The sequence below is a fragment of the Marivita lacus genome (genome assembly GCF_014637725.1).
In the GTDB taxonomy this organism is placed as follows: domain Bacteria; phylum Pseudomonadota; class Alphaproteobacteria; order Rhodobacterales; family Rhodobacteraceae; genus Marivita; species Marivita lacus.
In genome coordinates this window covers 448,037-504,938 of the sequence record NZ_BMFC01000001.1, presented here as the reverse complement: position 1 = coordinate 504,938, position 56,902 = coordinate 448,037, and the positions used below count along the sequence as shown (strand labels likewise).

General features: G+C 60.9%; 55 protein-coding genes (2 of these 55 cut by a window edge). 18 read left to right on the top strand and 37 right to left on the bottom strand.

The features are described from left to right. Positions 1-180 carry the 3' end of a 4Fe-4S dicluster domain-containing protein gene (locus tag IEV82_RS02515; RefSeq protein WP_188480369.1) on the top strand. 570 nt of this gene lie to the left of the window's left edge, so only the last 180 of its 750 coding nucleotides appear in the window; its start codon lies off the left edge, out of view; the stop codon is at positions 178-180. Beyond that, positions 180-1,052 (top strand): dimethyl sulfoxide reductase anchor subunit family protein, encoded by an 873-nt coding sequence (locus tag IEV82_RS02510; protein ID WP_188480368.1) that lies wholly within the window; start codon positions 180-182, stop codon positions 1,050-1,052. Before IEV82_RS02515 ends, IEV82_RS02510 begins: the two co-directional genes overlap by 1 nt. 7 nt (positions 1,053-1,059) lie before the next feature. Here IEV82_RS02510 and IEV82_RS02505 read toward each other — a convergent pair whose 3' ends face one another. From IEV82_RS02505 to IEV82_RS02465, 9 genes are all read right to left on the bottom strand, one after another. Further along, positions 1,060-2,058 carry a LacI family DNA-binding transcriptional regulator gene (locus tag IEV82_RS02505; RefSeq protein WP_188480367.1) on the bottom strand — a complete coding sequence of 333 codons (999 nt, stop codon included), beginning with the start codon at positions 2,056-2,058 and terminating at the stop codon, positions 1,060-1,062. A gap of 140 nt (positions 2,059-2,198) precedes the next feature. Continuing rightward, a complete protein-coding gene (locus IEV82_RS02500) occupies positions 2,199-2,843 on the bottom strand; it encodes a DUF1523 family protein (RefSeq protein WP_188480366.1) in 645 nt (214 codons plus the stop codon). Between the two features lie 12 nt (positions 2,844-2,855). Continuing rightward, positions 2,856-3,122: a hypothetical protein gene (locus tag IEV82_RS02495; protein WP_188480365.1), complete on the bottom strand. Its 267-nt coding sequence runs from the start codon at positions 3,120-3,122 to the stop codon at positions 2,856-2,858. A gap of 3 nt (positions 3,123-3,125) precedes the next feature. Beyond that, positions 3,126-4,460, bottom strand: coding sequence for a DUF6638 family protein (locus tag IEV82_RS02490; RefSeq protein WP_188480364.1), 1,335 nt, complete (start codon positions 4,458-4,460; stop codon positions 3,126-3,128). Beyond that, positions 4,457-5,212 (bottom strand): hypothetical protein, encoded by a 756-nt coding sequence (locus tag IEV82_RS02485; RefSeq protein ID WP_188480363.1) that lies wholly within the window; start codon positions 5,210-5,212, stop codon positions 4,457-4,459. Before IEV82_RS02485 ends, IEV82_RS02490 begins: the two co-directional genes overlap by 4 nt. Further along, positions 5,209-5,529: a hypothetical protein gene (locus IEV82_RS02480; protein WP_188480362.1), complete on the bottom strand. Its 321-nt coding sequence runs from the start codon at positions 5,527-5,529 to the stop codon at positions 5,209-5,211. Before IEV82_RS02480 ends, IEV82_RS02485 begins: the two co-directional genes overlap by 4 nt. Further along, positions 5,526-7,460 carry an AAA family ATPase gene (locus IEV82_RS02475; protein WP_188480361.1) on the bottom strand — a complete coding sequence of 645 codons (1,935 nt, stop codon included), beginning with the start codon at positions 7,458-7,460 and terminating at the stop codon, positions 5,526-5,528. Before IEV82_RS02475 ends, IEV82_RS02480 begins: the two co-directional genes overlap by 4 nt. A gap of 104 nt (positions 7,461-7,564) precedes the next feature. Beyond that, the gene (locus IEV82_RS02470) at positions 7,565-8,680 is read right to left on the bottom strand and encodes a hypothetical protein (RefSeq protein WP_188480360.1); all 1,116 of its coding nucleotides are present in this window, start codon (positions 8,678-8,680) and stop codon (positions 7,565-7,567) included. Beyond that, positions 8,677-9,753, bottom strand: coding sequence for a hypothetical protein (locus IEV82_RS02465; RefSeq protein WP_188480359.1), 1,077 nt, complete (start codon positions 9,751-9,753; stop codon positions 8,677-8,679). Before IEV82_RS02465 ends, IEV82_RS02470 begins: the two co-directional genes overlap by 4 nt. 178 nt (positions 9,754-9,931) lie before the next feature. Here IEV82_RS02465 and IEV82_RS02460 point away from each other — a divergent pair, with 178 nt between their 5' ends. Next, positions 9,932-10,495 (top strand): hypothetical protein, encoded by a 564-nt coding sequence (locus tag IEV82_RS02460; protein WP_188480358.1) that lies wholly within the window; start codon positions 9,932-9,934, stop codon positions 10,493-10,495. A gap of 80 nt (positions 10,496-10,575) precedes the next feature. On the opposite strand, the gene IEV82_RS02455 is transcribed toward IEV82_RS02460, so the two are convergent. From IEV82_RS02455 to IEV82_RS02430, 6 genes are all read right to left on the bottom strand, one after another. Next, positions 10,576-11,574, bottom strand: coding sequence for a nuclear transport factor 2 family protein (locus tag IEV82_RS02455; RefSeq protein WP_188480357.1), 999 nt, complete (start codon positions 11,572-11,574; stop codon positions 10,576-10,578). A gap of 71 nt (positions 11,575-11,645) precedes the next feature. After that, complete coding sequence (glnT, locus tag IEV82_RS02450; protein WP_188480356.1) at positions 11,646-12,974, bottom strand: type III glutamate--ammonia ligase; 1,329 nt, start codon at positions 12,972-12,974, stop codon at positions 11,646-11,648. A 72-nt stretch (positions 12,975-13,046) separates the two neighbouring features. Next, a complete protein-coding gene (locus tag IEV82_RS02445; protein WP_188480355.1) occupies positions 13,047-14,390 on the bottom strand; it encodes an FMN-binding glutamate synthase family protein in 1,344 nt (447 codons plus the stop codon). 11 nt (positions 14,391-14,401) lie between these two features. Beyond that, positions 14,402-15,064 carry a GltB/FmdC/FwdC-like GXGXG domain-containing protein gene (locus IEV82_RS02440; RefSeq protein ID WP_373285170.1) on the bottom strand — a complete coding sequence of 221 codons (663 nt, stop codon included), beginning with the start codon at positions 15,062-15,064 and terminating at the stop codon, positions 14,402-14,404. Positions 15,065-15,080: 16 nt separating this feature from the next. Next, positions 15,081-16,010 (bottom strand): class II glutamine amidotransferase, encoded by a 930-nt coding sequence (locus IEV82_RS02435; protein ID WP_188480353.1) that lies wholly within the window; start codon positions 16,008-16,010, stop codon positions 15,081-15,083. Between the two features lie 119 nt (positions 16,011-16,129). After that, positions 16,130-16,750, bottom strand: a complete 621-nt coding sequence (locus tag IEV82_RS02430; protein WP_188480352.1) for a helix-turn-helix domain-containing protein — start codon at positions 16,748-16,750, stop codon at positions 16,130-16,132. Positions 16,751-17,114: 364 nt separating this feature from the next. Here IEV82_RS02430 and IEV82_RS02425 point away from each other — a divergent pair, with 364 nt between their 5' ends. Next, complete coding sequence (locus IEV82_RS02425; protein WP_188480351.1) at positions 17,115-18,824, top strand: sensor histidine kinase; 1,710 nt, start codon at positions 17,115-17,117, stop codon at positions 18,822-18,824. Between the two features lie 83 nt (positions 18,825-18,907). Here IEV82_RS02425 and IEV82_RS02420 read toward each other — a convergent pair whose 3' ends face one another. From IEV82_RS02420 to IEV82_RS02385, 8 genes are all read right to left on the bottom strand, one after another. After that, entirely contained in the window at positions 18,908-19,060 is a 153-nt protein-coding gene (locus tag IEV82_RS02420; RefSeq protein WP_188480350.1) for a hypothetical protein, read from the bottom strand. A 59-nt stretch (positions 19,061-19,119) separates the two neighbouring features. Further along, positions 19,120-19,776, bottom strand: a complete 657-nt coding sequence (locus IEV82_RS02415) for a potassium channel family protein (protein ID WP_188480349.1) — start codon at positions 19,774-19,776, stop codon at positions 19,120-19,122. Between the two features lie 3 nt (positions 19,777-19,779). After that, entirely contained in the window at positions 19,780-21,249 is a 1,470-nt protein-coding gene (locus tag IEV82_RS02410) for a TrkH family potassium uptake protein (protein ID WP_188480348.1), read from the bottom strand. A 73-nt stretch (positions 21,250-21,322) separates the two neighbouring features. Next, the gene (locus IEV82_RS02405) at positions 21,323-21,886 is read right to left on the bottom strand and encodes a sarcosine oxidase subunit gamma (protein WP_229747634.1); all 564 of its coding nucleotides are present in this window, start codon (positions 21,884-21,886) and stop codon (positions 21,323-21,325) included. Then, a complete protein-coding gene (locus tag IEV82_RS02400; protein ID WP_188480346.1) occupies positions 21,879-24,833 on the bottom strand; it encodes a sarcosine oxidase subunit alpha family protein in 2,955 nt (984 codons plus the stop codon). The genes IEV82_RS02405 and IEV82_RS02400 overlap by 8 nt, the downstream gene beginning before the upstream one ends. Next, positions 24,830-25,117, bottom strand: a complete 288-nt coding sequence (locus tag IEV82_RS02395; protein ID WP_188480345.1) for a sarcosine oxidase subunit delta — start codon at positions 25,115-25,117, stop codon at positions 24,830-24,832. The genes IEV82_RS02400 and IEV82_RS02395 overlap by 4 nt, the downstream gene beginning before the upstream one ends. After that, complete coding sequence (locus IEV82_RS02390) at positions 25,117-26,367, bottom strand: sarcosine oxidase subunit beta family protein (protein WP_188480344.1); 1,251 nt, start codon at positions 26,365-26,367, stop codon at positions 25,117-25,119. The genes IEV82_RS02395 and IEV82_RS02390 overlap by 1 nt, the downstream gene beginning before the upstream one ends. A gap of 124 nt (positions 26,368-26,491) precedes the next feature. Continuing rightward, entirely contained in the window at positions 26,492-27,289 is a 798-nt protein-coding gene (locus IEV82_RS02385) for a hormone-sensitive lipase (RefSeq protein ID WP_188480790.1), read from the bottom strand. Between the two features lie 82 nt (positions 27,290-27,371). Between IEV82_RS02385 and IEV82_RS02380 the strand changes: the two genes are divergently transcribed. Both IEV82_RS02380 and IEV82_RS02375 read left to right on the top strand, forming a co-directional pair. Further along, entirely contained in the window at positions 27,372-28,847 is a 1,476-nt protein-coding gene (locus tag IEV82_RS02380) for an NAD-dependent succinate-semialdehyde dehydrogenase (RefSeq protein ID WP_188480343.1), read from the top strand. Positions 28,848-29,038: 191 nt separating this feature from the next. Beyond that, the gene (locus IEV82_RS02375) at positions 29,039-31,207 is read left to right on the top strand and encodes an esterase-like activity of phytase family protein (RefSeq protein WP_188480342.1); all 2,169 of its coding nucleotides are present in this window, start codon (positions 29,039-29,041) and stop codon (positions 31,205-31,207) included. A 117-nt stretch (positions 31,208-31,324) separates the two neighbouring features. On the opposite strand, the gene IEV82_RS02370 is transcribed toward IEV82_RS02375, so the two are convergent. From IEV82_RS02370 to IEV82_RS02350, 5 genes are all read right to left on the bottom strand, one after another. Then, positions 31,325-31,792, bottom strand: coding sequence for an Hsp20 family protein (locus tag IEV82_RS02370; RefSeq protein WP_188480341.1), 468 nt, complete (start codon positions 31,790-31,792; stop codon positions 31,325-31,327). Positions 31,793-31,909: 117 nt separating this feature from the next. Continuing rightward, positions 31,910-32,737, bottom strand: coding sequence for a trypsin-like serine peptidase (locus IEV82_RS02365; RefSeq protein WP_229747665.1), 828 nt, complete (start codon positions 32,735-32,737; stop codon positions 31,910-31,912). Positions 32,738-32,813: 76 nt separating this feature from the next. Further along, positions 32,814-34,121: a glycolate oxidase subunit GlcF gene (gene glcF, locus IEV82_RS02360; protein ID WP_188480340.1), complete on the bottom strand. Its 1,308-nt coding sequence runs from the start codon at positions 34,119-34,121 to the stop codon at positions 32,814-32,816. Positions 34,122-34,124: 3 nt separating this feature from the next. Further along, entirely contained in the window at positions 34,125-35,228 is a 1,104-nt protein-coding gene (locus tag IEV82_RS02355) for an FAD-binding protein (RefSeq protein WP_188480339.1), read from the bottom strand. A gap of 56 nt (positions 35,229-35,284) precedes the next feature. Continuing rightward, entirely contained in the window at positions 35,285-36,733 is a 1,449-nt protein-coding gene (locus tag IEV82_RS02350; RefSeq protein ID WP_188480338.1) for an FAD-linked oxidase C-terminal domain-containing protein, read from the bottom strand. Between the two features lie 121 nt (positions 36,734-36,854). On the opposite strand from IEV82_RS02350, the gene IEV82_RS02345 reads away from it, so the two are divergent. Genes IEV82_RS02345 through IEV82_RS02335 form a run of 3 tightly spaced genes read left to right on the top strand, consistent with a single transcriptional unit; the run spans position 36,855 to position 38,398 of the window. Beyond that, positions 36,855-37,265, top strand: a complete 411-nt coding sequence (locus IEV82_RS02345) for a CopD family protein (RefSeq protein WP_188480337.1) — start codon at positions 36,855-36,857, stop codon at positions 37,263-37,265. A gap of 3 nt (positions 37,266-37,268) precedes the next feature. Beyond that, positions 37,269-37,979 carry a DUF599 domain-containing protein gene (locus IEV82_RS02340; protein ID WP_188480336.1) on the top strand — a complete coding sequence of 237 codons (711 nt, stop codon included), beginning with the start codon at positions 37,269-37,271 and terminating at the stop codon, positions 37,977-37,979. A 35-nt stretch (positions 37,980-38,014) separates the two neighbouring features. Further along, complete coding sequence (locus tag IEV82_RS02335) at positions 38,015-38,398, top strand: hypothetical protein (RefSeq protein ID WP_188480335.1); 384 nt, start codon at positions 38,015-38,017, stop codon at positions 38,396-38,398. Between the two features lie 54 nt (positions 38,399-38,452). Here IEV82_RS02335 and trhO read toward each other — a convergent pair whose 3' ends face one another. After that, positions 38,453-39,373: an oxygen-dependent tRNA uridine(34) hydroxylase TrhO gene (gene trhO / locus IEV82_RS02330; RefSeq protein WP_188480334.1), complete on the bottom strand. Its 921-nt coding sequence runs from the start codon at positions 39,371-39,373 to the stop codon at positions 38,453-38,455. A 113-nt stretch (positions 39,374-39,486) separates the two neighbouring features. On the opposite strand from trhO, the gene pncA reads away from it, so the two are divergent. The 5 genes from pncA (at position 39,487) to IEV82_RS02305 (ending at position 44,143) form a co-directional block, all read left to right on the top strand. After that, positions 39,487-40,080, top strand: a complete 594-nt coding sequence (pncA, locus tag IEV82_RS02325) for a bifunctional nicotinamidase/pyrazinamidase (RefSeq protein WP_188480333.1) — start codon at positions 39,487-39,489, stop codon at positions 40,078-40,080. Continuing rightward, a complete protein-coding gene (locus IEV82_RS02320) occupies positions 40,077-40,778 on the top strand; it encodes a YkgJ family cysteine cluster protein (protein ID WP_188480332.1) in 702 nt (233 codons plus the stop codon). Before pncA ends, IEV82_RS02320 begins: the two co-directional genes overlap by 4 nt. Before the next feature lie 88 nt (positions 40,779-40,866). Continuing rightward, positions 40,867-41,322: a tellurite resistance TerB family protein gene (locus IEV82_RS02315; protein WP_188480331.1), complete on the top strand. Its 456-nt coding sequence runs from the start codon at positions 40,867-40,869 to the stop codon at positions 41,320-41,322. A gap of 60 nt (positions 41,323-41,382) precedes the next feature. Continuing rightward, positions 41,383-42,675 (top strand): nicotinate phosphoribosyltransferase, encoded by a 1,293-nt coding sequence (gene pncB / locus IEV82_RS02310; protein WP_188480330.1) that lies wholly within the window; start codon positions 41,383-41,385, stop codon positions 42,673-42,675. Positions 42,676-42,856: 181 nt separating this feature from the next. Next, a complete protein-coding gene (locus IEV82_RS02305) occupies positions 42,857-44,143 on the top strand; it encodes a PQQ-dependent sugar dehydrogenase (protein WP_188480329.1) in 1,287 nt (428 codons plus the stop codon). A 76-nt stretch (positions 44,144-44,219) separates the two neighbouring features. On the opposite strand, the gene mscL is transcribed toward IEV82_RS02305, so the two are convergent. The 6 genes from mscL to pheS form a co-directional block, all read right to left on the bottom strand. Beyond that, a complete protein-coding gene (gene mscL, locus IEV82_RS02300) occupies positions 44,220-44,645 on the bottom strand; it encodes a large conductance mechanosensitive channel protein MscL (protein ID WP_188480328.1) in 426 nt (141 codons plus the stop codon). A 155-nt stretch (positions 44,646-44,800) separates the two neighbouring features. Continuing rightward, complete coding sequence (locus IEV82_RS02295; protein WP_188480327.1) at positions 44,801-45,250, bottom strand: YtoQ family protein; 450 nt, start codon at positions 45,248-45,250, stop codon at positions 44,801-44,803. 54 nt (positions 45,251-45,304) lie between these two features. Then, positions 45,305-45,937: a class I SAM-dependent methyltransferase gene (locus IEV82_RS02290; protein ID WP_188480326.1), complete on the bottom strand. Its 633-nt coding sequence runs from the start codon at positions 45,935-45,937 to the stop codon at positions 45,305-45,307. Positions 45,938-45,960: 23 nt separating this feature from the next. After that, positions 45,961-48,357, bottom strand: coding sequence for a phenylalanine--tRNA ligase subunit beta (pheT, locus tag IEV82_RS02285; protein ID WP_188480325.1), 2,397 nt, complete (start codon positions 48,355-48,357; stop codon positions 45,961-45,963). Continuing rightward, positions 48,354-48,704, bottom strand: coding sequence for a DUF2513 domain-containing protein (locus IEV82_RS02280; protein ID WP_188480324.1), 351 nt, complete (start codon positions 48,702-48,704; stop codon positions 48,354-48,356). The genes pheT and IEV82_RS02280 overlap by 4 nt, the downstream gene beginning before the upstream one ends. Further along, a complete protein-coding gene (gene pheS / locus IEV82_RS02275) occupies positions 48,701-49,774 on the bottom strand; it encodes a phenylalanine--tRNA ligase subunit alpha (protein ID WP_188480323.1) in 1,074 nt (357 codons plus the stop codon). Before pheS ends, IEV82_RS02280 begins: the two co-directional genes overlap by 4 nt. A gap of 250 nt (positions 49,775-50,024) precedes the next feature. Between pheS and IEV82_RS02270 the strand changes: the two genes are divergently transcribed. After that, on the top strand, positions 50,025-51,221 hold the full coding sequence (locus tag IEV82_RS02270) for an OmpA family protein (RefSeq protein WP_188480322.1): 1,197 nt from the start codon (positions 50,025-50,027) through the stop codon (positions 51,219-51,221). A gap of 113 nt (positions 51,222-51,334) precedes the next feature. Here IEV82_RS02270 and IEV82_RS02265 read toward each other — a convergent pair whose 3' ends face one another. Next, the gene (locus IEV82_RS02265) at positions 51,335-52,879 is read right to left on the bottom strand and encodes a DUF4214 domain-containing protein (protein ID WP_188480321.1); all 1,545 of its coding nucleotides are present in this window, start codon (positions 52,877-52,879) and stop codon (positions 51,335-51,337) included. A gap of 398 nt (positions 52,880-53,277) precedes the next feature. Here IEV82_RS02265 and IEV82_RS02260 point away from each other — a divergent pair, with 398 nt between their 5' ends. Both IEV82_RS02260 and IEV82_RS02255 read left to right on the top strand, forming a co-directional pair. Continuing rightward, entirely contained in the window at positions 53,278-54,699 is a 1,422-nt protein-coding gene (locus IEV82_RS02260; RefSeq protein WP_188480320.1) for a homospermidine synthase, read from the top strand. A gap of 231 nt (positions 54,700-54,930) precedes the next feature. Then, positions 54,931-55,662 carry a helix-turn-helix domain-containing protein gene (locus IEV82_RS02255; RefSeq protein WP_188480319.1) on the top strand — a complete coding sequence of 244 codons (732 nt, stop codon included), beginning with the start codon at positions 54,931-54,933 and terminating at the stop codon, positions 55,660-55,662. Here the strand turns inward: IEV82_RS02255 and IEV82_RS02250 are convergent. Beyond that, on the bottom strand, positions 55,614-56,333 hold the full coding sequence (locus IEV82_RS02250) for a hypothetical protein (RefSeq protein WP_188480318.1): 720 nt from the start codon (positions 56,331-56,333) through the stop codon (positions 55,614-55,616). The genes IEV82_RS02255 and IEV82_RS02250 overlap by 49 nt on opposite strands. A 306-nt stretch (positions 56,334-56,639) precedes the next feature. On the opposite strand from IEV82_RS02250, the gene IEV82_RS02245 reads away from it, so the two are divergent. Then, positions 56,640-56,902 carry the 5' portion of a peptidase associated/transthyretin-like domain-containing protein gene (locus IEV82_RS02245; RefSeq protein ID WP_188480317.1) on the top strand. The gene runs 226 nt beyond the window's last position, so only the first 263 of its 489 coding nucleotides appear in the window; it begins with the start codon at positions 56,640-56,642; its stop codon lies off the right edge, out of view.

Genomic DNA, 56,902 nt, shown 5'->3' with positions numbered 1-56,902 from the left:
CGTGGCGGGATGGACCTGATGCCGGAACTAGGCACCAAGCCCGTCAACAAATACCTGCCGCCGCGCCCCAAGGATCGGCTGAACGAAGAGATCGACATCCTCGCCCCGCTGCTCGCCCCGGTGGTGCAAGAGCCAAAGGGCTTTCTGGGATGGCTCGACAAAGCGCTGGAGAAACTCTGATGCATCCGGCTCCGTCAATCATCGCCTTCAGCACGTTTTCCGGGCTTGGCCTTGGCCTGCTGTTCTGGCTGGGGATCGACCAGACACCGCCGACCGGTTGGGTCGCCTTTGCCTTCTTCGCAATCGGCTACGCGCTTGCCGTGGGCGGATTGGTGTCGTCAACCTTCCACCTGGGCCGTCCCGAGCGCGCGCTCAAGGCGTTCACCCAGTGGCAGACAAGCTGGCTCAGCCGCGAGGCATGGGCTGCGGTAGCCGCCCTGGTGACCATGGGCCTGTACGCCTTCATGCTGGTCTTCCTGAACATCCACCTCGCCATCCTTGGCCAGATCGGTGCGTTCTTCTGCCTTGTGACGGTCTACACCACCTCCATGATCTACGCGCAGCTCAAGACGGTGCCGCGCTGGAACACCGGGCTGACCTCGGCGCTCTTCATCGCGCTGTCGGTTGCGGGTGGCGCGCTTCTGTCGGGGCGGGTGACCATCGGCCTGATCCTGATCCTCGTGGCGGGCGGGATTCAGGCGCTCTGGTGGAAAACCGGAGACACACGGTTCGCAAAAAGCGGAACCGATCTCAAGACCGCCACCGGGCTGGGCAGCATCGGCACGGTGCGCGCTTTCGAGCCGCCCCACACCGGCACGAACTACCTGGTTAACGAGATGGTCTACACGGTCGGTCGCAGACATGCGCTCAAGCTGCGCATGATCGCCTTCCTGCTGATGCTGGTGGTGCCTGTCCTGCTGCTGCTTCTGCCCTATCCCCACATCTTCGGGGTGCTGGCCCTGCTCAGCCACATCGCCGGAGTGCTGGTGTCCCGCTGGCTGTTCTTTGCAGAAGCCGAGCATGTCGTCGGGCTCTATTACGGGATGCGCTGAAGAGCGGTCAGGCCGAACCGCGCCGGATCAACGAAACAGGGAGCGGAGCCGGGGCAGACACCTCGGCCGCGCTTATTTCCGACAAAAGCACATCGACTGCCGTTGTCACCATCGCCTGCGCATCCTGACGAATAGTGGTGAGCGCATAGGCGGGCCAAGCCGCACTTGGCACGTCATCGAACCCGATCAGCGCTACGTCTTCCGGAACCGACAGCCCGAGTTCGGACCGCAACACATCCATCACGCCAAACGCCATGTAGTCATTCGCCACGAACACCGCATCCGGGCGATCCGGCGTGTCGAACATTCGCCGCGTCGCGTCCTTGGCGCGGGGCAGGCGGAAATCACCGACCTCCCGCGCGAACAGACCAAGCCCCGCCGCGCGGAGCCCCTCCATCAACCCGGCCTCGCGGTCTCGCTGCGTGCTGGCGCCTTCCCACCCGGCGATATGCCCGATGCGGGTGCGTCCCAGCGCAATCAGATGCTCTGCCGCCAGACGCCCGCCCATCCGGTTGTCGGACACCACGGCCAACTCGCCCTCTGTCTCCAGCTTGCGGTTGAACAGTACAACGGGCACGCCCGACGCGCGACAGCGCTTCGCCAGATCGGAACTCAGCGCGACCGAAGCCAGAACCAGGCCATCCACCTGGTAGTCGAGGATCTGGCTCACGATGCCTTCGATGTCATCCGCCCCGTGTGCGGCCATGAAGACCAGAACGTGATAGCCCTCGCGCTCCAGTGCCTCGGACAAGAGCTCCAGCACCGTGGGATAGAAATGGTTGTCGAGATAGGCCACCACCAGCCCGATGATCTTGCTTTTGCCGGTCAGCATCGCGCGTGCCAGCACGTTGGGCCGGTAGCCAAGCGCATTCGCGGCCTCGCGCACCTTCACGGCGGTGCGTTCGCTCACCGATGCACCGGGAGTGAACACCCGACTGACAGCGGACCGACTGACCCCCGCACGCTTGGCGACGTCAAGCGAGGTGACTTTGCGGGGCGTCGTCACGAGGCCGTCACGCGTTTTTCGCCCCGGTCAACGGCTGCTGAGTTACGACCCGGATCATTATGTGATGCACCTGCCATCATCCCTCGCTGCATGCGTGTGAAAGAAATGGCCGAAACCGCAGCGCTTTTGCAAGCACGGGTTTACTTCGACTTCCAGCTGTCCAGCCACCGACGGAACCCGCCGCGGCGTCGGGCGATGCCGTCTCCAACCGATTCAAACCCCTCTTCCACGTCTTCCAGAACCGGGTCGATGCGCGCGATACGGAACCGCCGCCAACGCACCCAGATCGCCCAGAGCAAGGCCGCGAGCAGCGTCAGGATGATGATGTTGATCCACGGGATGATCCGGACATCCGGCCCGTCCACCGCGCGCACGCTGATCGCGTTGGGGAAAATGGTGAAGAACTCGTTGCGCCAGCCGTAATGCTTGATCACCACCCATTGCGGATCAGCCGAGGTGCTACGCAGGTCCGCCGCTTCGGCCTGAAGGTTCGACGTGTCGAACTTGAAATAGGGCGGCCAGCCCCAGCCTGTATCCTCGTTGCGGTAGACCATCACATCGCCGCCCGACCGCACCGCAGAGATGAAAAAGACGTCCCGGTTCGGCAGGCTCCCATCGGTACCAACATCGGCCGAGGCCCAGAACCAGCGGTTCTCACCCGGATCCACGCGCCGCACCTCGGTATCTGTGATCCGCGCCACGTCATGCTGCGGCAGCGTGTAATGCAGGAACGACGCGAACAGCACCCAGAAGGTCAGGATGATGGCCCATTTGATATACCCCACGGCGTCGTCCCCTCAGTGGAAATTCGTCAAGTAGATGATGACAGAGATAACCGTCAGCGGCACGATATACACCCCCAGAATGAGCTTTCGCCGCAGCGACCCGTCATAGTCGCGCAACCCCGCCTTCACAAAGGCCTCGCGGTCGCCCGTCTGGATCTCTTCGTCCCATTCGCGTTCCAGCTTGTCCCGCCGCACCGCACGGGAATAGAGCGACAGACAGATATAGACCACGCTCAGGACAAGAAACCCAACAACCAGCAGACGCCCAAGTGCCAACATACGCTACCTCCGAACCGCGCCCCAGGGACCAACACGCGCGACCACATCGTCGCGGATTGGCGCCGGTTCTTCAAGCGGCGCGTCATGCCCGAACAGCGCCTCGCGCGCCCCCGCCTTGTCCGCCACGTATTCGCGGGTCAGGAAATCGACCACATAGGCGCGTTTCGTGTCGGTCCAGCCCCGATAGGCGGCGTAGAACGCCTCCTTGTGGCAGATATAGAGCTGCCGGATATCCTTGGGCGACAACTCCGACAGCAGCATGTTGACGAGGCTCGCATCGGGTGTCGCACTGGCCCGCAGCGTATAGAAATAGGCCGGGTGATCACTGGCGATCCGGGGCCATGTTGCATCTCCCTCGGCCCATTGCACCAGCTGGTTCAGCGCGTGCCATTCGGGCGGCAACCGGTCCGAGTATCTGCGGGCCAGCCCCCGAATGTCCCGCCGCGTGGCCCCCGTCAGATCGATCTCGGCCTCCTGCGCGATATCCACGACGATGAAGTCCATCTTCTGCCGCAAGATCGCGCCTGAATCGATGCCGCGCGCCTTGACGATCGGCTCCACCAGCCCGTTCAGGTCCAGAAACTTCGCCACCTTGTTCCGGTCCTGCAACGTGAACGTATAGGCAATCGGCAAGCCCGGCACCGCGTCCCCGGCACAGATCGCCGCCGGATGCTCCACCTGCCGAAACACATACATCCCGCCGAAATGACTGGTGTGAAAGTTCTCCTGGCGGAACTCCATCTGCTTGAGCCGCACCGGATTGCGCACCACATCGCCCGTGCGTTTGGCGAGGCCGATCATCTTTGCGATCAGCACATCATCAAACCAGCCGTCAGGGTCGGTCTTGAACCGATCCACCAGCGCGCCCAGCTTTTCCGCATCGCGCACCGTGCCGCTGGTCGTGTCGGCCTCGATCCTGATCGTGTGAATGTCGAACAGCCGCGCAGGGCTCCTGACGTCGAACACCGTATTCACCAACTCCCCCGCCACCGCATCCTTGGCGGTGAGCGCGAACAACTGGCTCTCGTTCGCCTCGATGAACTGCCGCAGAATATCCCGCGAGGTCGAGAACTTTGCATCGAGCAGCGGCGCCGTCTTCTGCTGCGTCGTCAGCAGAATGAACTGCCGGTTCACCCCGTTGTGGTTGAGGTAGAGCGGATCGTTCAACTCGTCCCCCACCTCGGGCGAGAAGCCGGAAATGTCGATGTGGAAATCGGTCTGGGTCGTGGTCTTGCCCGTGAGATGCTTGAGCGCCCTGTTATACCGTTCGATGAGCGCCGGCGAGGTGACATGGATCAGGTTGCCGAACATCAGGCCGGATTGGATGAGGCGGTTCATGTTTCGTCACTCTGCGATCTTTGACGTTTTCTCGCAGCCATTTCTGACACCGCATGCTCGACAAGTTTTATCTTCGTCATGTTGGTGTCTCGGAGCATTTCGTCCACTTCTGCTTCGCCATGTATCAATTGATTTCGAATTTTCTGAACCTCAGAAAAGGTCATCACAACTGCCGCTGAAAGTTCTCCTTCTTCATTTAAAGATACGACATTCATTGAAGATGAAGAGTGCCTGCCGTTCTGTGCCCATTGGGCCAGTAGGCGTTCAATCTTGATCCAAGAATCGAAAAACTCGCCAATAAGCTCAGCATGTGAATTCTCCGGGAACACAATTTCCAATTCGACGCCAAAGAGCGCTTCGAAGAGCTTTTCGCATAGCTCTGCGTAAACTTCGACGTTTTTTCGTTCAATCGTTAAGCCATTACCTTGATGATAAAGTTCATTCCTTAATCTATGAAACCACTCAAATTCCCCTAAGTTCAAACCAATGATTTTGTCACTGGCGTGTTGTTCGATACCATCCAAAAGACTAGGAAAGTTTTTGCAGTACTCGTCCCGCTCGCGTCTAGAAAGTTGTAAACCAGTGACCCGTTTTGGTAGTGTCAAATAGGTCTGCATGGTCAGCTCGGCTGCATTATCGACCAAGATCATTGCAATACGACGCTTTGCATCTGACTGCTCGGAAATCAGTGAAATACCATGTTGCAATAGTTCTGCAGGACCCGCAGCCCAGAGAGGATGTTCACCATTCATCCGTTCCCCTCCAAGCTCTGCCTTTCGCGGGCAGCAATCTGAATGACACGAATAGCAAGGAGAGGTGCCCAAAGTATGGCGGATCCCACCCAAGAAAAGATCATGTTGGACGAGAAACTACGTCCCAAAACCGGGTCGCCCGAAATACGAAAATACGTCCAGTTCGCAAGTCCGAGTATAATCCCAATCCCAAATGCGCTGAGAGCAAAGCGTTTCAAACCTTTCCATGTTGCGTCACGGCGCACCGGCAGTGCGGAAGGCAGAGCAAAGCAAAGGCCAAGTATCAGGGCAAACGTGAAGACGGAAAACAGCGTCACCCCTTCCCCTCCAACCATCTCTTCTTCGCCTCTTCCTGACGCCCGAAGTCCCGCACCATCCCCTCGATCGCCACCTCATCCGACTTGTCCGCGTACCTGAACTCGGAATCCGCGTAGCGGTTGATCTCCTGGATCACCATTTGAGTCGTGATCGGCCGCCGCAATTCCTCGATCATCGCGGCCTTCTCGTCATACGGTTTGAACAGGAACAGATCCGGCTGCTCCATCCAGTCATCCGGCAACTCGAAATCCATCGCGCGGACCTTCACCGCGTCGGTGATGTTCTTGATCGCGCGGCCCGTAAAGCGCGGGTCGGCCTCCTGAATGGCCTTGAGATAGGTGCCCATCTTGGCAATCGTGTCGAGCGCGCCGATCTGCGACGACACCCGGTCGAACACCTCCAAAAGCCCCGGCTCCTTGGGCCGATTGTGCGACGCGAACGACGCCGCCACCGCCTTCTGGATGGCTTGCGCCGCATAAAGCTCGTGATCGCCCAGCGGGATGTCGTGCTTGCGCCCCATCAAGAGCGCGAGGATGTCGATGTAATCCTCCCGCGTCTGCGGCCCGTCCACAAGAAACCGCGCCCCCGCCCGCTGCCGCAACGCATCATCCACGTTCTCGGGAAAGTTCGAGAACATGCCGAACGTGCAGTTCCCCCGCACCACCGTATTGGCCCCCGCGAACGCCTCCATGAACACCGCCGTGACCTCTTGCTGGCCCGCGCTGGACTGCCGGTCGCCGCGCTTGCCCGCGATCTGGTCGATGTCGTCAATCGTCCCGAAGCCGATCACCGAAGGGTCGAGCACATTGTTGATGAACGCCTTCGCGTTCTGCCCCGACTTGCCCTGATAGCTGTCGATATTGTCGATGCCGAAATTCTGATACCTGAACGTGTAGCCCGCGTTCTGGCAATACTCATGGATCATCCCTGCCATCATCTGGATCAGCGTCGTCTTGCCCGTCCCCGGCGCGCCATCCCCCATGAAGGTAAAGATGAACCCACCGAGTTCGGCAAACGGGTTGAGCCTTCGTTCAAAGTCATAGGCCATCAGCATCTTCGCCAGCCGCATCGCCTGGTACTTGGCGATGTGGTTGCCCACCACCTCGTTCGGCTTCTTGAACTGCATGGTAAGGGTGGTGCTTTTGGCCTTGGTCGCAGGCGTGAAGCCCCGCAGCGTCAGGTCATCCGCCTCCACCCGCCAATTGGCCGAGGTGAACGCTCCTGTCCGCGCGCCGTTCTGCGCCCGAAGCGCGATCCGCTCCATCAGCTGTTCGGCAAAGGCGAGCACGGTCGCCACCATGCGCGGCTCGTCACTCGCATGCAACGCCAGTTTCTGGTCCAACTCCCAAAGCGCCCCATGCAAGGCCAACTGCGCATTGTCGGTCAACACCTCCTGCACCTCACCCACATCGACCGTCACCTCCGACGACTGAGACGCCAACAGAAATGCCGTCGCATTGGCGAAGACATACCCCACAGCCAGCGCCTCACCCTCCAGCAAAGCCGAAAACTCCGCTTTCCGATCTGCACCCAACGACCCCTGCAAATTCGCGCGCTTCAACTCACCAAGGCCCGTGGCATCCGAAACCGCCTCGCCCATCGCCAGCGCAATCCCCAAGGCCCGCCGCAGCCCATGCATCACCGCCGCTTGCGCGGGCGACACGAGCGGATCATCCCCATCCGCCTCCGCAATCCGGTCGAGCAGGTGCACGCCGTCTGGTCGCGCAGTGGACCGCGTCACCAGCCCCGGCGTCGTTGACCGAAACCGCCGCCGCGTTCCGATCCCCGAAGACCGCTCCTGCGTCGCAGGCTCCGCCCCAGACGCCACCCGTGGCGTGTGGTCGAACCCCTCCAGCATGGCATTGGCTGCCGCATAATGCTTGCGGATGGCGTCTTCACGCAGTTCCATCAGATCCGAGGTCACAGACATGGGCGCATCCCCTGCTTCTTCTTGTCAAAAATACTCACAAATCCGCTCGCCGTTCTCGCAACATCCGAAACACCGCGAAGGCCGGGCTTCAGCCCGGCCCCCCGTCAATAACTCAACACCCGCCCCGCATCGTTCACCACGAACTTGCGCACAGTGGCAAAGCCCGGGGGGTTCAATTCCGCCAAGGCCTGAAACGGACGCTCCGGCAGGATCACCATGCGCTCGGTCGCCGTGGTACCCGTTTCCGCACCGCGCCCGGCAAACGGATCGAGCGCAAACACCTCGCGGTCCACCTTGGAAAACCAGCCCGATTTCTCCTGCCGCACCCGTTCGCTTTCCAGATCTTCCAGCGTCCAGGCCAAGGCCCAATCCTGCCCCTCGGGCGCGCGCGCCTGTTCCAGCACGTCATGGATTGGCCCGGATTGCTGCGTGAAGGATTGCGAATACATCGGCCCTATGTGAAACCGCCGCAGCCGCTTGGGGTGCAGATCGTCGAAGGTCTCGTCGAACCCTTGGGCAATGGTCAGCAATTTCAAACCGCCCAGAGACTGCGCCATCAGATGCGCCTGCGCTTCGGGCCAGCGCCGGTCGTCCTTGGGCAAGGCATCCCGCCCGCTGTCCTCGACCTCCATCAGGTAGATCACCGGCAGGTTCACCTGGCTGTCATAGACCCCCCAGTGCAGCAAATACCGCCGCCGCGCGTCCCCCGACAACCACAGGCATTGCGGATCGTTGCGCGCCCAGAACAGCTTGCCGCGCGCCAGTTCCTCGTAATACAGCCGCTGGCTCAGGGTGAATTGCAGCCGTGTCGGGATCGCCTGATCGCCGATGATCTCGGCCACCATCCGGTCCTTGAGCGCATCGACCGAAGGCATCGACCGCAAATGCTGCTCCGCCTGCGCGGCATCGTTCGCCATGACAAGCAATTCGGTCGTTGTCGGAAACCCGCTGTCCTTCACGTCCATCGTGAGCGATCCAAAAAACTGCCCGGTATCGCGCCCGACCAGCAGGTACTTCATCGACAGCGCCCGGAACGTCAGGTTCAGCGCGATCACATACCGGCTCAGCACCTCGACCTCGGTCTTGGTCAGCCGCTTTTCCACATGCAGCATCGCGGCCACCCGGCCCAGATGGGTCAGGATTCTGTCGAACTTGGCAAAATACCGACGGCTGGCCTGGGTGTCAGGCAGCCCCCGGTGATCACTGGACGCGGTGGTCATGCCCCATACTGGTTCTTGTCATGTTTCTCGACGATCGCTTGGAACCTGCGGGCAAAGCGTTCATCCGCCTTGGCCTTGGCCTCCAGCACCTCGCGGGCGAAGACCATGTGGTCCTCGTGGCTCTCCAGCATGTCGGCCATCCGCTGGTTGGTCGCGGCGCCGATCCCGGCCATGGCCGATTGCGCCTCCTGATCGGTCTTCACGCCGATCTCGTTGATCCGGTGCGCCACGTCCTGCTGCTGCGCCGTTTTAAGCGACTTGGACAAGGCATCGTACAGAACAACCCGCTGCTTCGTGTCGGTCTGAAGCTTGTTGATCAGCACCATCTGCGTCGCCGCCTGGTTCTGAAGCGAGTCAATCCAGGTCTTGCCCTTCTCGATATACCGCTCAAGCGTCTGTGACTTGGCCAGCTTGACCTGCTCGTCCTGCACCATCGCGTTGTAGGCGGCGTTCAATTCGGCCAGTTCGGTCTCCAGCTTGGTGCGTGTGGCGGCGTCCTGTTCGACGCTGATCTTGTTCTCCAACTCGATGATCTTCGGGTCCATCGTCAGGATCTCGGCCCGCACGGATTCAAGCTCACCCACCGTCGCCTCGCGCTCGTCCAGCGTTTCCGACAGGTTCACCTCGACCTTGTCCTTCTGTTCGTTGAGCAGGTTCAATTGCCCCTGCAACAGCGTCACGATCACGTCGGACTTGGCGATCAGATCCTGAAGCTTGTCGTCGATGGAGGCGGTCTTCATCCGCTCCTGCCGCATCGATTCCGATTTGCCCTTGGAAAAGATGCCGACAAAGCTTTCCCAGCCGGTCTTCGATCGCATCTCGTCGAAATCCTTGGAAAACGCCGAGGTCACATCATCCAGACCCATGATCAGTTCCGCGATATTCGCGTTCATCACATCCGTATGGGCGTGCACGTCATCAAGCGTTGCGTTCTCGATGTCGAAGGTGATGTCATCGCCCGTTTTCATCTTGCTCCGGGCGGTTTCGATCCGGCCTGTCAGCTCCGCGATCTTGGCCTGTGCTTCGGCCACCTGCGCCTGGCTTTCGCGGACCTGCGTGTCAAAATCAGCCATTTAAAACTCTCCGGTCAATTTGTTCGGTCTGAAACATGGGATATCCGCGCCGGGTCACGGCGGGCTTGGTGAAACAATCGCAAAACCCCGGTTGAAAGGGAAGCACAGATCGCGCTTAAAGGTGTTCCGGGCTTGGCCCTTCACCACGTGTAGACCATCTTTATAAGGAGATTTTGAAATGTTCAGATTTACGACTTTGACGTTTGTCGCGGCGCTGTCCTTGCCGCTTTCGGCGCAGGCCGATGAAATCACCGACACGCTTCAGGCAGCCATCGACGCCTACAACGAGGGCGACGTGACCTACGCGCTCGAAGAGCTTGATTTCGCACGCCAGAAACTGATGGGCCTGCGCACCGAGGCATTCCAGCAATTTCTGCCCGAAGCCCCCGATGGCTGGACCCGCGAGGTCGACACAGAAGGGCAGGCGGGTATGGCCATGATGGGTGGCGGCATGAGGGCAAGTGCAGAGTATATCGCCCCTGACCGGTCGCAGAGCTATTCGATCACCATGATGGCCGACAACGCGATGGTTGCGAGCATGGGTGCGATGGTGGCCAATGCTGCCGCCATGGGCATGAAGGTCGAACGTGTCGGCCGTCAGCGGGTGGCTCTGAACGATGGTCAGGCGATGGCCATGGTCAACAACCGTATCCTCATCACCATCGACGGCAATGACGAGGCCGTTCTCATGGAAGCGATGGAGCGGATCGACTTTGATGCACTCTCGAATTTCGGCAATTGAGAAATTTTACCAAGCAGTAAAATTCTTGAATTCGGCAGACTTGCCGCGCGCGAGTTGCATTGCCGATCCGAACCGTACGATCAGCCAATACGATTTGTACGGTCCAGCAAATCGACGCCCTGCTGTGCCCAGAGGTGCAGCAGGTCGATGAAGATCCAGTTCTCGGCCAGCTTGTCCCCCTCGCGTCGGTAGAAGTCGATCACCCTGAATTCCACCCGTTTGCCCGTCGCGGGCATGCCCATGAACCCGCCGGTGAATTCGGCGGTGAAGTTGGGCCAGCCAAAGAATCCGCCGAAATCCCCCTCTGCCATTCGGCACAGGTGGCCACTTTTTGACCGGTTGGCAAAGCTGGCGCGGAACGGTGCAGAATGCTGTTCGGCATATCTCGGAATGGTATATGTTGCGCCGATACCTGCCGGTCCCCACCAGATCATGTTTTCGTGCCACGTGCGGCGCAGCTCTTCGACCAGCGGCAAACCAAGGTTCCAGTCGCCCAGATCGCCGACCATCGCGTTGATCGCGTGCAGGGTCGCCGCGCCTTCGGCTTCGGGCGCGTCATGATACAACAGCCCCTCATGCGTCACCGGTCCGGGTTGCACCAGATGCGCGCCGGTTTGAGGCCCAAACGGGTTTTGCCCGGCCTGCGTCATCAAGTGAGGCAGGTCAAAATACATCGCCTCTTCAATGATTTTCCCGTCGAGAACCTTGTGAAAGGCGCCGTATCTCAACATCCCGATCTTGCGATTTGGCCGCACACCCCACAGTGGCGCATCGAAAAGCCCCATCAGGTGACCCATCGACGCCACCCAGACCGCGCCATCGTCGGCCATGTGGTTGCGCCCCGCAAAGAACAGGTCTGTGCGCCGTTGTAAAGACGTCAACGCCGTCTTGACGGGGTGCCAGAACTGGGTCGCAACAGCCTTGGGACCGGTCAAGAGGCCCACTGGGTGATAGCCGCGCCAGATAAGGTCAGGGTGACAGAACCGCTGCATTACTTCAGCCGTGTCTTCAGGTGAAGCCTCTGATAACGCGGCATAATAATCACGAACGAGCTGTTTCTCGGGTTGGAAACCGGACATGAGAGGCCTTTTTGCAATCGTGTGCATTTCCTCGCACCATGCCCGAATTCCAGAATTCGGCAAGCCGAAACTCAGATGTCCAGCGTGTTGTCCTTTTCCCATTGGGTGAAGTGCGACACGTAGGAATTCCACTCCTGCATCTTGAGGTTCAGAAACGCGGACGAGAATTCCTCGCCCATTGCAGCCTTCAGTTCCTTGTCCTTGTCATAGGCCCGCAAGGCGTCCAGCATGTTGAGCGGCAGTTGCGGCGCGCCCCGGACCTTGTGTCCCTCTGCGTACATGTCAATGTCATGACGCTTGCCCGGATCGGCCTTGGAGCGAATACCCGACAGACCCGCCGCAATGATAACCGCTTGTAAAAGATAGGGATTCGCCGCCCCATCCGCAAGCCGCAGCTCGAACCGCCCCGGTCCGGGAACGCGGACCATGTGCGTGCGGTTGTTGCCGGTCCATGTGACGGTGTTGGGCGCCCATGTCGCCCCCGAGATGGTGCGCGGTGCGTTGATGCGCTTGTAGCTGTTCACTGTCGGGTTGGTGATTGCAGCCAAGGCACTGGCGTGTTTCATGATCCCGCCAAGAAAATGCTTGCCGCGCTCCGAAAGACCCACCTCGCCGGTCTGGCCGTCGCCATCGCCTGCGAACACGTTGGTCTTGGCCTTGTCGCCCGGCGCGTCCCAAACGGAAATATGAGCATGGCATCCATTGCCGGTCAGCCCCTCGACAGGCTTGGGCATGAAGGTGGCGCGAAAGCCGTGTTTCTCGGCCACGGATTTGACCATGAACTTGAAGAAGGAGTGTTTGTCGGCGGTCCGCAAGGCGTCGTCGAAATCCCAATTCATCTCGAACTGGCCGTTCGCGTCTTCATGGTCGTTCTGGTAGGGTCCCCAACCCAGATCAAGCATGTAATCGCAGACCTCGCGCACCACGTCGTAGCGGCGCATGACGGCCTGTTGGTCATAACAGGGCTTCTCGGACGTATCGAACGGGTCGCTGATCTGGTCGCCTTCGGGGGTGAGCAGGAAGAACTCGGCCTCGACCCCGGTTTTGACGTGTAGACCTTCGCCCGCCGCCTCTTTGATCAGCCGCCGCAGCACGTTGCGCGGGGCCTGGGCCACGTCTTCGCCCTCCATGACGCAGGTGGATGCCACCCAGGCAACCTCGGGCTTCCAGGGTAATTGAATGACCGAGGACGGATCGGGTACCGCCAGCATGTCGGGATGCGCCGGCGTCATGTCGAGCCATGTTGCAAAGCCCGCAAAGCCCGCGCCATCTTTCTGCATGTCGGCAATCGCCTGTGCCGGAACCAGCTTGGCACGTTGCCCACCGAACAGATCGGTAAACGAAATCATGAAATACTTGATGCCCTTGTCCGAGGCGAATGTGGCGAGATCCGTGGTCATGCAGTCAGTTCCCCGTTGTCAGTCAACCCAGTGAAAAAGGCGCAGCCTGTGCGCCGCGCCTTTGTGTCCTTGTCAGAATGTTGTGCCCGGCTTGCCGGGCCACCAGTCGGTTCCGGCCAGCGGCACCTTGGCCATCGCGGCGGCCTCCATCGTCAGCGCGCAGAGATCCTCCGGCTCGAGGTTGTGCAGCTTGTTCTTGCCGCAGGCTCGCGCGATGGTCTGGGCCTCCAGCGCCATCACCTTGAGGTAGTTGCGCAATCGCCGCCCGCCTTCGACCGAGTCCAGCCGTGTCGCCAGTTCCGGGTTCTGGGTGCTGATGCCCGCGGGGTCATTGCCCTCGTGCCAATCGTCATAGGCCCCGGCAGTGGTGCCCAGCTTCTGGTACTCGTCTTCCCATTTCGGATCGTTGTCGCCCAAAGCGATCAGGGCTGCGGTGCCGATGGACACCGCATCGGCACCAAGCGCCATGCATTTCGCCACATCCGCGCCAGTCCGAATCCCGCCTGAAACGATCAGCTGCACCTCGCGGTGCATCCCCAAATCTTCCAAAGCGCGCACGGCTTCGCGGATACAGGCGAGCGTCGGCATGCCGACATGTTCGATAAACACATCCTGCGTCGCTGCCGTGCCGCCCTGCATCCCGTCGAGCACGACAACATCCGCGCCGGCCTTGACCGCCAGCGTGGTGTCGAAATAGGGGCGTGCGCCGCCGATCTTGATGTAGATCGGGACTCGCCAGCCGGTGATTTCGCGCAGTTCGAGGATCTTGATCTCGAGGTCGTCCGGCCCGGTCCAGTCGGGGTGACGGCAGGCAGAGCGCTGATCGATCCCCTTGGGAAGGTTGCGCATATTGGCGACACGGTCGGTGATCTTTTGACCCAACAGCATGCCGCCACCACCGGGCTTCGCGCCTTGCCCGACGACGACTTCGATGGCATCGGCCCTGCGCAGATCGTCGGGGTTCATGCCGTATCGCGAGGGCAGGTATTGGTAGACCAGAGTTTTCGAGTGGCCGCGTTCCTCTGGGGTCATGCCGCCGTCGCCTGTGGTGGTGGAGGTGCCCGCCAGCGTCGCGCCCCGGCCCAGAGCCTCTTTCGCGGCACCTGACAGCGCGCCAAAGGACATGCCCGCGATGGTGATGGGAATGTCCAGCGTGATTGGGTTCTTGGCATAGCGGGTCCCAAGGGTGACGGAGGTGTCGCACGCTTCCCGGTAGCCTTCGAGCGGGTAGCGCGAGATCGATGCGCCGAGAAACAGCAGGTCGTCGAAATGCGGAAGCTTGCGCTTCGCACCGCCACCGCGAATGTCGTAGATGCCGGTGGCCGCTGCGCGCCGGATCTCGGCGTTCACCGGATTTGAAAAGGTGGCCGACTGGATCGGAACCGTGCGCGGGGCGCTGGTGTGGTCGTCTTTCATCTGTCCGGCCCTCAATACGCGTTGTCGATGTTGAAGTTGTAAAGCTGCCGGGCCGAGCCATAGCGCTTGAACTCTTCGGGTTTCGCGTCACAGCCGCCGCGTTCGAGAAGATCGGTCAGCAAAGCGACGTGTTCGGGGCGCATTTCCTTTTCGATGCAGTCGGCACCCAGAGATTTGACCGATCCGCGCACGAAAAGTCGCGCCTCGTAGATCGAGTCGCCCAGAGCATCACCCGCATCGCCGCAAACGACCAGATTGCCCGACTGCGCCATGAAGGCGGACATGTGCCCCACATTGCCGTGCACGATGATGTCGATGCCCTTCATCGAGATGCCGCAGCGCGACGAGGCGTTGCCCTTGATGATAAGCGTGCCGCCATGGCCGGTGGCCCCGGCATATTGCGATGCGTCGCCGTCGATAATGACCGTTCCGGACATCATGTTCTCGGCCACACCGGGCCCGACGGACCCATGCACGTTGATCGTCGCCAGCTTGTTCATGCCGCCGCAGTAATAGCCGGTTGATCCTTTGACCGTCACTTCGATCTCTGCATCGAGCCCAACGGCAATGGCGTGGCTGCCCTTGGGGTTCACGATTTCCCACGCGGTCTGGTTCGTTGCCTCGGCCTGCGCCTGAAGCGTGGCGTTCAGGTCGCGCAGGGGGGTGGTTTCCATGTCGATGGTCTGCACGTCAGGCGGCCTTTTCGGTTGGGGCGGAGCTGTTGGCGTGGCTCCAGAAATAGACCGTGGCGGGTTCCGGTTCCCAGACGCGGGCCTGTTCGATGCCCGGCAGATTGACCAGCGCGCGGTATTCCGATCCGAACGCCACGTATTGATCTGTTTCGGCCATCACGGCGGGTTTGCAGGCGATGGGGTCACGGACCACGCCGAACCCGTCCTTGGTGCCGACGAGGAAGGTAAAGAAGCCGTCCAGATCGTTCAGCGAACTTTCCAGCGCCTCGCCCAAGGTCGCACCTTTCTGCATCCGCCATGTGAGATAGGCGGCGCCGACCTCTGTGTCGTTTTCGGTTTCGATGTGGATGCCTTCGCGTTGCAGCTTGCGGCGCAGGCGGTTGTGGTTGGACAGCGATCCGTTGTGGACAAGGCATTGGTCCGGCCCTGTGTTGAACGGGTGTGCGCCCATCGTTGTGACCATCGATTCCGTCGCCATGCGGGTGTGGCCGATGCCGTGCGTGCCGGACATGGAGCGCAGGTCGAACCGGTCGGCCACGTCCTTGGGCAGGCCGACTTCCTTGTAGATTTCCACCGTGTCGCCCGAGGACATGACGCGGATGTCCGGATTGATCGCGGCAAGTGCGGTGCGGGCGGCAGTCAGATGGCCGCGCGGGATGTGCAGCACTGCATGCGTGTCCTTGTGGCGCATGTGCACTTTGCTGCCGAGCTCAGCGCTCAGGTCTGCCTCCAGAGAGGCGAAGGCCTGATCCGGTGTGTCTGACTGGACCGTAAGCTTGGATATGGCGGGGTCTTCCGTACCGTATATCGCGATGCCTGCACTGTCGGGGCCGCGATCGGTCATGGTGATCAGCATGTCGGTCAGCATCGACCCTAGCCGTGGTTCAAGTGCGCTGTCCTTGAGGAATAATCCGACGATTCCACACATCCCGCGTTCCTTTTGCGTTGTCGGGGTTCAAGACGATGGCATTGGATAGCATCGCCCAATTGCTCCGACAATAAGGGGAATTAAATTTTCCCCTAAGGAAAATTATACTGCCTCTTTTTTCAGCTCTGGGCATAGCTGATGATCGACAGGTACCGGGCTGGCAGCTCGACCAAGGTTTCCGGCCCATGCGGTGCATCGGCTTCGAAAAACAGCGTGTCGCCGGGGCGCAGCGGATAGATGCCCGACCCGTGCCGATAGTCGATGGCCCCTTCGAGCATGAAGATCGTTTCGATCCCGTCGTGCTGGAACGTCTGGAACGTGTCCGATTCCGAGTTCAGAACGATCAGGTAGGGCTCCACGATCACGCCGCTGGTGTTCGCGCCGATATGGCCCAGCAGGTTGTATTGATGCCCGGCGCGGGTGCCTTCGCGTTCGATGGTCACGCCCTGACCCGCAGGGGTGTGCACGACACCGCGCTTTTCCTCGAAGCCGCGAAAGAAGGCGGTCAGGGGCACGGACAGCGCATTCGCCAGGGTCTGCAACGTCGTCAGCGACGGCGAGGTGTTGCCGTTCTCGATCTTGGACAGCATCCCCACCGAGATGTCCGTCTGTTTCGACAAATCGGCAACGGTCAGGTTCTGCTGCTTGCGGAAGGCGCGCAGTTCGCGGCCGATCGCAACCTCGAGAACGTTCTCCTGAATGCCCGAAATCCGGTGCGGGTTCTGTGTGAGTTTGGCCAAGGGTCACCCTCTGAACGACACGGTGTCGTCTAATTTGTTAGAGACAGAGTCCCGGAAAGGCCAGCGTGGCCATGTGTGTGGCATTTTTAACCCTCCCGCGACACAAGGAGAGGTTTTTCATGAAATCCGCCCTTTATTGTTCCAGTCACTGGAACCCGTCGCCGGCTGAGGCGTTGCGCGTTGACAATCAGAGGTACAGCTCGGGTTTATTTGACATGTTACCGACGACCCTAACGGGGACCACAGCACAGGCCGGGCCAATCCGGATTCAACATGGCTCGGTGCCGGACCGCGTTGCGGCAATGTAGACCCGATGGATGCACCGGAACCCGATAGGTCAATGCCCAAGGGCAAGGATAGCGGAGTGACATCGCTCCGCAAGATGCTTGTCGTGCGGATCGCGTTCCTGTTGTCCCTTGCGCTGCTGCCGATCGGTCTTGTGGCGATGGGGCAAAGCTGGCGGGCGCTGAACATCACCCATGACAATCTCGAAGCGTCCATCCATGCCCGCACGAGTGCGCTGGTCGAACCCGAACGCCGTGACCTCTTGACCAAGATGGGAACCGCGGCCGCGCTTGCAGACACGCTGGGCGCGACGGATCTGAGCATCGAGGAATGTACTGCCATCATGCAGCGCGTGCGCGCCAGCAATCCACAGCTTTCCTTTGCCGGACTGCTGGAGACCGGTTCTGTCTCGCGGTGCAACAGCATGGGGCGCACCTTCGACGTCTTGCCCGACACTCGGGCGGACGACCTTTTTTCCGCGCCGGAGCCGTATATCAGGTTTAATCCGCAGGGGTCCGCCACGAACGTGCCGGTGATCATCGTGGCCTATCCCAGCTTTTCGGCGGACAACACGCTCAAGGGGTTCGTGACGATTTCCTTTGAGACCGAGAAACTGCTGCAACCTGACAGTGTCACCGGACAGAACGGGGCAGTGGCTCTGGTGACGTTCAACTCCTACGGCGACATCCTGTCCAGTGTGACACCCGAAGGACCCATCGAGGATTACCTGCCCGAGGGGCTCTCTTTCGAAGGGTTCGTCAATCAGTCGGATTCTTTTTTCACAGCAACCACCCGGTCGGGGGACACGCGACTGATCTCGGTTGTCCCGATCCTGCCTGGAGAGGTCTATGCGCTGGGAAGCTGGGGTCGCACGGCGTTGCAGCGCACAAGCGCGACTTGGTTCACGATCTCCACGCTCCTGTTTCCGTTCCTGATGTGGCTGGTCGGGATCATCGTTGCGGTGATTTCCCTGAACCGGCTGGTGCTGCGTCATATCAGCGATCTGGGGCGCCGGATGCGCCGTTTTGCGACATATCGCGATGTCGTGTCCTCGGAAAAGATCAACGATGCGCCAAGCGAGATCCAGACCATCAATGCCACGTTCGAAGAGATGGCCGACCAGCTCTTGCGTGATGAGGCGGATCTGGAAAATGCGGTGTTCGAACGCGAGGTGCTGCTGAAAGAGGTGCACCACCGGGTCAAGAACAACCTTCAGCTTATCTCGTCGATCATCAACATGCAGGTGCGGCAGGTGGCCAGCCCCGAAGCGGTGACGGCGCTGCGGAAGTTCCAGGATCGCGTCACCAGCCTCGCCTCGGTGCACCGGGCGCTGTATCAGGAGCCGTCGCTGACGCGCATCCGGTTTGACGTGCTGCTGGGGGATCTGGTGGCGCAGGTCAATGCGGTCGGGGCCGGTGATCAGAAGCCTGTCGAGATCGAACTTGATATGGATCCCGTGACGCTCTTGCCCGACCAGACCAGCCCCTTGGCGATGGTGACGACCGAGGCGCTGTCGAACGCCTTCAAATACGGGGGGCCGGGGCGTGATGGGGTTTTCCGTCTGAAAGTCCATCTCAAGGAAATGCAGGACGGCGATGCGACACGTGTGCGTCTGACCATCGAAAACAGTGTGAACCCAGAGGTGCATACCCCGTCTGGTACCGGGTTGGGCAAGCGCCTGATCCTTGCCTTCGCAAGCCAGCTTGACGCGGACCTGACGCAGATCGACGAAGAGGATTGCCACGGGCTGACGCTCACGTTCGAGTACCAGCCGTTCTCGCCCGAATAGCCTGTCAGGCCGCAGGTCAAAATAAAACGCACTCCAAAAAGATGGAGCGCGCTTCTTGACTGTTGGCATGTAGAGGCCCGAACTCAGTGGTTCGGAGCATCCTTCGCCAGACGCGATTTCTGTGCCTCTGGATCCTTGATCTTCTCTTCGGTGCGCTTTTTGCTCACCAACGCGAAGATGATGAATGCAAGCATTGTCATGAGTGCGAGAAGCGGTAAGAAAAATTCAATTGTCATTTAGGCCTCCTTTCAACGAATTAACCCGTCGGGAAACGCTGCGTTCCGCAATCCGTGCCTCACGATCCTGTCATTTCGAACAGCGCGTGCAGGGCGTCCAGTTGATCGCGGTCAGCTGCGAAAACAATCGAGTTCCCGGCTGACAGGGTCTCGTCCTCGTTCAGAAGATGCTCTGTCTCATCATCGATCAGGGCAATCCCGCGCACCCCGTCGGGCAGGTCGAGATCACCGAACTTCTTGCCATCCATCCCGTCTGGGACCGTCACGCGCTCCATCCGAAGCTGGTGCTGTAGGACCGGCTCACTGTCGAGCGCGGCCTTGTCCTCGAGCGCCTCCGCGATGCTTTCCGCGACCGTGGCGTGCGGATTGATCACGTCGTCCAGCCCCAGCTGATGGCAGACATTGAGCAGCTGCGATGACACGATCTGCGGGATCACCCGGCCAAAGCCGATGGACCGCGCCACGAGCGCGGCAAGGATGTTGTCTTCCGAGGCATTCGTGACGGCGACAAAGGCATCGTCCTCGTCCCGGTAGGTGTCCTCGAGAACCGAGGGCATGGTGCCATCGCCTTCGATCATGCCGCAATCCAGTTCTTCGGACAGGTTTTCCAAGCGGTCTCGATCCTTGTCGATCAGTACGACCTCGTGGCTTTCCTCGATCAGTTTCTTGGCGATGGCCGCGCCAAAACGCGACGCACCCAGAATGACGACCCTCATGAGTCAGCTCCTTTGCAGCCAGGTTGTGGGTGCCAGCAGAACCAGCACGGCGATGAATTCCAGCCGCCCCAGCCACATCGCGAAGGTCAGTGTCACGATCAGGTCGGGCGGCAGATCGGCAGTCACGACTCCGCTCGACAGGCCGACGGTCGACAGGGTCGAGATGATGTCGAAAAGCGCCGGGATCGCGGGCAGGCCATGGACGAGGCATTGAAGCCACAGCAGGACCATCGTGGCGGCGTAGAGCACAAGCAGCGCCAGAAGGCTGATCAGCGTGTCCGGTTCGATCTTCTTGCGGTTCTCCATCAGCGGATTGACGGCCCGCCGGGGAAGACGGACATCGGCCAGAGCATGCCGTGCCGCGTGCACCAGCAGGCCGAAGCGCGCGATCTTGAACCCACCGGCGGTCGATCCGACATCGCCGCCCACGGCCATGGCGATCAGGAACAGGAGCATGGCTGGGCCCGTGATCGGGATGTCGCAGGTCGAAAAGCCCGATGTTGTCAGGCCGGAGATCAGGTTGAGACAGGCTGTGTAAATCGCACCCGTCGACGTGACGTCCGAACTCACCAAAATCAGGATGTAAACGGCGCAGAGCAGCAGCAGCGTCAACATCACGCGACGCAGGGACCCGAGCCGCCATGCCTCGAACGGTTTCTGCTGGGCCAGAAGCACGAATGTCAGCAATGACACCGATCCCAGAACGCATGTCAGCATCACGATGCCCTGACCCAGAGCAGAGTAGGATGCGAGACTGTCAGAGCGCGGTGAAAAGCCTCCGGTCGAGACTGCCGAGAGCGTGAGAGCCAGACCTTCGCGCCAGTCCGGGACGGCGAGCATTGTCGCGACCGCCATCACACAGGTCAGTCCGACATACACGGTCAGCAATTGACGGGCCTGAACGCGGGTCGACGCAATTCGGTCGCCCTGGTCGATCCCCGCGCGGCCCAGTCTTTGCGTCGGCACACCGGGGGGCAGCAACAGCGCCAGAACCGCAGTGGCCATGACAAGCCCACCGCACCATTGCAGCCAAGCGCGCAGGAAATGCGCGGCAAAGGGCCAATTGTCCGCATTGGTGGCCACCGAATGTCCGGTTGTGGTCAGCCCGCTCATCGCTTCGAAAAGGGCGGCGTGGGCCGGCATGCCAAGCACGATAAACGCGGGCACCGACAGGACCGCCCCGATCAGCATGACAAGCGCAACCGTGACCAAGGCTTCGATCCGCCTGAGATCGTCCGGCAGGGCTTTGCGGGTGCTGAGCGCGAAAATGCCGAGCGCACCGACTGAGGGCGCGAACAGTGCCAAGGCAAGCGCCCAAGCTTCCTCAGTTGCGGCCCAAACCGCTGGTGGCCCGCACAGGATCACGAAGATCGGCGCGTGTTTAGCGATGGTGAGCGCGATCACCCAAGGGCGTGCGCGTTGCGCAAGGCTGTCGGCACCTGAGGCGAAAGCCGATGCAGGCCGAATGGACATCAATTTTTCCCGAAGGCACCGTTGTTCATATGTGCAACGGAAACGCGGGCTTTCGGGAAAGGTTCCCCTGTCGCTAGAGTGCGGCGCGCATCGCGGTCAGCAAAGCATGATGCAATGATCCGGCGGATGATCGACCGCCAAGGATCGTCAGCGCGTCCGGTGCGGTGCGGATGACATAGACCCCCATGTAGTGGATCACGCTTCGCGTGGCTGCGCCGACCTGCATCTGTTCGATGTCGATATTTGCGCAGAGCTGCATCACCCTTTCAACCCCGTCGCCCTGCATGTGGAAACAGACCCACGCATCGGTCTGGTCGGTGATCGACGCGGACTTGCCGAAGCGCGCTTTGAGCTGCGCGGCCAGATCCTCGTGCGTGTCGAAGGGGGCGCTGATCATCCACTGATCCGGGCCGATCCAGAAGGCCATGTAGGTGTTGGTGCTGACCATCGCGCCGACATTCGGAGCAGCCCCGCCCAGAAGCGTGGCAAGTTGTGCGGCGCACGCGGTCTCTTGCCCCAGCCGTGCCGCAATGGACGCAAAGGCATGACCGGGGTTTTCGGTCAGGGCAACACCCGCGACGCTGTCTGTCCGGGGGTTGCTGTCGCCAAGGGCGCAGAGGGGAGCCAGATCATGCACGGAGGCGGTCTCCTTCGGGATCAAGGAAATGCGGGCTGACCACTTCGACATCGTGATCGACCCCGGTCAACGGGCTGACAAGGCGGATGATTTCCCCGATGCGCGTATCGCCGGATTTCAGGAACCCTAGCGCAATGTGGCAGCCGAGGTTGGGCGAATAACAGGCCGAGGTCACGTAACCCTGATCGTTGGACGCGGTGACCTTCGCGCCCTTGGTCATCAGATGCGCACCTGCGGGAACGGTGTGATCCGGCTTCACCGGCTTCAGACCCACCAGTTTCAGCGCATCGGGTTCGTTCAGGCCGGGACGTTCGGACAATTTCGATCCGATGGAATCCTTGGTCTTGGAGAGCATCTTGCCCATCCCGAGGTTCAGGGCGGTCGTTGTTCCGTTGAGTTCGTTGGCCGTCGCGTGGCCCTTTTCGATGCGCATGACGTTGAGTGCTTCAAGCCCGTAAGGCACAACATCGAATTCCTCACCCGTCTGCATCAAACGCCGCACCAGCGCGTCGCCGTAGCGGGTCGGAACGGCAATCTCGTAGGCCAGTTCGCCCGAGAACGAGATGCGGAAGAGCCGCGCGCGCAAGCCACCGCAGATGGTGATTTCGCCGCAGGCCATGAAGGGGAAGGCATCGTTCGACAGGTCAACACCCTCGTCCACGATCTTTTCCAGCAGCTTGCGGGAGTTCGGGCCGGCCACGGCAAATTGCGCCCAGGCGTCGGTGGTCGAGATCAGTTGCACATCCATGTCCGGGCAAAGGCACTGGCGCACGAATTCGAGATGCCGATAGACCGGAACAGCCTTGGCGGTGGTGGTGGTGACGACGAAATGATCCTCGGCCAGACGCGCGGCGGTGCCGTCATCCATGACGATCCCGTCCTCGCGCAGCATCAGGCCATATCGCACCTTGCCCACGGGCAGCTTGGCAAAGCCGTTGCAGTAGACAAAGTTCAGGAACGCCGCCGCATCCGCGCCCTGTACGTCAATCTTGCCCAGCGAAGTGACGTCGCAGATGCCCACGGACTTGCGCGTCTGGATGACCTCGCGGTCGCAGCTTTGCCGCCAATGGGTTTCACCCGGCTGCGGGAACCATTGCGCGCGCAGCCAAAGCCCGGCTTCGATGAACACGGCACCCTGTTCCTTGGCCCATTTGTGCGAAGGGGTCAGGCGCGTGGGACGCGTTTCCATGCCCCATGCGCGGCCTGCGAACACACCCATCGCCGTCGGCGTATAGGGCGGGCGGAACATGGTGGTGCCGACCTCCGGGATCGCCTTGCCCGCGACTTCGGCCATGATCGCCAGACCGGCGATGTTCGAGGTCTTGCCCTGATCAGTCGCCATGCCCAGCGTCGTGTAGCGTTTCAGATGCTCGACCGAGACATAGTTTTCCTGATGCGCCAGCTTGATGTCCTTGGCGGTTACATCGTTCTGTTGGTCCACCCATGCGCGCTTGGCGGTCTTGACGTGCCAGAACGGAGTGATGCGGGTGGGGGTGTCTTCAGCCTCGGGCAGCGAGGGCGCGCTGACCTTCATGCCAAGATCGCTCAGGATCGCCTTGGCCTGATCCGCGCCGGAGTGCAGCGCGCCGTGGGTCGAGAAGATGCCGCGTGCGGCTCCGGCAACGGTCATGCCGGGGGGCAGGGATCCACTTGGGACAAAGGCCGCGATCCCTTCGTTCCACACCGGGCGACCGCCTTGATGGCAAGTCAGATGCACGTTCGGGTTCCAGCCACCGGACACACCCAGCGCGCCGCATGTGATCCGGCGAATGCCACCCTTGGGCATCTTCACCTCGATCTGGGTCAGGCCAAGCCGCCCCCATGTCTGGTCGATCACGCCGCCAGCAATGACGTCATAGTCCGACGACGTGGGCGCATCGGCGCGGGTGTCGATCACCGACACGACCTCGACACCCTTTGCGACCAGATCAGAGGCGGTGCGATGACCGTCGTCATTGTTGGTGAAGATCGCCACCTGCTGCGCGGGTGTTGTCGCCCAGCGGTTTGCATAAGCTCGCACCGCACTGGCCTGCATGATGCCGGGACGGTCGTTGTTCTCGAACACGATGGGGCGTTCCGTGGCCCCGGCGCAGAGCAGCGCGCGCTTGGAGGTGATGCGCCACAGGATTTGCCTTGGCTTGCCGTCTTCGGGCACAGCCAAATGATCGCTCACCCGTTCCACCGCGCCATAGACGCCGTGATCGAACACGCCAATCGCCGTGGTGCGGGACATGACGCGAACATTCGGCATTGCCTGCAACCGCGCGACGGTTTCCGCCGCCCAAGCCGCGCCCGACATGCCACCGACCGCATAAGTCTCAAGGTTCAGGCGGCCGCCGATCAGGAAATCCTCGTCACACAGGATCACCCGCGCACCGCTTTCCCCTGCGGTCAGCGCGGCAGCAAGACCCGCCGGGCCACCACCGATGATCAGCAGATCACAATGCAGGAAGCCCTTGTCGTAGCCATCCGGGTCGTCCTGAAGGCTGAGCGATCCCAGACCAGCCGCATGGCGGATGATGGGCTCATAAACCTTTTCCCAGAACGCAGCGGGCCACATGAAGGTCTTGTAGTAGAACCCGGCGGCAAAGAAGTTCGACAGCAGGTCGTTCACCTGCATCGCGTCGAATTTCAGCGACGGCCAACGATTTTGCGAACTGGCACGCAACCCGTCATAAAGCTCTGCCGTGGTGGCGCGGGTGTTGGGCTCCTTGCGTGCGCCTTCGCGCAGTTCGACAATCGCGTTGGGTTCTTCCGACCCGGCGGTCATCGGCCCGCGCGGGCGGTGGTACTTGAACGACCGTCCCATGAGTCGAACGCCATTGGCCAGCAGCGCGGAGGCCAGCGTGTCGCCCTTGTGCCCCTTGAAGTACTGGCTGTCGAAGCGGAAGGACCAGGTCTCGGACCGGTCGATCAGCCCGCCGTCCAAACGGTTCTTCTGGGTCATTTGGACCGCCCCTCTGCCCGCGCCACGTCACGGGCCAGTTCCACCTGTGTGATCTCGTGCGTGACCGTGTTTCGCGTCACCACCAGCCACGACCGGTCCCCCTGTTCGTGATACCATAGCTCGCGGTGCAGACCTGCCCGGTTGTCGCGGGTGTAGCCGTAGTCGATGAACTGCTCGAGCGCGTCGTCCGCCTGCCAGTCGGGCCGGTTCATGAGGCAGGCATCGCCAAGATAGACGAATTCGCTGAGGTCGCGTGGGCCAAGAAGCGGATGGTTGATAATCATCAGTGCAGATTGGGCTGATTGCCCATCCCTTTTTCGTCGATCATGTGCCCGGTGTGGAACCGGTCCAGACGGAACTCTGTGGCTGTCTTGTGCGGAGTGTCGGTGGCCAGCAGGTGGGCATAGACAAAACCCGAGGCAGGTGTCGCCTTGAACCCGCCGTAACACCAGCCGCCGTTGAAATAGAGCCCGTCGATATGGGTCTTGTCGATGATCGGTGAGCCGTCCATCGACATGTCCATGATCCCGCCCCAGGATCGCAGCAGCCGTGCGCGGCCCATCATCGGGAACATCGCGATGGCCTCTTCCATCACGTCCTCGACCATGGGCAGGTTGCCGCGCGAGGCGTAGGAATTGTAGCCGTCGATATTGCCGCCGAAGACCAACCCGCCCTTGTCGGACTGGCTGACATAGAAATGCCCGGCGCCGAATGTGATGACACCGGGGAGAACGGGTTTAAGGCCTTCCGAAACAAACGCCTGAAGCACATGGCTTTCGATGGGCAGGCGCATCCCGGCATAGGCCATCACCTTTGATGACGACCCGGCCACGCAAGCGCCGACCTTTTTCGCACCGATAAAGCCGCGCGAGGTTTCGACGCCGAGAACCTTGCCGTTTTCGATGCGGAAACCCGTGACTTCGCAATTCTGGATGATGTCGACCCCGCGCTGGTCGGCGGCACGGGCATAGCCCCAGGCCACCGCGTCGTGCCGCGCGGTGCCCGCACGCGCCTGCAACAGTCCGCCCATGACCGGAAAGCGCGCGTTCTGCACGTTGAGGAATGGATACTTCTCCAACACCTGCTTTTGCGACAGCAATTCGGCATCCGCGCCGTTCAGGATCATCGCGTTGCCGCGCCGGATATAGGCGTCGCGCTGGGCGTCGGAATGCATCAGGTTGATGATCCCGCGCTGGCTCATCATCGCGTTGTAGTTCAGCTCCTGCTCCAGCCCTTCCCAGAGCTTGAGCGAGAATTCGTAGAACGGCTCGTTCCCGTCGAGCATGTAGTTCGACCGGACAATCGTGGTGTTCCGCCCCACGTTGCCGCCGCCGATCCAGCCCTTTTCCAGAACGGCGATGCGCGACTGCTTGAATTCCTTGGCGAGGTAATAGGCCGTCGCCAGACCATGCCCGCCACCCCCGATGATGACAAAGTCATAGTCGGATTTCGGTTCGGGATCACGCCATGCCGGACCCCAGCCGCGATGGCCGGTGAGCGCTTCCTTGATCACCCGAAAGCCTGAATATCGCATGTCAGTCGACTCCTTTCCGGCGACCCTCGCACGGGGCAAAGCGGTGCAGCCTGCCTCTTTCAGTCATCTGACGGTCTGAAAAAGACATTGTGCGTCGGAAGCTCTTGCCGAATTCCGCGCAGTGTCAAGACGGGCTTTCGAGAATTGCCCGCATCAGGGGGCTGTCGGCGCGAGTCATGCCATTTATGACATCAAAATGATGTCTGCCGGGCTCGATCACATGATCGCAGCCCCATGCGTCAGCCAGCCATTGTGCCTGATCCAGGAAGGCGGGGCGTTCGTCGCTGCCCACCCAGACGGTCACTGGAATGTCCGGCACCTCCATGGCAATCGGGCTTTCGGCAAGGGCCGAGGCTTCGTCCAGCTGGAAGTCGGCATTCATCGAGGTTTGGAGCAACGGGCGCAGATCCGAAAGCGGCGAGATCGGCACGCATTTGACAATTCGTGCGCGAACGTCTTCGGGCAGCATTCCTGGGGCCAGCATCCGCGCCACGAGATGTCCACCTGCCGAATGCCCGGCAAGGCGGATCGGGCCGGGCACATCGCGCGCGATGACGGAAATGGCAGTTGCGACCTGTCGCGTGATGTCTGCAATGCGCACGCGAGGACAAAGATCGTAGGTCGGAATCGCAACTGCCCATCCATGATCCAGCGCGCCTTGCGCGTAATGCGACCAGAGTGATCCGTCGGTCTGCCGCCAGAACCCGCCATGCACGAACACGAAAAGTCCCTTGGGAACGCCGTCAGGCAGGAACAGATCGACAATCTCGCGCGTTCCGTGCCCGTACATCACCCCCAGCCGGGCGCGGCCCAGAACGGACATCCTTTGCCGAAACGCATCTGCATCGGCGCGCCAGATGGCAGGGAAGCTGTCACCATTGGGGATATGCTTGCTATTGGCGTAGGCGTCATCCAGTTCCACGGCGCTGCTCCGAAACATCAACACTTGTCATTGCATGTATCAAGTGTTCCACCTTTGTCAGCAAAAAATCCGGAGGGACTCCATGCTCGACCAGACAACGAACCTCGCCAGCCTGCTCAACGACCCATCGCTTTTGGAAACCCGCGCCTATGTCAACGGTGCGTGGATCGATGGGGACAGGGGCACGTTCGCGGTCGACAACCCGGCGCGCCGTGACACCATCGCCGAGGTGGCCGACCTGTCGCGCGAACAAGTCGCGGGCGCGATTGCCGCCGCCGAAAAGGCACAGAAGGACTGGGCCAAATGGACCGGCAAGGAGCGCGCGGGCGTGCTGCGCAAATGGTTCAACCTAATGATGGAACACCAGGATGACCTTGCCACGATCCTCACTGCCGAACAGGGCAAGCCGCTGTCCGAGGCCAAGGGCGAGATCGCCTATGGCGCGTCCTTCATCGAGTTCTTCGCCGAAGAGGCCAAGCGCATCTATGGCGAAACCATCCCCGGCCATCAGCGCGACAAACGCATCATGGTGATCAAGCAGCCCATCGGGGTTGTCGGCTCAATCACGCCGTGGAACTTCCCGAACGCGATGATCACCCGCAAGGCGGGTCCGGCGCTGGCCGCCGGGTGCAGCTTTGTCGCGCGTCCCGCGTCCGAAACACCGCTCTCGGCCCTCGTGCTGGGTGTACTGGCTGAACGGGCCGGCATCCCGGCGGGCGTGCTTAACATCGTCCCGTCATCCTCGTCCTCCGAGATCGGCAAGGAGATGTGCGAGAACCCTGCAGTGCGCAAGATCACCTTTACCGGCTCGACCGAGGTAGGCCGCATCCTGTTGCGGCAGGCCGCCGATCAGGTGATGAAATGCTCGATGGAGCTGGGCGGCAACGCACCCTTCATCGTATTCGACGACGCCGATCTGGATGCAGCCGTGGACGGAGCGATCCTGTGCAAGTTCCGCAACAACGGTCAGACCTGCGTCTGTGCGAACCGCATTTATGTTCAGGCCGGTGTCTATGACGCTTTCGCAGAAAAGCTGAAAGACAAGGTCTCGAAGATGAAGGTGGGCGATGGGCTTGAAGAGGGCACCGACCTTGGCCCGCTGATCAATGCCGAGGCGCTGGAAAAGGTGCAGGAGCATATCGCGGACGCAAAATCCAAAGGTGCCGAGGTGATCCTTGGTGAGAGGGAACAGAACCTCAGCGGCAATTTCTTTGCGCCGACCATCGTCACCGGCGCGACCCGCGACATGGCGTTCTCGACCGAGGAAACCTTTGGCCCGCTTGCTCCGCTCTTCAAGTTCGAAACCGAGGATGATGTGATCGAGCTGGCGAATGACACGATCTTCGGTCTGGCCAGCTATTTCTATGCCAAGGATCTGAGCCGCGTCTACAAGGTGGCCGAGGCGCTGGAATACGGCATCGTCGGCGTGAACACCGGCATCATCTCGACCGAGGTTGCCCCCTTTGGCGGCGTCAAGCAGTCGGGTCTTGGGCGCGAAGGCAGCCACCACGGCATCGAGGAATTCCTCGAGATGAAATATGTCTGCATGAGCGTTTGACAGGAAGCCGGGCAGACGTCCGGCCGACTGCAAAAAAAATGTAGGCCGGGCTTCTGCCCGGCCTCTTTGATTCAATGACAGTGACCCTTTGAACACCCCGCGCCACAAGTTCACAAAACTGAATCAAAACTGTCATGCTCCTGTCGCGCCTGCGCGGCACGTCACTCCTTGTCCATCCAAGGGGGATTTCCATGACATATCGTGCGCTGTGCCTGACATCGGCCATAGCTCTGACCGCCTCTGCCGCTGCGGCCGAGATGAATTTCAACCGCGTCGCTTCCTTCCCTGTCGTCGCAAACATGGCCGAGGGCGAAGACACCGCCCGCGAATCCAGTGCCGAGATCATTTCGGCCAGCGCAGACGGCATGACGCTGGTCTATTCCGACAGCCCTCTGGGCGTGGTCGGCATGATCGACATCACTGACCCGGCAAATCCGCAGCCCAAGGGCAATGTCGCCCTCGAAGGCGGCGAGCCGACAGCGGTGTCCGCGCTGGGCAACACGGTGTTCGTCGGTGTGAACACCTCGGAAAGCTTTACCGCACCGTCGGGTTACCTGATGCATCTGGACATGGCGACAGGCGCCGAAGCCGGTCGCTGCGATCTGGGCGGTCAGCCGGATTCGACCGCCGTTGCGCCCGATGGGTCCTTCGTTGTTGTCGCCGTTGAAAACGAACGCGACGAAGACGCAGGCGATGGTCGCGTGCCGCAGATGCCGGCAGGCCATGTCTCGATCATCCCGCTGAATGCAGATGGCACGATGCAGTGCGACGCGCAAATCCGTGCGAACGTGACCGGCCTTGCCGAAGTTGCAGGCGAAGACCCCGAGCCCGAGTTCGTCGATGTGAGCGCCAATGGCGAAATCGTCGTGACGCTTCAGGAAAACAATCACATTGTCGTGCTGTCCTCGACCGGCGAGGTGGTCAGCCATTTCTCTGCGGGCGCAGTTGACCTCGAAGGCATTGACGCCACCGACGAACGCGCGGCGCTCTTGTTCAATGAAAGCCAGGCAAGCGTTCCGCGTGAACCCGATGGCATCCAGTGGATCGACACCGACCATTTCGTGACCGCCAACGAAGGCGACATGGATGGCGGCTCGCGCGGGTTCACCGTGTTCAATAAGGATGGCAGCGTCGTTTACGAAAGCGGTGTGTCTTTCGAACACGCCATTGTGCAGATCGGCCACTATCCCGACCGTCGCTCAGACGCCAAGGGTGTGGAACCCGAAGGCATGGAATTCGGCACTTTTGGCGGCACACCTTACGTCTTCCTGCTGGCAGAACGGTCCTCGATCATCGGCGTCTACGACATGACCGACCCGGCCAACCCGACGCTCAAGCAATTGCTGCCGTCGGGTGTCGCACCCGAAGGGGCTGTGGCGATTCCGGCGCGCAACCTGCTTGTGACGGCAAACGAGGCTGATCTGCTGGAGGATGGCGGCGCACGGTCGCATGTCATGATTTACGAATATCAGGACGCACCCGCTGTCTATCCGCACATCACCTCTGCCGGGATGGACACCCTGACAGGCTGGGGCGCCAATTCCGGCATGGTGGCGGATGCCGATGGCACGATCTGGGCGGTCAATGACAGCTTCTATGGCTTCCAGCCCACCATCTTCCACATCGACCCAAGCCAGACCCCGGCGCAGATCGTCAAGGCGATCCCTGTCACCCGCGGCGGTCAGCCTGCGCAGTTGATGGATATGGAAGGCATCACGCTGGACGGTGAAGGTGGCTACTGGGTTGCCTCCGAAGGCCGTCTGGATCGCGGCATCCTGCACGCGCTCTACCACGTCAATGCCGATGGCGAGATCGAAGCCACCATTCCGGTGCCGTCAGAACTCCTCGCGGTCGAGTCGCGCTTTGGTTTCGAAGGCATCACCAAGGTGGGCAATACCTTGTGGATGGCGGTTCAGCGTGAATGGGCCGACGATCCGAAGAACCACGTGAAACTGGTGGCTTACAACCTCGAGACCGAGGAATGGGGCGCCGTGCGCTACGAGAAAGCCGAACCCGCCACCGGTTGGGTCGGTCTGTCGGAAATCACAGCACACGGCGATCATGTCTACATCATCGAACGCGACAACCAGATCGGTGACGCGGCCGTGACCAAGAAGGTCTATCGTGTTGCCCTGACCGAGATGGTGCCCGCAGCCTTAGGTGGTGACCTGCCGGTCGTGGCCAAGGAAGAGGTCGTCGACCTGCTGCCTTACCTGACATCCACAGGCGGCTACGTGCTGGACAAGGTCGAAGGTCTTGCCATCACCGAAGACGGCACGATGTGGGTGTCCACCGACAATGACGGCGTCGATGACCACTCCGGCGAAACGATGCTCTTCTCCATCGAGGGCGGGCTCTGATCAAAATGCGAAAGCCCCTGCTGGTCAACGCGGGCGGGGGCTTTTGTCTGGATTGCGACGAAAACAAAGAAGGCGCGGGATGACCCGCGCCTTCTGTCGTCTTCACTGGACCCGTGCCTAGTTCACGGCCTTCGCATCAAGAACGTCTTTCTCGGTTGCGTCGGTCTTCGCGATCTCGATCCGGCGCGGTTTCAGCGCTTCGGGGATCTCGCGTTTCAGATCGATATGCAGCATGCCGTTCTCGTGGCTTGCCCCGACGACGCGCACGTGGTCGGCCAGGTGAAAGCGGCGCTGGAACGCCCGTGTGGCGATGCCACGGTGCAGGAAGGTGCGGCCTTCGTCCTCGTCACCCTTGCGCGCAGAGACATGCAGCGCACCATCCTTGACCTCGACGTTCAGGTCGTCATCGGAGAACCCGGCGACGGCGATCGAGATGCGATAGGTATCATCGGCGGTCTTTTCGATATTGTAGGGCGGGTAGGTGGGTTGACTGACCTCGTTGGTCATCACCCGGTCCATCAGGTCGGCGATTTGGTCAAAGCCGACAGTTGCGCGGTAAAGCGGTGCGAAATCATATCCTCGCATAGGTCATCCTCCATTGAGCGATACCAGATGTGAAAAGCCTTCCATTTTGGACAGGCTCGTTGATTGGTGTCAGGCCCCGTTCGGGCATCCCGACCTGCCAGATTTGGGAATCTCCGATCAGGGTTTCAAGAGGTCGTTCGGCGCGTCTTGCGGACGCACGAATTTCGCTCCGGTATCCTTGCGGATCTCCTGACCGGCGCGCTGCGGGCGGAACACCGATCCTTCGGGAAATCCCGCACCAAGGGCCATCATGCCAAGGATCGTGTCGATCTGCGTTTCCAGAGGTGCCCCGAGCGAGACCGGTAGATCGCCGCTTTTCGCCTTGGAGGACACGACCGACACGATCCGCGTGCCCTCCGTACCAAAGGCAAAGACCGGCGATCCGGAGCTGCCGAAATCGACCGAACATGACATCACCAGAACGTTTTTCTGCGCGGACATGACCTGACAGGTGTCCTGCATCGACGGCGCTTCGGACCGGTTGTGCGCATATGACACGACACCGACGCTTTCACCGACAATCGGGCGCGCCCCGGTCACGAACGGAATGATCGTCGTGTTGCGGATCGGATGCTGCAATTCGATCAGGGCGATATCGTTATACACGCGGTCGGGGTTTGGCTTTGCTTTGAAATCGTAATCGGGATGCGCCACGGCCCGGCGCACCCGGCGATAGGCCGCAGCACGACCGTTGCGCCAACCGGCAAGAAACTGGATGTCCTCCGGTGCCAACAGCGCGCCTTCGTCGTTGTAGAGGCAATGCGCCGCCGTCAGGACAAGATCAGGGGTGATCAGCGATCCCGTGCAGAACGCCGTCGCGGCCAGCTCAAGCCGCCCGACCGCTTCCCACGCGCGACCATCCTGGCGGCTCTCCATCGAGAACAGCCCGGTGCTTTGCGCACCAGCCAAGGCCGGCAGCAACGAAATCAATGCCCCCCAGAGCATATGGCGCACAAGTCACCTCCGTTTGGCCTATCCGAATATGCGCCAAATTCGTCAAAACTATGACTGATTGTCAGGTTTATGTCTCTTGCAAGGCAGCAGGTTTCGGCCCGCCCGTCGCCCAATCCAAAAGCTCTACCGTGTGCACAATGGGGATCTGCGTACCCGATCCGATCTGCATCATGCAACCGATATTGCCCGCCGCGATGATATCGGGCTGCTTGGCCTCCAGCGTCTGCACCTTGCGCGCCTTCAACTGCTTGGAAATCTTGGGCTGCATCAGGTTGTAGGTGCCGGCTGATCCACAGCACAGATGGCTGTCCTTGGGTTCAACCACCTCGAATCCCGCCGCCTTGAGCAGCGTCTTGGGGTGCGTCTTGATCTGCTGTCCATGCTGGAGGCTGCAGGCCGCGTGATAGGCCACTTTCATCCCGCCATGATGCTGACGCGCATCCGCAACACTGGCCTCGTCCACCAGCTCCACCAGCACTTCGCTGACATCCCTTGCAATCGCCGACACCCGCGCCGCATCCGCCGCCAGCGGATCATTGCGGAACATGTGCCCGTAATCCTTGACCGTGGTGCCGCAACCGCTGGTGTTGATGACGATGGCGTCCAGCCCGTCGCCATCCATCTCGCGCGCCCATGCCCTGATATTGGCCGCCGCCGATCCGTGGCTTTCGTCGACCTTGCCCATGTGATGCGTCAGCGCCCCACAACAGCCTGCGCCCTTCGCCACGACGACTTCGCAGCCCAGACGCGTCAGCAACCGGATTGTGGCGTCGTTGATATCGGTGTTCAGCGCCTTCTGCGCACAGCCGGTCATCAGTGCCACCCGCTTCTTGCGTGGCTGAATGGGTGCAAAGCTTTGCGGATCGTCATTGCGGCTCACCGCCGGGATGCGCTTGGGGGCCATCTCCAGCATCGCCTGCAGACGTGCATCCGGGATCAGCGGTGCAAACGGCTTGCCGATCTTGGCCAAAAGCAGCGCCACGCGGAACCGCGTCGGATAGGGCAGGATGCGCGCCAAGGTCCAGCGCAGCGCCTTTTCATGCCAGGGGCGGTCATAGTTCTTCTCGATATAGGCCCGCGCGTGATCGACCAGGTGCATGTAATGCACGCCCGAGGGGCAGGTCGTCATGCAGGCCAGACACGACAGACACCTGTCGATATGGGTAACCGTCTTTGCGTCCGGCACCCGTTCGTTCTCCAGCATGTCCTTGATTAGGTAAATCCGCCCGCGCGGGCTGTCCAATTCGTCGCCCAGCACCTGGTAGGTCGGGCAGGTCGCCGCACAGAAGCCGCAATGCACACAGCTTCGCAGGATCTCGTTCGAGCGCTTGATTTCGGGATCGCGCAGCTGGTCTTCGGTGAATGTCGTCTGCATGTCCTACCCCATCAACCCGGCGTTCAGGATGCCTCTTGGATCGAATTTCTGCCGCAACCCGCGCGACAATGCCGCGATGGCTGGCGGTTCCGGCTGAAATTTCGGTTGCCCTGTCCCGCGCACCAGTGTCGCGTGGCCGTCGAAAATGCCCAGCCGCGCCCGCAGGTCCGTACCCTCTGGCACACGCGCCCAGATCAGCCCGCCACCCCAATCGTAAACCAGAGCATCGGCGTTCATCTTTGCTCCCAGATCGGCAGCCTCAGACGGCGTGCAGGAGACACGCCAGACATCCCCGTCCGTCCCGTGAAATCCTGCGACATCGCGCACCGAGACCCAACTCTCGGCAACGGACGCCGGATCATCCTCGACCCGGACATCCAGATCGCCGAACAGTCCCGCAAGCTGATCGGCGCGATAGGCGACGGACCCGGCAAAGCCCTCGACCCGCAGCATCGTGACCGCCTGTCCCTCGGGACCTTCGGGCAGATGCGCTGCACCTGACACCTCGAACGGTGATCCAAGCGCCTTGGCCATTGCACGCACAGCCTCCGCATCGCTCAAGCCGGTGATCAGGATGCAAGCCGAGGTTTCGGGTTTCGGCAGCACCTTCAGGCTGACCTCGCTCAGAACGCCCAAGGTTCCCCAGGAGCCGCTCATCAGCTTCACCAGATCATAGCCCGTGACGTTTTTCATCACGCGCCCGCCATTCTTGACCACGGTCCCGGTGCCGTCGACGTAACGCACACCAAGCATGAAATCGCGGCAGGCCCCCACTGCGACCCGGCGCGGCCCGCTCACATTGGCGGCGACCACACCTCCGATCGTGGGCGCACCGGTGGTGCCCATCAGACCGCGATGATCCATCGGCTCAAAGGCCAAACGCTGCCCTTCGGCCTCCAGCGCGGCTTCGATCTCGGCCAAAGGTGTGCCCGCCTGCGCCACCAGCGTCAGCGAGCCCGGCTCATAGAGCGTGATGCCCGACAGCCCGCCAGTTTCCAGCACGTCACCATCAAGGTTGACGCCCCGCGTTCCCCCACCGCGCACACATATCGGCCAGGAGGCCGATGCGATCATCCCGGCCAGTTCGGCCTCTGTTTCAGGTTTCATGATCTTCTCTGGTTCAAAAATATCTCGGGGGGTTTGGGGGGCTGGCCCCCCAATATTCACTCCGCCGCAAGCGCCATGCTGCGACGGCTTTCCGACGCCGCCAGCGGGAACACCTTGGCCGGGTTCAACAGCCACGCGGGATCGAACACGTCCTTCACCGCCATCTGCGCCTCCAGATCGTCGGGCGCGAACTGGTCCACCATCAGATCGCGTTTCTCGATCCCCACCCCGTGTTCGCCGGTCAAGCAGCCACCCACCTCGACACAGAGCCGCAGGATATCCGCGCCAAGCGCCTCGCAGAGTTCCAGATCGCCCTCCTTGTTCGCATCGAACAGGATCAGCGGGTGCATGTTGCCGTCGCCTGCGTGAAACACGTTGGCCACGTCCAGCCCGTATTCCTTGGACATCTCGCCGATCCGCCGCAGGACATAGGGCAGTTCCGACACCGGGATCGTACCATCGAGGCACATGTAATCGTTGATCTGCCCCATCGCGCCGAAGGCGGATTTGCGGCCCAGCCAGATGCGCCCGGCTTCGTCGGCATCCTTCGCCTCGCGCAATTCAACCGGGTTGTGCCGACGGGCGATTTCGAGGATCAGCGCAAGCTGCTCGTCGATCTCGGCCGGGCTGCCCTCGACCTCCACGATCAGCAGAGCCTCGCACATCGGATAACCCGCCTTGGCAAAGGCCTCGGTCGCCTCGATGCAGGGGCGGTCCATGAATTCGATGGCCACGGGCAACACACCCGCCTTGATGATGTCGGCGACGCATGCGCCTGCCACCTCGTTGGAATCGAACCCCATCAATACCGGGCGCGCGCCTTCGGGTTTCGGCAGGATGCGCAGCGTGGCTTCGGTCACGACGCCAAGCTGGCCTTCGGAACCGCAGATCAGACCCAGCAGGTCATACCCACCCGCATCCAGATGCGCCCCTCCGATCTCCATGATGGTGCCATCCATCTGCACCATGGTGACGCCAAGCAGGTTGTTGGTCGTCACGCCGTATTTCAGACAATGTGCGCCGCCCGAATTCATCGCGATATTGCCCGCGATGGCACAGGCAAGCTGGCTTGAGGGATCGGGCGCATAAAAGAACCCGTCTGCCTCGACAGCGCCAGTCACGCTCAGATTGGTGCGCCCGGTCTGCACGCGGATGAAGCGGTTGTCGTAGTCGGTCTCGATCAAGTCGTTCATCCGCGCCACGCCCAGCAACACGCAATCGGCGGTGGGCAGCGCGCCACCCGCAAGTGACGTGCCCGATCCGCGGGGCACCACCGGCACGCCCATCTGGTGACAGACCTTCAAGACAGCCGCGACCTCCTCCGTCGATGAGGGCAGCACGACAGCCAGGGGCGGGCACTTGTAGGCGGTCAGCGCGTCACATTCATACGCGCGGGTTTCCATCTCGTCCGAGATCACGGCGTCCTGCGGGATCACCTCGCGCAGGCGGGCGACGATCTGAGCCTTGCGGGACAGCACGCTGGCGTTGGGCTGGGGCATTTGCATGGCGTTTCCTCCAAATTGGTAAGAAGATATAACCAATCCCGCCAAATAAGCCAGAGAAATTTCGCAGCGCGCGGCATCTGTACCTCTTGCCTTTGCGCAAAAGCGCGGTCACCAAGCGGTTATGGACTGGGTCAAGATCATTCATCTGTTGTGCGTCATGGGGTGGATGACCTCGATTTTCGCGGTGCCGCGTGCGCTGATCTATTGGAAGCGCGAACATGACCGCATCGGCGAGTTCGGCCCTTTGGGCGATTTGACGATCCGACTCTACCGCTTTTCCGCAGGTTTGGGCGTGATCGCCTTGATCACCGGACTCTGGCTCGGATCGATCTGGCAGTTCCCGACATGGGTCTGGGTCAAGCTGTCCCTCGTTTTGCTGCTGGCTTTGCATTACACGTGGACCGGGCGGTTGGTGCTCCGCGCGAAACGCGGCGTGTTCACCGAATCCGACCGATACCTGCGCATCTTCAACGAAATAAGCGTCTTCGGCGTCATCGCGATCCTCTGGGTTGTCGTCGTCAAACCGTTCTGACCGATGGATTGGCTCGACCGCCTGTACCTGTTCACACTGCTCGACGCGATGGGTCTCGGGCTCCTGATCCTCAGTTGGGTTGGCAGCACTCTGCTGATCGAGAATGCACCGAAATCGCATCCTTCCACATCACAGATCATGGCCGGGTATCGCCGCGACTGGATGCGCCAGTTCGTCGGCCGCGATCCGCGCATCTTCGACAGCCAGATCATCGCGAGCTTGCGGCAGGGTACGGCGTTCTTTGCGTCGGCCAGCATGATCGCCATCGGCGGCGGCTTCGCGTTACTGGGCAATGCCGAACGCCTGCGCGGCGTGGCGCAGGACCTGACGCTTGAAAGCGATCCGATCTTCCTGCTCGAGGTCAAGCTTCTGGTCCTGTTGCTGTTCGCTGCGAACGCGTTTCTGAAATTCGTCTGGTCGCACAGGTTGTTCGGCTACTGCTCGGTCATCATGGCGGCGGTGCCGAACGATCCCGAAGACCCAAAGGCGCTGCCCATCGCGTTGCAGGCGGGCGAGATCAACATCACCGCCGCGCGCGGCTACAATCGCGGGTTGCGGTCCGTCTATTTCGGCATCGCGTCCTCGGCCTGGTTGCTCGGGGCGGGGCCGCTGATCCTGGCCACGCTGGCAACCTTGCTGGTGATCCTGCGTCGGGAATTCGCGTCGCAGTCGCGGCATGTTCTGCTGCACGGGGCGCCGGACGCGAAAACGTGACTCTGGAGGCAGGACCGATCTGTTAGGGTCCATTCATGTCGACCCGTTTTCTGACCTGCCTGTGCTTTTTTGCAACGCCTCTTTGGGCGGACCCTCCTGACATCGTCGGGGCCGAGATTGTCGAATCACGCGTGTCGGTCACCCTTGCACATCCTGATACGGGTTGGGATCACTATGCCGATGGCTGGCGGATCGAGGCCGAGGACGGCAGCATCATCGGCACACGTGAGTTGTTGCACCCACATGTCGAGGAACAGCCCTTTACCCGGAGCCTGACCGTAGGCGACGTGCCGACTGGGGTGCTGTACATTCGGGCGAAATGTTCGGTCGATGGCTGGTCGGAGACCCGCATCCTGCTGCCGCGGCTTGAGAGTCTTCGTACGAAGACTCTCAAGCCTCGGCGTGTTGAAAAAAGGTGATGATGGCTGAGTGAATGTTTCGCGCGCGAAACAAATGGTCCGCTTCGGCCCTATTTACCCTTCGTCAACCACATCCGCGTGCAGATGCCGTTCGCCCCGCGCTTCGGCCAGCCGGATCTGTTTCTGCCGTTCGCGAAACCGCGTCTTGTCCTCGTCGGAGGTCTCGTCAAAGCACAGGTGACAGGACACGCCGTGTTCATACTCGGCCCGGTCACGATCCTCGGGCAGGATCGGACGGCGGCAGGCATGGCACAGCAGGTGCGGCCCTTCCCGGAGCCCGTGTCCGACCGACACGCGACCGTCGAATACAAAGCATTCACCCTGCCACGTGCTTTGTTCCTCCGGCACCTCTTCGAGGTATTTCAGGATGCCGCCCTTGAGGTGATAGACGTCATCCACCCCTTGGCTGATCAGGTAGTTCGTGGATTTTTCGCAGCGAATGCCCCCCGTGCAGAACATCGCGATGCGCTTGTTGTGAAAGCGGTCCTTGTTCTGTTCCCACCATGCAGGAAAGTCGCGGAAGCTCTCGGTCCCGGGGTCAACCGCGCCTTCGAACGTGCCGATTGCGACCTCGTAATCGTTGCGCGTGTCGATCACCGCCACATCCGGGCTTTGGATCAATTCGTTCCACTCTGACGGTTGCACGTAGTGGCCGACCTTGGCGCGCGGATCGACATCGGGCACGCCCATGGTGACGATCTCTTTCTTCAGCCGGACTTTCATTCGGTGGAAGGGGCGGTCCTGCGCGGTCGACAGCTTCCACTCCAGATCGGCGCAGCCGGGCAGGGCGCGCAGATGGGTTAACAAAGCGTTAATGCCATTCTCGGGGCCAGCCACCGTGCCGTTGATGCCTTCGCGTGCCAAAAGCAATGTGCCGGTGATCGCATTGTCGCGGCAGACCGTCAGCAATGGCTCTCGCAGAGCAGCGGGATCATCGAAGCGGGTAAAGTGGTAGAGAGCGCAAACCGTAAACATGGGCGCGGCATTACGCCCGCGCGGCGGCGTGCGCAAGGTTTCTGAATGCCGCAACCCTTGACCCTCTTGCTTAGTCTTCCTACCCAAGAGACATCCAAAAGGAGGCTTGCCCCATGTCCGCGCTGATCGTCATCGACGTGCAAAACGATTTCTGCCCCGGAGGTGCGCTTGCCGTGCCCGAAGGTGACCTGATCGTGCCGGGGATCAACGCGTTGATGGTCAAGGCCGATGCGGTGGTGCTGACGCAGGACTGGCACCCGGCGGATCATTCGAGCTTTGCCTCGCAGCACGACAGTCAGGAACCGTACGGTCTGATCGAGATGCCGTACGGCCCTCAGGTGCTCTGGCCGGATCATTGCGTGATCGGATCGGACGGCGCGGCGTTTCACCGAGACCTCGATACGGATCGCGCAGAGATGGTGATCCGCAAGGGGTTTCGCCGGAGCATCGACAGCTATTCGGCGTTCTTCGAGAATGATCACAAGACGCCTACCGGCCTTGAGGGCTACTTGCGCACGCGGGGGATTTCGACACTGACCATGGTGGGCCTCGCCACGGATTTCTGTGTCGCCTATTCCGCCATCGATGCGGCGAAGCTCGGTTTCGACGTGACGGTGCGGCTTGACCTGTGCCGCGCGATCGATCTGAACGGGTCTCTGGACACCGCCAGGCAGGACATGGCGCAGGCCGGTGTGACCCTCGGATGAGCAAGGCGCCATCTCTGGCAGACCGCCTGCAGAAGGCCCGCGCGGTCAGCACGCCCGAGGTGAATGATCGTGCCAAGCGGGGATTGTTGGCCTATCTGGGCGCGCAATCCGACGCGGCGCGCGCCGCAGCTGATCTGGCGGATGGCACCGCTGCGACCGGGATCGGGCGTGTGGCGCTGTCGGGGCTGGCACCCAAGGGCTTGGCCTGCACCGATGGCTGCGCGTTTTGCTGTATCCTGTCAGGTGAGGATGGCGGTACGATCACCGAGGCCGAGGCCGTCGCGCTGCACGAGGCGCTTGCCCCCTTGGCAGGGCAGCCGGACGGCCGCGCATGGCATCCCAAGGCCTGTCCGTCGCTCGATCCGAATACCCGCAGTTGCCGTGCCTATGCCGCGCGTCCGATGATCTGCCGGGCCTATGTGTCTACGGATGTGGAGGCGTGCAAATCGGTGTCCGAAGGGCAGGCTGCGCAGGGTCCGGGGACGCTTGGCCCTTATCACACGTATCTTGCGGCCATCGGCCTGAGCCGTGCGGCGTTGAAAGGCACCAAGCGCGTGTCGACCTATGCTCTGTCGCGCGTTGCCGCAGCGGCGGTCGAGGGCGCGTCTCTGGACGAGGCTCTGGCAGCGTCGCGTCACAAGCCGACTGAACTGGATGCCGAACTCAAGCGCAGCAAACGAGATCTGCTAAGGACCTGAAAAACGTGTCTTTCCCCCTTTGAGTGCGTGCCGGAGTTGCGTAAGTTACAGTACACTCCTTGTCCGAAGGCTTTTTGGAATGCATGCCATGTTCGACCGTATCCTTGCCCTGTTCGACACGACCGTGCCGACGACCCCGCTCCCGCCTGCGGATGCGAAATACGCGCTGGGGGCGCTGATGGTGCGCACGGCCATGGCGGACAAGACCTACCTGTTCCAGGAGGTTGAGGAGATCGACCGCGTTCTGGCCAAGATGTACGGTCTCAAACCGCTGGAAGCCGCAAAGATGCGTGCGCAATGCGAAAAGCTGGAACATGAATTGCCGCGGACAGCCGATCTGGCCGCCATCCTGACAGAAAACATCAGCCAGGAGAAACGCGAGACGGCGGTGGCCGCTCTCTGGGATGTGGTCTATGCCGATGGCAACCGCCACGCCAAGGAAGGCCTGCTGTTGGGTGAAATCGCCGGGCTGCTGGGCGTTGACGAGGCGACCTGCGAGCGTATTCGCGATGAAGAGCTTGCCAATTGGGGCAAGACCCACTGACACTGGACAAGGCCGGGCCGGGTTGGTCTAAGCGAGTCGCCTGCGCCTTTGGAGACCACAATGGTTGATATCGCCACCCGTGTCTGGAACCACAAATGGAAGATCGACCCCATCGTTCGGTCGCTCATCGATACGGATTTCTACAAGCTGCTGATGTGCCAATCGGTGTTCCGCAACAAGCGCGACACCCAGGTGACCTTCAGTCTCATCAACCGGTCCTCCCATGTGCCTCTGGCAAAGCTGATCGATGAGGGCGAGCTGCGCGAACAGTTGGACCATATCCGGTCGCTGTCCCTGCGACGCAACGAAAGCACGTGGCTGCGCGGCAACACGTTTTACGGCAAGCGTCAGATGTTCCGCCCGGACTTCATGGAGTGGTTCGAGCAGTTGCGCCTGCCGCCCTATCATCTGGAGCGTGTTGGGGATCAGTACGAGCTGACCTTCGAAGGGGCTTGGCCCGAGGTGATGCTCTGGGAGATTCCGGCACTGGCGGTTCTGATGGAGTTGCGCGGCCGCGCCGTTCTGAACGACATGGGCCGGTTCGAGTTGCAGGTGCTTTACGCCCGCGCGATGACCAAGCTTTGGGAAAAGATCGAACTCTTGCGCGTAGACCCGGCTTTGCGCATCGCCGATTTCGGCACAAGGCGGCGGCATTCGTTCCTCTGGCAGGACTGGTGCGTTCAGGCGATGTACGAAGGACTGGGCAACAGTTTCGTCGGCACCTCGAACTGCCTGATCGCCAAGAACCGCGACCTTGAGGCGATTGGCACCAACGCGCATGAACTGCCGATGGTCTATGCCGCGCTGGCCGAGGATGACACCGCGTTGGCCAAAGCGCCGTATGATGTTCTTGCCGATTGGCACGAGGAGCACGAAGGCAACCTGCGGATGATCCTGCCCGACACCTACGGGACCGAGGGTTTCCTGAAGAACGCACCGGATTGGCTTGCGGGCTGGACGGGCATCCGGATCGATTCAGGCGATCCTGCAACTGGGGCCGAAACGGCGATCCGCTGGTGGAAAGAACGCGGCGAAGATCCGACCAAGAAGCTGGTGATCTTCTCGGATGGGCTGGACGTGGACAAGATCCTTGAACTGCAGCGGCAGTTTGCCGGCCGCGTGCGGGTGTCCTTTGGCTGGGGGACTTTGCTGACGAATGATTTCCGGGGGCTGACTCCGGATGACCGGCTGGCCCCGTTCAGCCTTGTGTGCAAGGCGGTCGAGGCGAATGGTCGGGCGACGGTGAAACTGTCCGATAACCCGAACAAGGCGATGGGGCCAGAGGATCAGATCGACCGCTACAAGCGGGTGTTCGGCGTCGGCGATCAGGAGCGTCTTGACGTGGTGGTCTGACCAAGCCGATGCGCCCGGATTCTCAGCAATCAGAGGCACTGTTTGACAAGCTTCAAAAGGTGCATCTTATATATTGATTAAGCGCACAAAGACCCTAATGTCCTCCCTGTCCAGCCGACGCTGCGTCAGTCTGCCGCGTTATCGGAGGAAGCTGGACCTACCATAAATCAGGGAGGATATTATGGGTTATCTATCGCGTACCACGGCGATCTTTGCCGTTCTGCCATTTGTGACAGGTGCTTTCGTTGCCGCTTCTTCGGCTCCGGCACAGGCCATGAACACGACCAATCTGCAGCATACCGTCGTTCTCGACGATCTGGACGAGCCGTGGGACATGTCGTTCCTCGGTGACGGCACAATGTTCTTCACCGAAAAATGCGATGGCCTGTCCGTCATGCTGCCGTCCGGCGAAGTCAACGCGCTTCTGGGCATGTCCGGTGCTGAAGGCTATCCGAGTGCAGCAGATGACCTGTTCTGTGACGGTCAGGCCGGAATGATGGGCGTTGCCGTAGACCCCGATTTTGCCGAAAATCGCCAGATCTATGTCTATTCGACCTCCAACATGGTGACGCCGCACACGAACCGGCTGATGCGTCTGGTGGTGAACGAAGATTTCACCAACGTATCGGACCGCACCGATATCGTGGCCGACGTGCCTTACAAGATGAACCCGAGCGATCACCCCTTCGGTGGCTCTGGTGCGCATAATGGCGGGCGTGTCCGGTTCGGGCCGGATGGCTATATCTACCTGACCACGGGCGATACGCATAACGGCGAAGTGCCGCAAAGCCCGACCATTATGGGCAGCAAGGTGCTGCGCATCGACCGCGACGGCAATGCCGCTGCCGAGAACACGCCGCCCGAAGGGTTCGACAAACGGACCTTTACCTATGGTCACCGCAACGTGCAGGGTATCGCGTTCCACCCGGCAACCGGCACCGCGATCACGGCGGAACACGGGCCATGGCATTCGGACGAGATCACAGTGCTGCAAAATGGTGGCAATGCCGGCTGGGATCCGCGCCCGAACGTGGGTGGACGTGGCGAGTGCCCGGACAATTATTGCGGCTACAGCCCGAACCAGATGGATGGCATGGACCGTTACGAGCGCGCGTCCTTCATGCCGATGACGGACCTTGAGACCTATCCCGACGCCATGTCCCCGATCTGGGACAACAACGGCTGGTCGCAGGGAACCTCCTCTGCAGCGTTCCTTGAAGGTGAACAGTGGGGCGACTGGAACGGTGCCATGGTCGTCGGCATCATGGGGATCGGCTTTGGTGGCACACCGCTGGGCCAGCGGATTGACGTGATCCAGTTGACCGAAGAACTGACGGTCGAGGATGTCACCGAGATGACCCTGCCGATGGAGCCGGGACGTTTCCGCTCGGTGGTGGTTGGCCCCGATGGCAGCCTCTACACGGCCACCGATGAAGGTGCCATTCACAAGATGACACCGTCCAACTGATGTAAAAAACCCTGCGCCGGTTCTCTCGGCGCAGGGTTCATTTCGTGCAGATCAGCAAAGCTGTGGCGCGAAGGTGTCACCCTTTCTTGAGCGCGTCCCGAATTTCCAGCAGGACATCCAGCTCGCTCGGACCGGTTGCGACTTCGGGGGCAATGTCCTCCGGCTTTTCTGCCGAGGCCTTGATGCGGTTGACCATCTTGACCAGCAGGAACACCACGAAGGCGATGATCAGGAAATTGATCACGGCCATGATGAAATTCCCGATTGCGAACACGGCTGCGCCTGCGTCCTGGGCTGCTGCCAGCGAGGCATGCGTGCTGCCATCCAGCGTGTAGAACCAGCCGGAGAAATCAATCCCGCCGGTGAACAGGGCGATGATCGGGTTGATCAGGTCGCCGACCAATGAGGTCACGATCGCCGTGAACGCGGCCCCGACGATGATACCAACAGCCATGTCCATGACATTGCCCTTGGCGATGAAGTCCTTGAATTCTTGAATCATTACTAAATTCCCCTCGTGTTGGCTTGAGGCCGGACAAAAAATCCGTCGCCGCCGGTTTGATACCATTGCCACGGTCTTTGTCACGCGTCCGGCAACAATCCACGGGGAAAATGCAAGGGCTTGCCGCAAAAAATACAGCTAGCCGGGGCTGTCGCCTACTTGGGCAAGGCGCCGGTCAGGACATAACGCAGGATCTGCGCCACCTCTTGCGGAGTGCGCGTCATTGCCAAGGCGGCGGCATCCACTTCCTTGAGGGCGTGATCGTGTTCGGGCTGTTGCAGAATGATCAGGGACTTGTTCAAGGCCGCGGCAAATCCTGCATCAAAGGCCGCGTTCCATTGCTTGTACTTCTCGCCAAAGCGCACGACCACGACATCCGCCTCCTCGATGCCCTTGCGGGTGCGGATCGCGTTGACCATTGCGCCCTTATGGTCGTGCCAGTACTTGTTGTCTTCCGCGCCAAGGATCGCGACACCGCAATCATCGCTCGCGGCGTGATCGGTAACGGGGCCGTCAAAGATGACATCCAGCCCGTCGCAGGCGTCGATGATCTGGTCACGCCAATCGGTGTGAATCTCTCCGGACAGGTAAACGCGCAATCCCATGTGTCTCTCCTTCTGTTTGACCAAAGGGGTAGCCCAGATCGGCGCAAAGGCCAATCATTCGGTCCGGCGGGCAAACACCGTGCGCCGCGGATCCTTGCCCGGAGCCATCTGCGTGTCGACAATTGTGAAGCCAGCGCGAGTGATCGCTGCATCAAGATCAGTGATCGACAACCTGGCGAAATAGGGCGCCTTGCCGATGGCCTGCATGACCGGCAGGCCAAGTTGAATAAACCACCAGATCATATTGCGCCGTTCCGGCATGCAAAAGGTCTTGGAGACGAACACACCGCCCGGTTTGGTGCGTTTGGCGATGTCCGCCAATGCGCTGTCCATATCCTCGATCAGGTGAAGCAGGTTGAAGGCCAGCACCGCGTCGAACGGGCCTTCAGGTGCATCTTTCGCGTCCGCCTGAACGAAGTCGATATTGGCCACGTGCTGGTCGCGCGCCTTGTCCCGACCCTTGGCCAGCATCGCCTCGGACACGTCGGTTGCGATGATGTGGCTGACATCGGGCGCAAGGGCGATGGCGGTGGTCCCGGTGCCGCAACCCAACTCCAACACCGTGTCCGACGCATTCAGAACCGCGCGCACCCGGTCCAGTGTCGCGTTATACGCCGCTTCGTTGCGAATCGGGGCGGCGGCGTATTTGTCTGCAACCTTGTCCCAAAACTTTGCAGATTGATACATATGCCGCCCCCTTCGCTATGGTCCTACCCGCGCAAAACGCCGCCGGTGGCTTTTTCGACCTTCTCGATGATCTTCTTTCCGACCGCCTCGATATCCGTATCCTTGAGCGTCGCATCCGTCGGCTGAAGCCGGACGGTGATGGCGAGGGATTTCTTTCCCGCACCGAGCGACCCACCGATGAATTCGTCAAACAGACGCACGTCTGAAATCAGCACCTTGTCCGCGCCAGCTGCGGCGTTCATCAGGTCGAGCGCTGCAACCTGTGCATCCACGACAAACGCAAAGTCGCGTTCGACCGCTTGCAGGTCGTTGAGCACCAGCGCGGGGCGCGTGGCCCCTGTCTTGCGCGGCAGGGGAATTTCCTGCGGCCAGAGGGTGAAGGCGACCGCCGGTCCCTTGACGTCCATCGCCTTGAGCACCCTGGGGTGAAGCTCACCGAACACGCCCAGCACCTTTTTCGGGCCCAGGCAGATCATGCCGTGACGGCCCGGATGCCACCACTCGCTGGCGCCGCGCAGGATTTGCGTCTTGGCGGGCGCACCCATCGCGGCAAGGATCGCCTCGGCATCGGCCTTGGCGTCGAACAGATCGACAGCGCGAGCGGTGCCGTGCACGTCCTTCGGTCCGGTCTTTCCGATGAGGACACCGGACAGTTGCAGATGCTGCTCCTCGGGTTCGCCACCGTGGAAGGCGTGGCCAAGCTCGAACAGCGCAAGGTCCATGAACCCGCGCGCCTGATTGCGGGCAGCGGCCTGCAACAGACCGGGCAGCAGGGCGGGGCGCATGTGGCTCATGTCGGCGCTGATCGGATTGGCCAGCATCGTGGCATCGTCACCGCCGCCGAACAGCGTGGCTGCGGCCTTGTCGATGAAGCTGTAGGTCACGCATTCGTTGTACCCCAAGGCTGCCGCCGTCCGCCGCGCGGCACGTTCGCGGCGCTGCATCGGGGACAGGATCGGCTTGGGCACACCGGGGTCCATGCGGCGCATCGGCTTGCCTTGCAGCTTGGTCAGGGAGGCGATGCGCGCCACCTCTTCCACCAGATCGGCTTCACCCAGCACGTCCGGGCGCCATGATGGCACATGCGCCATGTTGCCTTCGAGACGGAAACCAAGGGCTGTGAGTGTCTGACGCTGTTCGGCCTCGGGGATCTCCATGCCAACGAGCGAGATCACCCGTGCAGGTTCAAGCTTGTAGGCGCGGGACGTATCGGGCACCGCACCGGCCATGATGACCTCGGACGCCTCACCGCCTGCGTGATCGACGATCATCCGCACCGCGTGTTCCAGACCTTCGGGCGTGAAGGCCGGATCAACCCCGCGTTCAAAGCGGTAGCGCGCGTCGGAGTTGATCTTGAGCGCACGGCCCGTGTGGGCGATCTGGATCGGGTCCCAATAGGCGCTTTCGACAAAGACATCGGTGGTCTCGTCAGTGCAGCCCGTTTCCTCGCCGCCCATGATGCCAGCAATGCTTTCGGGACCCTTGGCGTCGGAGATCACCATCTGGCCGGGCTGGAGCGTGTAGGTCTTGCCGTCCAGAGCCAAGAGTGTCTCGCCTCCCGTCGCGCGGTGTATGCGCAGATCGCCCGTCACCTTGGCCATGTCGAAGACGTGCAAGGGGCGGTTGCGGTCGTAGGTGAAGAAGTTGGTCACATCGACAAGGAAGTTGATCGGCCGCAAGCCGATGGCCCGCAACACGTCTTGCAGCCATTGCGGGCTGGGGCCGTTGGTGACGCCGCGAATGATGCGGCCACAGAACAGCGGGCAGCCGTCAGCCGTGTCTTCGTCGATGATGACTTTGGTGTCAGCGACAAAGCTGGCGGGCACCGGATCCACATCGCGGGGCTTGAGCGTGCCCAGACCACGCGCGGCCAGATCGCGGGCGATGCCCTGCACACCCAGCGCGTCGGGGCGGTTGGGGGTGATCGCGATCTCGATCACCGGGTCCACCTTGGACGGATCGTTTTCCGCCAGCCAGTCGATGAATTTCTGACCCACCTCGCCCGAGGGCAGTTCGATGATGCCGTCATGTTCGTCGCTAAGCTCAAGCTCGCGTTCCGAGGCCATCATGCCATGGCTTTCGACACCGCGGATGTTGCCGACGCTGAGCGTCACGTCGATGCCCGGCACGTAGTCGCCCGGTTTCGCCAGAACGACGGTGATGCCCGCGCGCGCGTTCGGCGCGCCGCAGACGATCTGCTTGTCGCCCTCGTCAGTCTCGACCGTACAGACACGCAGACGGTCGGCATCGGGGTGCTGTTCGGCGTGTTTGACCTTGGCCAGCGTGAACGTCTTGAGCTTGTCCGCCGGATTCTCGACGCCTTCGACCTCAAGCCCGAGATCGGTCAGGGCATAGGTGATCTCGTCCACGGTCGCCGTGGTGTCGAGGTGCTTTTTCAGCCAGGAGAGGGTGAATTTCATAGATCAACTCCTAGACGATCCTTGGCCTCTTTCTTTAAATAGGCGATCGCAAGTTCTTTCATCATTCCAAGTGTCATGCCACCAACTTGGGCTGCTCCATCTTTGGTCTTTTGCCAGATATTGTCGGATCTCACAGCATCCAGATAATCATGACCCTGATTGGTCATCCGATACATAATACCCGTTTCCCAAGTCATCAGACCGGCGTCACAAAGCAACTTGATATGGTAGTTTCGCTGCTCCTCTTCGGGAGGGTTGTTTAGACCTTCGAATACCGTAACACGCCATTCCTCTGCTGCTTCAGTTTCAATCAGTAATTTTCTGATTAAATCATCATCTCGTTTCACCCACTCAGCCCCCCATGCAGCGTTGGCACGTCGAGCGATGTAAACCCATAATGGCGCAGCCAGCGCAGGTCGGAATCGAAAAAGGCGCGCAGGTCGGGGATGCCGTATTTCAGCATCGCGATGCGGTCGATGCCCATGCCGAAGGCAAAGCCCTGCCATTCGTCGGGGTTCACGCCTGCATTCTGGAGCACCTTCGGATGCACCATGCCGGAGCCGAGGATTTCGAGCCAGTCATCGCCCTCGCCCACTTTCAGCGTGCCGCCTTCCCACGAACAGCGAATGTCCACCTCGGCCGATGGTTCGGTGAACGGGAAGTGCGAGGCGCGGAAGCGGAGTTCGACATCGTCCACTTCGAAATAGGCCTTTACGAATTCCTCCAGCACCCATTTCAGGTTCGCCATGGAGATGTCGCGGTCGATGGCAAGGCCCTCGACCTGGTGGAACATCGGCGTGTGGGTCTGGTCATAGTCCGCACGGTAGACGCGGCCCGGAGCAATGATGCGGATGGGCGCGCCGGTCTTTTCCATCGACCGGATCTGCACCGGGCTGGTGTGGGTGCGCAGCACATGCGGCGGGCGATTGTCGCCTTCCGCGCGGTTCATGTAGAACGTGTCCATTTCCGCCCGCGCGGGGTGGTGGCCGGGGATGTTCAGCGCGTCGAAATTGTACCAGTCGGTGTCGATCTGCGGCCCTTCGGCAACGGCAAAGCCCATATCGGCAAAGATCGCGGTGACCTCTTCGGTGACCTGGCTGATCGGATGAATGGTGCCCATGCGGCGGGTGCGTCCGGGCAGGGTCACGTCCAGCCATTCGCCGCGCAGACGCTCATCAAGCGCCGTATCCTCAAGCGCCGCTTTCTTGGCCGACAGAGCCGAATTAATCTCGTCCTTGAGCGCGTTCAGCGCTGGGCCTGCGGTCTGACGCTCTTCGGGGCTCATCTTGCCCAGTTCGCGCATCATGAGGCTGATCTCGCCCTTCTTGCCGACGGCCTGCACGCGCAGGTCTTCGAGCGTTGCTTCGTCGCCCGCCGCCGCAATCAGCCCAATATACTTGTCGCGCAGATCGTCCATGTCACCCTCCGGCCCGTGTCGTGCTTTCCCTAGCCGTGACGGTACAGGGACGCAAGCCGGCCCAAAAGCCAAGCCGGATTCTTTCGGTCTGGCGCGCGAAAGCGACAGGCGAAAAGAAATTCTATGTCTCAGCGCACGGTTGCTACATAGATGTTGACCCATCCCCCAAATTGAGCAGTATCTTTAGATACCATTGTCAAGATGTTGGGCGGAACAACGCTCACGATGCTGCTTAGACTGGGGGAAGAGCATGTCGTTTAGAATTTTGAAAGAACATTTGCCGTGGATTGCACCAACCACGGCGATCGTCCTCGCTGCCACGGGGGTCATCAATTTCGGACCAAGGGACACGGCACCTGTCGATGTCATGTCGGATTTCGACACGGTCGAGGTGTCGCGCAACATCACGCAGAATCCGGTCGCGCTGGGTGAGCAGGGGATCGGCCTTGTTCCGCAGGGATCGGGCAGCATCGATGCTGTGCAGGCCGCAGTTCTGCAAGCGCCGCAACCGCCCGAGGTCAGTTTGGCCCCGGCCCCGGTCGCGCCAGCCGTGGTGACCCCGGCCCAGCCGCCTGTCGTGCCGCAGACGGTGTCGATCGAGCCGGAGCCGAGGGTCAGCCCAACAGCCAACCCAAGCGCCTTTTTCGCGGCCGCTCAGGCCAATCTGGCGCAGGGCCAGTCCTGCATCGAGGACCTGCGGGTGCTGGCAAGCGAGGCGCGGATCTACTTTCCAAGCGGTGGTCTGACCGCAGAAGAGGCCGGGATGGCGCAGGCGCGTCTCATCGGGCTGGTTGCGCAGGACTGTCCAAATGTCGAGATCGTGGTCGAGGGTCATTCCGACCCGTCCGGTGATCCGGCGGTCAATCAGCGTCTGAGCCAGCAACGCGCCGACGAGGTGCTCAAGCGGATCGGTGCGTCGGGGATCGACGTGACCCGGTTTCGGTCGGTCGGGCTTGGCAGCCAGGAACCGTCACGGATCACGGGCAGCCAGTCGGCGGCCTATTACGACCGACGTGTCGAGTTCGAAATTCGTGAGATCACACAGCGCGCGGGGCTGAGCGAAGTTACCCGTCCGGTGCCTGTGGCCACTTCGGCCTGTGCGGCGCAGCTTCAAGCGCAAGTGGCGCAGATCAAGCTGTTCTATTCGCCACGGTCGATCACCGCACCGTCCGACGGGATGCCTGCCGTGGTTGATCTTGCCGCCAAGGCCAGTGCCTGCCCCGAGGCACGGCTGCGAGTCGTCGGTCAGTTTTCGGATGACATGGGGTCTGGAGAAACTCCGGCAACCGCTCGGCTGCGTGCTGTGGCCCTGATGAGTTCACTGGTCGCCGCCGGGTTCGATCCCGAGCAGATCATCATCGCCGCGCATTCGAAGCCGCAGGTTCTGGCTGGTCAACCAAGCCTGAGCGAACGCCGCGTGGATTTCGACGTGATCCTCGAAAACTAGACGGTTCCATCAATTGGTTAGCAAACGGGCGGTCCGACGGGCCGCTCGTGTTGCGTTTGGCCATCGGGTGTCGATCTGCAGGACGTGGTGCATTGGAAATGCCGCATGCCCGATCAGGCGAGGAAGGGGCTGTCCATCACTCCGACGACCTGTAAAAGAAACTCGCCATCATTCGGATCGAGGGCCTCACGGTAGAAGGCGTCGATTTTATCTACAGCTGCGATGATGCTTCCAGACGTGCCGTCATAGAGGTCCATCACGAACTCGGCGTTTGCGACGTCGGACATCCCCCGGTGAACCGCGAAAAACGCACCGATGTCGATCTTGTTCTCAAGATAGGTTCGGTCCGCCAATTGTTGCGTCACGAAATCCGGCCCGCGTTCGATCTGCAATGACGCCCGCGCACCTTCGAGTACCCTGAGGATGAGCTCATCTCGTGAGACCGCACCTTTGTCCAAGGCATCGGTCCAGAATGTTAGCCCTGTCTGGTCCGGTGTTCTGCCAAGAATGTTCGTGTAGACGCTGGTCGCGAAATCAGAATTCGTCGTGCCATCCGGATAGGTGGCGCGGGTTTCGTTCTGATCCGCAAAGAGAACGGCCATCTCGCTCAGGGAAACGCCATTGGCGAACGCGGTGCCCCAGAAATTGAGGCCAATCGCATCCGGCGCGCGATTGAAATAGGCGATGTAGAGTTCGATGATGGATGCAGCATCCTGCTGGCCGAGTTTTGCAAGGCCGCTGACGCTGTCCAGATCAAGCGGACCGTCAAACACCGGTTCCGTGGTCGCGAATTGGATCAATTCGACATTGTCGAGTGTGATGGCCCCAAGACCAAAAGCCCGATGATCGAATACGGTTACACTGTCTTCGGCAATGACCACCTTGTAGCCCGACTGCTTTCCGTTGAACGCCACCGTATCCGAGCCACCAAACCCGTATATGTTCGTCAGGCCGAACGAGGCTTGAAGAATATCGTCGTCCATCGTTCCGTTGAGGTTACGGACATCGGATTCCCTTGGCAGTGGAGCGGGCGGAGGCACTTCGACGATGGGTTCCGCAACCGGAGGCCTTGGGTTGCTGGTGAGTGTCTTGGCAGTGCCGAACAGGTCCGAATAGGAAAACTGAACTGTCAGTTGCGCGTCGATGTCAGCATCGCTCACGGCGTAGGTCTGTGCGGTGGCTCCCGAGATTGGTGTGCCGTCGCGAAGCCATTGATAGGTGATCGTGCTGGGGTTGATCCCGTTGGCGTCGGTAACGGCATTGGGGCGGGCTATCAGATTTTCACCGACAAGCGCGTTACCCAAAACCATCAACGGATTATACGGGCCGGTGTCGGTCGGGATCGGAGTGCCGGCCGGGGGAACGACCGGCTCTTGATCGCTGGTGAGGATTTCCAGCGTTCCGCCGAAATCGACATAGGTATAGCGGACGCTCAGGCGTGCATCGACGTCGTCGATGGCCACATCATAGGTGCGGTTGGTTGCGTCCTGAATGATCTGACCGTCCCTCAGCCATTGAAAGCTGATCGTGGACGTGTCGATGCCATCGGCGTCGCTGACGCCGTTCGGGCGCGCAATCAGGGTTTGTCCGACATAGGCCTCGCCAAGGATGGTCACGGGGCCTTTGGGTGTGTGGTTGGTGCCTGTGGTTGTCGACATGACCTTCTCAGTAACCTGCCGTCTCATTCAGGGACCTCTCGGCCCCGGTGTTCATGCGAAACCGCCTCGAAGCGGTTCGTTTCTCGAAGGGCTGCTCAGTGCCAAGTGTTTGTCTTGCAGAGCCCAATGTTCTTTTTTGGCCATCCGCGTATCATGTCATTCCTGCTCTGCAACCCGCATCTGGCCGGATTCGGCGGTATTTGGCCGATGGTGTCGCTGTTGCAATCAGCCGATCCGGGTAGCTTGATCTCATGCGTCTGACGACGGTTCTCTGCGCAGCGGCAAAGAGGTGGTTTGGACTCTGGCGGTGCTGCAGGATAAACACGCAAAGACATGCCACCGCCGGTCAGCGCAAACAAATGCGCCTGATCCTGATGAAGAACCGACAAGGAGAGACCATGACGCAGAACCATCCAATCTACGGGCGTATCGAGGGTCCGATCGTGATGATCGGCTTTGGTTCCATCGGCAAAGGCACATGGCCCCTGATTGAGCGGCATTTCGAGTATGATGCCGATGCGTTTACCGTCATCGAACCGGACGCGGGCAAGGCGAATTTCCTGCGGCAGCACAAGATCAACCACCTGCAAGTCGCTCTGACGCCGGACAATTACCGTGAGATCCTTGGCGGGATCTTTGCCGGGGGTAAAGGGTTCTGTGTGAACCTGTCGGTCGACACGTCGTCCCTCGACCTCATGAAGCTGTGCCGCGAACTGGGGGTTCTGTATATCGACACGGTGGTCGAGCCCTGGGCCGGCTATTATTTCGACACGACCGACAACGCTGCACGGACGAATTACGCGCTGCGTCAGGCGGTGCGAAACGAGAAGGCAGCCCATCCGGGTGGACCCACCGCAGTCAGTTGCTGCGGGGCCAATCCCGGCATGGTGTCCTGGTTCGTCAAGGATGCGCTGCTGACGCTGGCCAAGGACACCGGGCGCGCCGTTGCGGTGCTGCAGGACCGGAGCGGGTGGGCCGCGCTGATGCAATCGCTGGGCGTCAAGGGTGTGCATATCGCCGAGCGTGACACGCAGGCCCGCCGTCAGCCGCGCCCGCGCGACGTGTTCGTGAACACCTGGTCTGTGGAAGGATTCATTGCCGAGGGATTCCAGCCCGCAGAACTGGGTTGGGGCACGCATGAAACATGGTTTCCCGAAAATGGGCATTCGTACAAGACCGGATGCCAATCGGCGATCTGGCTGGAGCGTCCGGGAGCGATCACGCGGGTGCATACATGGTGCCCGACACCCGGTCCGCAATTCGGGTTTCTGGTGACCCATAACGAGGCGATCTCGATCTCGGATTACTACACCGTCGGTGCGGCCGATGCGCCCGAGTATCGCCCGACCTGCCACTACGCCTATCACCCCTGTGACGATGCGGTTCTGTCGCTCCACGAGATGTTCGGATCGGGCAAGCAACAGAAGGTGCATCATATCCTGACCGAGGACGAGATTGTCGAAGGAATCGATGAACTGGGCGTGCTGCTTTACGGGCACGAGAAGAACGCGCTTTGGTACGGATCGCGGCTGTCGAACGCGGAAACCCGCGATCTGGCCCCGTTCCAGAACGCCACCGGGATGCAGGTGACGAGCGCTGTTCTGGCGGGCATGGTCTGGGCGCTGGAAAACCCGGAGGCCGGGATCGTCGAAACCGACGAGATGGATCATGCGCGGTGTCTCGAGGTGCAGCGCCCTTATCTTGGCCCGGTCGAAGCACATTACACGGACTGGACCCCGCTTCAGGACCGGTGGGAGCATTTTCCCGAAGATATCGACGAAAGCGATCCCTGGCTGTTCCGGAACGTTCTGGCCAGTTGAGGGCCAGTGCTGGGCGGCGTTTCTGACTGGCTGTCCTGCAACGAAACAAGCGTGCGATCCGAACAAGCCATAAATCACCTTAAGGGTGCATTTTTGCTATACACACCACTTCCGCGACGTTACCTTTTGGGGGGGTATCGGTAAATGCTGTAACAATTGGATCGCAACATGGTGACACATTTCTCGGAGCGCGAAGTTCTGGATAATTTCAGATTCAATCTGAAAAGCATCATGCAATCACAAAACCTCAGCGAGTCCGAACTTTCGGTGCGCGCAGGGTTCGATCAGGACCATGTTCTGGCGGATATTCTGCGCGGTGCAGCACTGCCCAACATTGCGGCACCCGTGCGACTGGCCGATGCGTTGGGTGTTCCGGTCGATGTCCTGTTGCGGGACAGGAATGACCATCTCCAGCAGGATTTCGAGGCGCTTCCGGTGCAGGAGGTCGACAGGCAGGCCGCGCGTCTGTTGTCGGCGGTGTTCAAGGCAACCGAACGGTCGCTGGACCGGATCGGAGACCGGCCCACGCTGGATTCGATCATTTCCTGGTGGAAGGAAACCGATGGTGATCTCTCCCAAAGCGATCAGATCGCCCCGCATTTCGATCTTGTGAGCGCGGCAGAGGCGCTGACCTCGGTTCCGCGCATTCACCATGTCGGGGCGCTTGGCCTGTCCGCAACCACACTTGGATCCGCCGAGCATTCCCGGCTGGAAAACTTTCTCGAAACGCTGAGCACGTCTGATCTGGCCGAACTCAACGGGCAGATCAGGTCGGTCGCGCATTCCGGCGTCGGGATGATCACGCCCCTCAAGAGGATCGTGACGTTCCCCGAGACGAACGAAACCGCCGAAGTCAGCTTCGTTCGCCTCATGCTCCCGGTAAAGGATGCCTCGGGCACCCTCTTCGTGTTGAATTATTCGACTCTCTTGAGCGAATCGACACCCAGAAGGCAGGACGGGTGATGGTTGAAATACCGCGCCATGTCGGCCATTTCGCCTGATTTGAGAGCCACGAGGTATTCGCCGGTCGCCCGTCCCTTGGGCAGGACGCCCCAGACATGCGCACCGGGATATTGACGGGTGAACCCGTATTCGGTCGCATAGCCCAACCGCGCATCATCCGCCCGGACAAAGGCATAGAGCCAATCGGGCTGCCATCGGATGTGGCAATAGGCGAACAGCAGATGCGTATAGAGCGACAGCAGGTGCCGCGATCCGCGCATCTTTTCGGCGATGAAGAATTCGCCCATGTAGATCACGCTCCCGGCGATCTCGTCACAGGGCCGCGGCGCATCGGTGACAAGGCGGAGGTGCCCCTGTCCCTTGTACAGCCTGCCATAGCTGCGCGCCCAGAAGCTCGACAGGGTTTCCGACACCAGCATGTCATGCCGCGCGGCGACCCCGCCGATATCCTGCCCGTCCTTGCGCAAGATCAGCCATCCGGCATGGTCCTTTGACAGGTCGTTGTGTTCGGAAGAGATCATCGGGGTGATCGAATTCTTCCCGATGGCCCGCATCCTGTCTTCGCATTCCTCGAATTCCGAGGAATCCTCGACGGTGATTCCTTTTTCCTCGAGTGTCTGCAGGCAGGTGCTGAAGAACTTCATCACGTCTAGAATTGCAGATTTGGCCACGTGCTATCTCCATAATGGGGGTTTGAACAATATTTCCAGACCATCGCATTCTTGGTCCTGCGCCAAGCCTTAAGGTTGTTTTTCTGAGTGGAGAACAATTTAGACTGGCGCAATTTCAGGCGTTCGGCGGATTTGCGGGGCGACCAGACCTCGGTTGACCGCGCAGAATGCCATCACGATGCTGTGGGTTGACCTGTTCGGGCCAACCCTCCGCTGCAAATTCTGCTACACCGTAAGGACGCATCACAGGGCGCTGCGAACATCGGTTGTTGGCGGTGCCCTTCCGTTTCGCAAAGGAGGTTTGACATGACGATCTCTGGAATAACCCGTCGGAAGGTCATGACCACAGGCAGCGCCGCGCTTTTGACGGCAGCGTCGGGTCTGATTGTTCCGGCTCGCGCTGCTGGTGTGGCCCCCACTCCGTCCATGCGTGGCGGATCGAACAATTACCGACCCGGAGCGTCCATCGTGGACCGTATCGGGGGCGGCGGGTTCTGGATGACCGGAACCGTCCGCCGCGCCGGGGATGGCGCACCGCTGCCCGGACAGCGCATCCAGATCTGGGCCCA

Coding starts and splice junctions, on each gene's coding strand:
- IEV82_RS02290 (WP_188480326.1), bottom strand. CDS start 45,937: ATGTATCAATCTGCAAAGTTTTGGGACAAGGTTGCAGACAAATACGCC.
- pheT (WP_188480325.1), bottom strand. CDS start 48,357: ATGAAATTCACCCTCTCCTGGCTGAAAAAGCACCTCGACACCACGGCG.
- mscL (WP_188480328.1), bottom strand. CDS start 44,645: ATGATTCAAGAATTCAAGGACTTCATCGCCAAGGGCAATGTCATGGAC.
- pncB (WP_188480330.1), top strand. CDS start 41,383: ATGGTTGATATCGCCACCCGTGTCTGGAACCACAAATGGAAGATCGAC.
- IEV82_RS02440 (WP_373285170.1), bottom strand. CDS start 15,064: ATGGAAACCACCCCCCTGCGCGACCTGAACGCCACGCTTCAGGCGCAG.
- pncA (WP_188480333.1), top strand. CDS start 39,487: ATGTCCGCGCTGATCGTCATCGACGTGCAAAACGATTTCTGCCCCGGA.
- IEV82_RS02490 (WP_188480364.1), bottom strand. CDS start 4,460: ATGAACCGCCTCATCCAATCCGGCCTGATGTTCGGCAACCTGATCCAT.
- IEV82_RS02395 (WP_188480345.1), bottom strand. CDS start 25,117: ATGATTATCAACCATCCGCTTCTTGGCCCACGCGACCTCAGCGAATTC.
- IEV82_RS02375 (WP_188480342.1), top strand. CDS start 29,039: ATGACATATCGTGCGCTGTGCCTGACATCGGCCATAGCTCTGACCGCC.
- IEV82_RS02365 (WP_229747665.1), bottom strand. CDS start 32,737: ATGCTCTGGGGGGCATTGATTTCGTTGCTGCCGGCCTTGGCTGGTGCG.
- IEV82_RS02475 (WP_188480361.1), bottom strand. CDS start 7,460: ATGTCTGTGACCTCGGATCTGATGGAACTGCGTGAAGACGCCATCCGC.
- IEV82_RS02345 (WP_188480337.1), top strand. CDS start 36,855: ATGGACTGGGTCAAGATCATTCATCTGTTGTGCGTCATGGGGTGGATG.
- trhO (WP_188480334.1), bottom strand. CDS start 39,373: ATGTTTACGGTTTGCGCTCTCTACCACTTTACCCGCTTCGATGATCCC.
- IEV82_RS02315 (WP_188480331.1), top strand. CDS start 40,867: ATGTTCGACCGTATCCTTGCCCTGTTCGACACGACCGTGCCGACGACC.
- IEV82_RS02370 (WP_188480341.1), bottom strand. CDS start 31,792: ATGCGAGGATATGATTTCGCACCGCTTTACCGCGCAACTGTCGGCTTT.
- IEV82_RS02335 (WP_188480335.1), top strand. CDS start 38,015: ATGTCGACCCGTTTTCTGACCTGCCTGTGCTTTTTTGCAACGCCTCTT.
- glcF (WP_188480340.1), bottom strand. CDS start 34,121: ATGCAGACGACATTCACCGAAGACCAGCTGCGCGATCCCGAAATCAAG.
- IEV82_RS02260 (WP_188480320.1), top strand. CDS start 53,278: ATGACGCAGAACCATCCAATCTACGGGCGTATCGAGGGTCCGATCGTG.
- IEV82_RS02295 (WP_188480327.1), bottom strand. CDS start 45,250: ATGGGATTGCGCGTTTACCTGTCCGGAGAGATTCACACCGATTGGCGT.
- IEV82_RS02470 (WP_188480360.1), bottom strand. CDS start 8,680: ATGACCACCGCGTCCAGTGATCACCGGGGGCTGCCTGACACCCAGGCC.
- IEV82_RS02495 (WP_188480365.1), bottom strand. CDS start 3,122: ATGTTGGCACTTGGGCGTCTGCTGGTTGTTGGGTTTCTTGTCCTGAGC.
- IEV82_RS02265 (WP_188480321.1), bottom strand. CDS start 52,879: ATGTCGACAACCACAGGCACCAACCACACACCCAAAGGCCCCGTGACC.
- glnT (WP_188480356.1), bottom strand. CDS start 12,974: ATGACCACGGATCTCGCCACATTCGCCTCGGACAAGGGCATCAAGTAT.
- IEV82_RS02420 (WP_188480350.1), bottom strand. CDS start 19,060: ATGACAATTGAATTTTTCTTACCGCTTCTCGCACTCATGACAATGCTT.
- IEV82_RS02445 (WP_188480355.1), bottom strand. CDS start 14,390: ATGAAAGACGACCACACCAGCGCCCCGCGCACGGTTCCGATCCAGTCG.
- IEV82_RS02350 (WP_188480338.1), bottom strand. CDS start 36,733: ATGCAAATGCCCCAGCCCAACGCCAGCGTGCTGTCCCGCAAGGCTCAG.
- IEV82_RS02270 (WP_188480322.1), top strand. CDS start 50,025: ATGTCGTTTAGAATTTTGAAAGAACATTTGCCGTGGATTGCACCAACC.
- IEV82_RS02410 (WP_188480348.1), bottom strand. CDS start 21,249: ATGTCCATTCGGCCTGCATCGGCTTTCGCCTCAGGTGCCGACAGCCTT.
- pheS (WP_188480323.1), bottom strand. CDS start 49,774: ATGGACGATCTGCGCGACAAGTATATTGGGCTGATTGCGGCGGCGGGC.
- IEV82_RS02465 (WP_188480359.1), bottom strand. CDS start 9,753: ATGGCTGATTTTGACACGCAGGTCCGCGAAAGCCAGGCGCAGGTGGCC.
- IEV82_RS02400 (WP_188480346.1), bottom strand. CDS start 24,833: ATGACCCAGAAGAACCGTTTGGACGGCGGGCTGATCGACCGGTCCGAG.
- IEV82_RS02390 (WP_188480344.1), bottom strand. CDS start 26,367: ATGCGATATTCAGGCTTTCGGGTGATCAAGGAAGCGCTCACCGGCCAT.
- IEV82_RS02460 (WP_188480358.1), top strand. CDS start 9,932: ATGTTCAGATTTACGACTTTGACGTTTGTCGCGGCGCTGTCCTTGCCG.
- IEV82_RS02320 (WP_188480332.1), top strand. CDS start 40,077: ATGAGCAAGGCGCCATCTCTGGCAGACCGCCTGCAGAAGGCCCGCGCG.
- IEV82_RS02380 (WP_188480343.1), top strand. CDS start 27,372: ATGCTCGACCAGACAACGAACCTCGCCAGCCTGCTCAACGACCCATCG.
- IEV82_RS02485 (WP_188480363.1), bottom strand. CDS start 5,212: ATGAATGGTGAACATCCTCTCTGGGCTGCGGGTCCTGCAGAACTATTG.
- IEV82_RS02455 (WP_188480357.1), bottom strand. CDS start 11,574: ATGTCCGGTTTCCAACCCGAGAAACAGCTCGTTCGTGATTATTATGCC.
- IEV82_RS02305 (WP_188480329.1), top strand. CDS start 42,857: ATGGGTTATCTATCGCGTACCACGGCGATCTTTGCCGTTCTGCCATTT.
- IEV82_RS02355 (WP_188480339.1), bottom strand. CDS start 35,228: ATGAAACCTGAAACAGAGGCCGAACTGGCCGGGATGATCGCATCGGCC.
- IEV82_RS02255 (WP_188480319.1), top strand. CDS start 54,931: ATGCAATCACAAAACCTCAGCGAGTCCGAACTTTCGGTGCGCGCAGGG.
- IEV82_RS02510 (WP_188480368.1), top strand. CDS start 180: ATGCATCCGGCTCCGTCAATCATCGCCTTCAGCACGTTTTCCGGGCTT.
- IEV82_RS02435 (WP_188480353.1), bottom strand. CDS start 16,010: ATGTGTGGAATCGTCGGATTATTCCTCAAGGACAGCGCACTTGAACCA.
- IEV82_RS02415 (WP_188480349.1), bottom strand. CDS start 19,776: ATGAGGGTCGTCATTCTGGGTGCGTCGCGTTTTGGCGCGGCCATCGCC.
- IEV82_RS02340 (WP_188480336.1), top strand. CDS start 37,269: ATGGATTGGCTCGACCGCCTGTACCTGTTCACACTGCTCGACGCGATG.